59 protein-coding genes and 2 other annotated features (1 of these 61 running past the window's edge) are annotated in these 57,671 nt (G+C 34.4%); of the genes, 2 read left to right on the forward strand and 57 right to left on the reverse strand.

What is annotated here, in order from left to right:
- Window positions 1-313: 313 nt before the first annotated feature.
- Window positions 314-904 (reverse strand): peptidylprolyl isomerase, encoded by a 591-nt coding sequence (locus FD688_RS02825; protein WP_138741706.1) that lies wholly within the window; start codon window positions 902-904, stop codon window positions 314-316.
- A gap of 146 nt (window positions 905-1,050) precedes the next feature.
- Here FD688_RS02825 and FD688_RS02830 point away from each other — a divergent pair, with 146 nt between their 5' ends.
- A complete protein-coding gene (locus FD688_RS02830; protein WP_138741707.1) occupies window positions 1,051-1,689 on the forward strand; it encodes a VTT domain-containing protein in 639 nt (212 codons plus the stop codon).
- Window positions 1,690-1,719: 30 nt separating this feature from the next.
- On the opposite strand, the gene FD688_RS02835 is transcribed toward FD688_RS02830, so the two are convergent.
- The 19 genes from FD688_RS02835 to racE form a co-directional block, all read right to left on the reverse strand.
- Window positions 1,720-2,364 carry a TIGR01906 family membrane protein gene (locus tag FD688_RS02835; RefSeq protein WP_138741708.1) on the reverse strand — a complete coding sequence of 215 codons (645 nt, stop codon included), beginning with the start codon at window positions 2,362-2,364 and terminating at the stop codon, window positions 1,720-1,722.
- A complete protein-coding gene (locus FD688_RS02840; RefSeq protein WP_138741709.1) occupies window positions 2,348-3,127 on the reverse strand; it encodes a TIGR01457 family HAD-type hydrolase in 780 nt (259 codons plus the stop codon). The genes FD688_RS02835 and FD688_RS02840 overlap by 17 nt, the downstream gene beginning before the upstream one ends.
- A 12-nt stretch (window positions 3,128-3,139) precedes the next feature.
- Complete coding sequence (locus FD688_RS02845; RefSeq protein WP_190242888.1) at window positions 3,140-3,688, reverse strand: YutD family protein; 549 nt, start codon at window positions 3,686-3,688, stop codon at window positions 3,140-3,142.
- Between the two features lie 12 nt (window positions 3,689-3,700).
- Window positions 3,701-5,074, reverse strand: coding sequence for a bifunctional metallophosphatase/5'-nucleotidase (locus tag FD688_RS02850; RefSeq protein ID WP_138741711.1), 1,374 nt, complete (start codon window positions 5,072-5,074; stop codon window positions 3,701-3,703).
- A gap of 13 nt (window positions 5,075-5,087) precedes the next feature.
- On the reverse strand, window positions 5,088-5,696 hold the full coding sequence (locus FD688_RS02855) for a metallophosphoesterase family protein (RefSeq protein ID WP_138741712.1): 609 nt from the start codon (window positions 5,694-5,696) through the stop codon (window positions 5,088-5,090).
- A gap of 122 nt (window positions 5,697-5,818) precedes the next feature.
- Window positions 5,819-7,189, reverse strand: a complete 1,371-nt coding sequence (locus FD688_RS02860; RefSeq protein ID WP_138741713.1) for an amino acid permease — start codon at window positions 7,187-7,189, stop codon at window positions 5,819-5,821.
- 203 nt (window positions 7,190-7,392) lie between these two features.
- Window positions 7,393-8,583: an acetate/propionate family kinase gene (locus FD688_RS02865; RefSeq protein WP_138741714.1), complete on the reverse strand. Its 1,191-nt coding sequence runs from the start codon at window positions 8,581-8,583 to the stop codon at window positions 7,393-7,395.
- A gap of 10 nt (window positions 8,584-8,593) precedes the next feature.
- Entirely contained in the window at window positions 8,594-9,628 is a 1,035-nt protein-coding gene (locus FD688_RS02870) for a class I SAM-dependent methyltransferase (RefSeq protein WP_138741715.1), read from the reverse strand.
- 236 nt (window positions 9,629-9,864) lie between these two features.
- The gene (locus tag FD688_RS02875; RefSeq protein ID WP_138741716.1) at window positions 9,865-10,287 is read right to left on the reverse strand and encodes a competence type IV pilus minor pilin ComGF; all 423 of its coding nucleotides are present in this window, start codon (window positions 10,285-10,287) and stop codon (window positions 9,865-9,867) included.
- 137 nt (window positions 10,288-10,424) lie between these two features.
- The gene (locus FD688_RS02880; protein ID WP_138741717.1) at window positions 10,425-10,859 is read right to left on the reverse strand and encodes a prepilin-type N-terminal cleavage/methylation domain-containing protein; all 435 of its coding nucleotides are present in this window, start codon (window positions 10,857-10,859) and stop codon (window positions 10,425-10,427) included.
- The gene (gene comGC, locus FD688_RS02885) at window positions 10,846-11,151 is read right to left on the reverse strand and encodes a competence type IV pilus major pilin ComGC (protein WP_138741718.1); all 306 of its coding nucleotides are present in this window, start codon (window positions 11,149-11,151) and stop codon (window positions 10,846-10,848) included. The genes FD688_RS02880 and comGC overlap by 14 nt, the downstream gene beginning before the upstream one ends.
- A 3-nt stretch (window positions 11,152-11,154) precedes the next feature.
- Entirely contained in the window at window positions 11,155-12,126 is a 972-nt protein-coding gene (locus FD688_RS02890; RefSeq protein WP_138741719.1) for a type II secretion system F family protein, read from the reverse strand.
- Window positions 12,104-13,012: a competence type IV pilus ATPase ComGA gene (gene comGA, locus FD688_RS02895; protein WP_190242890.1), complete on the reverse strand. Its 909-nt coding sequence runs from the start codon at window positions 13,010-13,012 to the stop codon at window positions 12,104-12,106. The genes FD688_RS02890 and comGA overlap by 23 nt, the downstream gene beginning before the upstream one ends.
- A gap of 90 nt (window positions 13,013-13,102) precedes the next feature.
- Window positions 13,103-13,837: a YebC/PmpR family DNA-binding transcriptional regulator gene (locus FD688_RS02900; RefSeq protein ID WP_034532182.1), complete on the reverse strand. Its 735-nt coding sequence runs from the start codon at window positions 13,835-13,837 to the stop codon at window positions 13,103-13,105.
- A gap of 95 nt (window positions 13,838-13,932) precedes the next feature.
- On the reverse strand, window positions 13,933-14,934 hold the full coding sequence (gene ccpA, locus FD688_RS02905; RefSeq protein ID WP_138741721.1) for a catabolite control protein A: 1,002 nt from the start codon (window positions 14,932-14,934) through the stop codon (window positions 13,933-13,935).
- A 155-nt stretch (window positions 14,935-15,089) separates the two neighbouring features.
- Window positions 15,090-15,512, reverse strand: coding sequence for a YtxH domain-containing protein (locus FD688_RS02910; protein ID WP_138741722.1), 423 nt, complete (start codon window positions 15,510-15,512; stop codon window positions 15,090-15,092).
- Window positions 15,513-15,527: 15 nt separating this feature from the next.
- Entirely contained in the window at window positions 15,528-15,905 is a 378-nt protein-coding gene (locus FD688_RS02915) for a DUF948 domain-containing protein (protein WP_190242891.1), read from the reverse strand.
- A gap of 69 nt (window positions 15,906-15,974) precedes the next feature.
- On the reverse strand, window positions 15,975-16,565 hold the full coding sequence (locus FD688_RS02920; RefSeq protein WP_138741724.1) for an XTP/dITP diphosphatase: 591 nt from the start codon (window positions 16,563-16,565) through the stop codon (window positions 15,975-15,977).
- A gap of 2 nt (window positions 16,566-16,567) precedes the next feature.
- Window positions 16,568-17,383, reverse strand: coding sequence for a glutamate racemase (racE, locus tag FD688_RS02925; RefSeq protein ID WP_138741725.1), 816 nt, complete (start codon window positions 17,381-17,383; stop codon window positions 16,568-16,570).
- Window positions 17,384-17,547: 164 nt separating this feature from the next.
- Between racE and FD688_RS02930 the strand changes: the two genes are divergently transcribed.
- The gene (locus tag FD688_RS02930) at window positions 17,548-18,039 is read left to right on the forward strand and encodes a YslB family protein (protein WP_138741726.1); all 492 of its coding nucleotides are present in this window, start codon (window positions 17,548-17,550) and stop codon (window positions 18,037-18,039) included.
- Window positions 18,040-18,084: 45 nt separating this feature from the next.
- Here the strand turns inward: FD688_RS02930 and trxA are convergent, their stop codons facing one another.
- From trxA to FD688_RS03115, 37 genes are all read right to left on the reverse strand, one after another.
- Window positions 18,085-18,402: a thioredoxin gene (trxA, locus tag FD688_RS02935; protein WP_272946541.1), complete on the reverse strand. Its 318-nt coding sequence runs from the start codon at window positions 18,400-18,402 to the stop codon at window positions 18,085-18,087.
- An 84-nt stretch (window positions 18,403-18,486) separates the two neighbouring features.
- Complete coding sequence (locus tag FD688_RS02940) at window positions 18,487-20,844, reverse strand: endonuclease MutS2 (RefSeq protein WP_138741727.1); 2,358 nt, start codon at window positions 20,842-20,844, stop codon at window positions 18,487-18,489.
- A 13-nt stretch (window positions 20,845-20,857) separates the two neighbouring features.
- The gene (locus tag FD688_RS02945; protein WP_034534301.1) at window positions 20,858-21,343 is read right to left on the reverse strand and encodes a CvpA family protein; all 486 of its coding nucleotides are present in this window, start codon (window positions 21,341-21,343) and stop codon (window positions 20,858-20,860) included.
- Window positions 21,343-21,606 (reverse strand): cell division protein ZapA, encoded by a 264-nt coding sequence (gene zapA, locus FD688_RS02950; RefSeq protein ID WP_034532166.1) that lies wholly within the window; start codon window positions 21,604-21,606, stop codon window positions 21,343-21,345. Before zapA ends, FD688_RS02945 begins: the two co-directional genes overlap by 1 nt.
- Window positions 21,607-21,715: 109 nt before the next feature.
- Window positions 21,716-22,027: a DUF1292 domain-containing protein gene (locus FD688_RS02955; RefSeq protein WP_138726931.1), complete on the reverse strand. Its 312-nt coding sequence runs from the start codon at window positions 22,025-22,027 to the stop codon at window positions 21,716-21,718.
- A gap of 18 nt (window positions 22,028-22,045) precedes the next feature.
- Window positions 22,046-22,477 carry a Holliday junction resolvase RuvX gene (gene ruvX / locus FD688_RS02960; protein WP_034532162.1) on the reverse strand — a complete coding sequence of 144 codons (432 nt, stop codon included), beginning with the start codon at window positions 22,475-22,477 and terminating at the stop codon, window positions 22,046-22,048.
- A gap of 3 nt (window positions 22,478-22,480) precedes the next feature.
- A complete protein-coding gene (locus FD688_RS02965) occupies window positions 22,481-22,753 on the reverse strand; it encodes an IreB family regulatory phosphoprotein (protein WP_034532160.1) in 273 nt (90 codons plus the stop codon).
- Between the two features lie 79 nt (window positions 22,754-22,832).
- Window positions 22,833-25,475 carry an alanine--tRNA ligase gene (alaS, locus tag FD688_RS02970; protein ID WP_138741728.1) on the reverse strand — a complete coding sequence of 881 codons (2,643 nt, stop codon included), beginning with the start codon at window positions 25,473-25,475 and terminating at the stop codon, window positions 22,833-22,835.
- 265 nt (window positions 25,476-25,740) lie between these two features.
- On the reverse strand, window positions 25,741-27,102 hold the full coding sequence (locus tag FD688_RS02975; RefSeq protein WP_138741729.1) for a DEAD/DEAH box helicase: 1,362 nt from the start codon (window positions 27,100-27,102) through the stop codon (window positions 25,741-25,743).
- Between the two features lie 3 nt (window positions 27,103-27,105).
- Complete coding sequence (locus tag FD688_RS02980; protein WP_138741730.1) at window positions 27,106-28,074, reverse strand: DHH family phosphoesterase; 969 nt, start codon at window positions 28,072-28,074, stop codon at window positions 27,106-27,108.
- Window positions 28,075-28,210: 136 nt separating this feature from the next.
- A complete protein-coding gene (gene yajC, locus FD688_RS02985; RefSeq protein WP_080695532.1) occupies window positions 28,211-28,525 on the reverse strand; it encodes a preprotein translocase subunit YajC in 315 nt (104 codons plus the stop codon).
- Between the two features lie 67 nt (window positions 28,526-28,592).
- Window positions 28,593-29,603 (reverse strand): Holliday junction branch migration DNA helicase RuvB, encoded by a 1,011-nt coding sequence (ruvB, locus tag FD688_RS02990; protein ID WP_138741731.1) that lies wholly within the window; start codon window positions 29,601-29,603, stop codon window positions 28,593-28,595.
- Window positions 29,604-29,616: 13 nt separating this feature from the next.
- Window positions 29,617-30,234, reverse strand: a complete 618-nt coding sequence (gene ruvA / locus FD688_RS02995) for a Holliday junction branch migration protein RuvA (protein ID WP_138741732.1) — start codon at window positions 30,232-30,234, stop codon at window positions 29,617-29,619.
- A 13-nt stretch (window positions 30,235-30,247) separates the two neighbouring features.
- Window positions 30,248-32,188 carry a DNA mismatch repair endonuclease MutL gene (gene mutL / locus FD688_RS03000; RefSeq protein WP_138741733.1) on the reverse strand — a complete coding sequence of 647 codons (1,941 nt, stop codon included), beginning with the start codon at window positions 32,186-32,188 and terminating at the stop codon, window positions 30,248-30,250.
- 15 nt (window positions 32,189-32,203) lie between these two features.
- Window positions 32,204-34,825: a DNA mismatch repair protein MutS gene (gene mutS / locus FD688_RS03005; protein ID WP_138741734.1), complete on the reverse strand. Its 2,622-nt coding sequence runs from the start codon at window positions 34,823-34,825 to the stop codon at window positions 32,204-32,206.
- Between the two features lie 23 nt (window positions 34,826-34,848).
- On the reverse strand, window positions 34,849-35,649 hold the full coding sequence (locus FD688_RS03010; protein WP_138741735.1) for a TIGR00282 family metallophosphoesterase: 801 nt from the start codon (window positions 35,647-35,649) through the stop codon (window positions 34,849-34,851).
- Between the two features lie 79 nt (window positions 35,650-35,728).
- Window positions 35,729-37,294, reverse strand: coding sequence for a ribonuclease Y (gene rny, locus FD688_RS03015; protein WP_053796470.1), 1,566 nt, complete (start codon window positions 37,292-37,294; stop codon window positions 35,729-35,731).
- A 193-nt stretch (window positions 37,295-37,487) separates the two neighbouring features.
- Window positions 37,488-38,534, reverse strand: coding sequence for a recombinase RecA (gene recA, locus FD688_RS03020; protein WP_138741736.1), 1,047 nt, complete (start codon window positions 38,532-38,534; stop codon window positions 37,488-37,490).
- An 89-nt stretch (window positions 38,535-38,623) separates the two neighbouring features.
- Window positions 38,624-39,091: a CinA family protein gene (locus FD688_RS03025; protein ID WP_138741737.1), complete on the reverse strand. Its 468-nt coding sequence runs from the start codon at window positions 39,089-39,091 to the stop codon at window positions 38,624-38,626.
- Between the two features lie 45 nt (window positions 39,092-39,136).
- On the reverse strand, window positions 39,137-39,724 hold the full coding sequence (pgsA, locus tag FD688_RS03030; RefSeq protein WP_138741738.1) for a CDP-diacylglycerol--glycerol-3-phosphate 3-phosphatidyltransferase: 588 nt from the start codon (window positions 39,722-39,724) through the stop codon (window positions 39,137-39,139).
- A 47-nt stretch (window positions 39,725-39,771) separates the two neighbouring features.
- Complete coding sequence (locus tag FD688_RS03035) at window positions 39,772-40,620, reverse strand: helix-turn-helix domain-containing protein (RefSeq protein WP_138741739.1); 849 nt, start codon at window positions 40,618-40,620, stop codon at window positions 39,772-39,774.
- A gap of 78 nt (window positions 40,621-40,698) precedes the next feature.
- Window positions 40,699-41,955 (reverse strand): EF-P 5-aminopentanol modification-associated protein YfmH, encoded by a 1,257-nt coding sequence (yfmH, locus tag FD688_RS03040; RefSeq protein ID WP_190242892.1) that lies wholly within the window; start codon window positions 41,953-41,955, stop codon window positions 40,699-40,701.
- Complete coding sequence (yfmF, locus tag FD688_RS03045) at window positions 41,945-43,219, reverse strand: EF-P 5-aminopentanol modification-associated protein YfmF (RefSeq protein WP_138741741.1); 1,275 nt, start codon at window positions 43,217-43,219, stop codon at window positions 41,945-41,947. Before yfmF ends, yfmH begins: the two co-directional genes overlap by 11 nt.
- Before the next feature lie 20 nt (window positions 43,220-43,239).
- Window positions 43,240-44,103 (reverse strand): amino acid ABC transporter substrate-binding protein, encoded by an 864-nt coding sequence (locus FD688_RS03050; protein WP_138741742.1) that lies wholly within the window; start codon window positions 44,101-44,103, stop codon window positions 43,240-43,242.
- 3 nt (window positions 44,104-44,106) lie between these two features.
- Entirely contained in the window at window positions 44,107-44,745 is a 639-nt protein-coding gene (locus FD688_RS03055; protein WP_138741743.1) for an amino acid ABC transporter ATP-binding protein, read from the reverse strand.
- Window positions 44,746-44,756: 11 nt separating this feature from the next.
- Window positions 44,757-45,395, reverse strand: a complete 639-nt coding sequence (locus FD688_RS03060) for an amino acid ABC transporter permease (protein ID WP_138741744.1) — start codon at window positions 45,393-45,395, stop codon at window positions 44,757-44,759.
- Between the two features lie 45 nt (window positions 45,396-45,440).
- Window positions 45,441-45,665: a binding site (T-box leader), on the reverse strand.
- A gap of 46 nt (window positions 45,666-45,711) precedes the next feature.
- Window positions 45,712-46,515 carry a septum site-determining protein MinD gene (gene minD, locus FD688_RS03065; RefSeq protein ID WP_034534331.1) on the reverse strand — a complete coding sequence of 268 codons (804 nt, stop codon included), beginning with the start codon at window positions 46,513-46,515 and terminating at the stop codon, window positions 45,712-45,714.
- Window positions 46,515-47,186, reverse strand: coding sequence for a septum site-determining protein MinC (locus FD688_RS03070; protein WP_138741745.1), 672 nt, complete (start codon window positions 47,184-47,186; stop codon window positions 46,515-46,517). Before FD688_RS03070 ends, minD begins: the two co-directional genes overlap by 1 nt.
- A gap of 33 nt (window positions 47,187-47,219) precedes the next feature.
- A complete protein-coding gene (gene mreD, locus FD688_RS03075; protein ID WP_138741746.1) occupies window positions 47,220-47,738 on the reverse strand; it encodes a rod shape-determining protein MreD in 519 nt (172 codons plus the stop codon).
- An 11-nt stretch (window positions 47,739-47,749) separates the two neighbouring features.
- Entirely contained in the window at window positions 47,750-48,601 is an 852-nt protein-coding gene (gene mreC / locus FD688_RS03080; RefSeq protein WP_138741747.1) for a rod shape-determining protein MreC, read from the reverse strand.
- Window positions 48,602-48,658: 57 nt separating this feature from the next.
- Window positions 48,659-49,663: a rod shape-determining protein gene (locus tag FD688_RS03085; protein ID WP_034532118.1), complete on the reverse strand. Its 1,005-nt coding sequence runs from the start codon at window positions 49,661-49,663 to the stop codon at window positions 48,659-48,661.
- 166 nt (window positions 49,664-49,829) lie between these two features.
- Window positions 49,830-51,149 carry a bifunctional folylpolyglutamate synthase/dihydrofolate synthase gene (locus tag FD688_RS03090; RefSeq protein ID WP_225426091.1) on the reverse strand — a complete coding sequence of 440 codons (1,320 nt, stop codon included), beginning with the start codon at window positions 51,147-51,149 and terminating at the stop codon, window positions 49,830-49,832.
- A 51-nt stretch (window positions 51,150-51,200) separates the two neighbouring features.
- Complete coding sequence (locus FD688_RS03095) at window positions 51,201-53,861, reverse strand: valine--tRNA ligase (protein WP_138741749.1); 2,661 nt, start codon at window positions 53,859-53,861, stop codon at window positions 51,201-51,203.
- A 37-nt stretch (window positions 53,862-53,898) separates the two neighbouring features.
- Window positions 53,899-54,113: a binding site (T-box leader), on the reverse strand.
- A gap of 45 nt (window positions 54,114-54,158) precedes the next feature.
- On the reverse strand, window positions 54,159-54,656 hold the full coding sequence (locus FD688_RS03100; protein ID WP_138741750.1) for a peroxiredoxin: 498 nt from the start codon (window positions 54,654-54,656) through the stop codon (window positions 54,159-54,161).
- Window positions 54,657-54,769: 113 nt separating this feature from the next.
- Window positions 54,770-55,987 (reverse strand): tRNA uracil 4-sulfurtransferase ThiI, encoded by a 1,218-nt coding sequence (gene thiI / locus FD688_RS03105; protein ID WP_138741751.1) that lies wholly within the window; start codon window positions 55,985-55,987, stop codon window positions 54,770-54,772.
- A 15-nt stretch (window positions 55,988-56,002) separates the two neighbouring features.
- The gene (locus FD688_RS03110) at window positions 56,003-57,151 is read right to left on the reverse strand and encodes a cysteine desulfurase family protein (protein WP_138741752.1); all 1,149 of its coding nucleotides are present in this window, start codon (window positions 57,149-57,151) and stop codon (window positions 56,003-56,005) included.
- A 104-nt stretch (window positions 57,152-57,255) separates the two neighbouring features.
- Window positions 57,256-57,671: the end of a septation ring formation regulator EzrA gene (locus FD688_RS03115; RefSeq protein WP_138741753.1), read on the reverse strand. The gene runs 1,294 nt beyond the window's last position; 416 of the gene's 1,710 nt are visible here — the last part of the coding sequence; the start codon falls outside the window, past its right edge; the stop codon is at window positions 57,256-57,258.

Genomic DNA, 57,671 nt, shown 5'->3' on the forward strand with positions numbered 1-57,671 from the left:
TTTAATTCTTACAACCAAGTTGTAAGTTCCTTACACATCATCGATTATCAATCTTGTTCAGTTTTCAAAGATCTACCTTTTAACTTATTGTCTCAATTGACAACTCATTAATAATAGCAAATTATCAACATTGTGTCAATAACTTTTTTTATTTGCCAACGCTTGAAATCAATTGATTTAACGCGACTTAATTATATTATCAAAATGAATAATAACTGTCAACATCAATTTTTCCAAGATTATTGAGAAGATTAAGTAATCTCTCTCAACAGCAATATTTATACTACCAGGAAGTCTTTTTATGGTCAAGTATTTATTTGAAAATTTCTATTTTGTTTACTAAAACATCTTCAACCGGCTTGTCATTTGCATCTACCTTAGCATCTGCAATCTTATCGACTATATCCATACCATTAACTACTTGCCCAAATACAGTATGCCTAAAATCTAGCCAAGGTGTCCCACCATTCTTAACATAATAATCAATGATTTCTTCAGGAAATCCTGCTTCATTCATTTGATCCATTAGTGTTTCAGGAAGTGTCTTATTTTGCACAATAAAAAACTGACTACCATTGGTGTTTGGACCAGAATTAGCCATAGACACAGCTCCACGTACATTATATAAGTCTTTAGAGAATTCATCATCAAATGGACGATTCCAAATACTTTCACCACCTGCACCGGTTGCTGTTGGATCACCACCTTGAATCATAAAGTCTTTGATAACTCTATGAAATGTTGTTCCATCATAGTAACCAACTTCTGCTAATTTCATGAAATTTTCTACTGCTTGAGGTGCTTGTTTTTCAAACAAAGCTATTTGAATATCACCATAATTTGTCTTTAGAATAGCCATCGGCTTATACTTATCATCTATACTTAATTGTGGATATTGAGTCATTTTGTCCTCCATATATTTAATTGCTATATACATTATAGCTAACGAAGTAAAAATGATTAAGTGTTTTTGCTAAATTATTTAAAAAAACTTTAATGTTAATCATGTAAATTTGTTAAAATATAGTTAAACAACAAAAGGAGAGAGAAATGCAACTTTTAATAGATTTTATATTACACATTGATCAACACATCATTAACTTAGTTAATTATTTTGGTGATTGGACCTACCTATTATTATTTTTAGTAATATTTATTGAGACTGGAATTGTAATCATGCCGTTTCTACCTGGTGATTCATTACTATTTGCAGCGGCAGCTATCTCTGCCAACCCAAAATATCATCTAAGTATATTCATATTTATCATCTTATTCTTAATAGCTTCAATCGTAGGTGACTCATTGAACTTTTTCCTAGGAGAAAAAGTTGGTAATAAACTTACTAAACAAAAACACATCGGCAAGTTCATTAAACAAGAACAACTAGACAAAGCAAAAACTTTCTTTGATAAATACGGTATATTAGCTATATTTATTGCAAGGTTCATGCCAATCATTAGAACTTTCGCACCATTCATTGCAGCATCCAGTGGTTATAAATACAGCAAATTCGTTAAATATAACGTTGCCGCTTGTATCGTATGGGTACTACTATGCTGTGGTGGTGGATACTTCTTTGGAAACATCCCATTTGTACAAGAACACTTCTCAGTGGTTGTACTTGGTATCATTCTAGTAACTTGTATCCCTGCTTTAGTAGCATTATTCAAAAAAGAAAAGAAATCATAATAAAAAGGGCCTCTAATTTGGGTCCTTTTTTTATTGTTTTGATTTATTAATAAAGCGTAACAGCATTAAATAAAATACAGTCACAAATATAAATATAAAAGCAAATCCAATCATAAAGTACTGATCTGGGAACAATATAATGATTGGTTCTTTTTTTGCATTAAATATCCAGTCATTGTTTCTAAATAGGATTTTATGAAAATATATAAAAGCGTCGTTAAAATCAATAATTGCAAACACAAAAATAAATACGAAACATCCGTATATTTGCTTAAACGATGATTTGAAAATCCATAAAAGGTGAGTCTTCCTTAATTTAATCAATAATTTAATTAATAACGGTGTCATAACTACCATGAATACATTGTTTAATAGAATGAGTCTTTTAACATCCCCAAAATGAACCTTCACAACATTGTTAATTGGCAATGTTGTTTGCATATCTCTAATAAAAAATGACTGTAAATATCTAATAATCAATAGATAATTATCACTTATTTCTCCTAAACTCATTTTAATATCATGCTGTACGTTCAATATCTGGACAACTGATGTGTATATAAATGGCATGTTAATAAATAAAAATATCGAGCAAGTTACAAACCACAACATGATTACTAACGATAACGCTCGATACTTCATAAATTCAATATTCAAATTAAACTTCCCAGTCATCCAATGAATCAATTTGATGAGTTGGTGGAACTTCTTTTTGTGATACTTGCTCTTTTGTAGATAATCCAGTGTAAACTATTAGGGTATCCATGCCAAAGTTAATACCCGCCGAAATATCAGTCATATAATTATCTCCAACCATTACTACATCAGACTTACTCAAACCGATATTGTCTAATGCATTTTGCATAATGATTGATTCTGGTTTACCAATTAGAACTGGCTTTTGCTGGGTTGCATATTCAACCAGTTTTACTAGTGAACCTGCTCCTGGTTGCATCCCTTTTTCAGTAGGAATATTACTATCAGGATTAGTACCAATAAACTTAGCACCATCTCTTACTAATAGAACTGCCTTACTTAATTGGTTATATGTAACTGAACTATCTAAACCAACAATTACATACTTTGGATTGTTATCTGTAATCTCAAAACCATTATTTTGAAGAGCAGTTATTAATCCCCTTTCACCAACTACATAAGCTGTCTTGTCTAATTGGTTACTTTCAGCATCTTTTTTTACATAGTCAGCAGTAGCTAACCCTGCTGTGTAAACATTATCGATACCCACATGAATGTCGTGATTATCACTTAGATTTTTAACTACATCCTCAGGCATCTTAGTTGTGTTATTGGTTACAAAAAGAAAATCAATTCCATTTGATTGTAGCCTTTCGATAAATCTCTTGGCAGCTGGAATTCTCTTGCTTCCGGCATAAATTGTGCCATCAAGGTCAATAAAATAACCTTTATACTTTGTCATCAATACTCTCTCCTAGTCATTTCTCTGTTTGATTGTAAAATGTCTTTTTCCATGTCCTTTTGATTGAGTAACTGTCACATGTTCTCTTTTGTCAACACGTGGCTTTTCATTAGTTACCTTTTCCTTGATAAAAGCATGTCGATTGTTCTTATTTGAAGTTCGACGACCTTTTCTCTTATTAAAGGATCCATTTGGCTTAGTTTTCACTTCCAAGTTATGCAAAACAAAATAATCTGCGCCCATGTTGGCATATTCATATAAATAATCTTGAATTGCCATAAATTGGTTCTGTAGTGGTGTATTACTACCATCATCAGAAAATCCTTTTAGTCTCAATACACCATATCCGTAGTCACCAACAATAAAGCTGTATCTACTAAAGATGGGACTATAACTAGTAACGAAGTCATCAATATTAAAGCAATTGTTACGATTGCTAATGATTTCATATTTATGACCATTAATTAAAATAGTCTTTTCACTTTCAAGTTTTATGTTAGCTAGTGGTTTATAATTACTATTTTTTTCTTCGACTAGCTCTTCAATACTCTTACGATCCAAAATTATCCTCTCCTATTCTAGCGGATATTTTTTTGATAAGTATGATGCAAAAACTTCTCTTAGTGTTTGATCATACAAAATATTATTATTACCTTTAATTGCAACCGTTGGGAAGAAAGGAATGAAAATATAATGATCTAATAATGCAATTTCATAGTTTTGGTTAAAATTAATTAACTTACCATCAAAGTAAACATTATTTTGGTCATCAACTTCGATTCCATCATAATTTAATTGGCCAAAGTATTTGCCTCTAAAGCCCATTCCTTTTTGTTCATATGCAATTAGGAATTTCCAATTCTTTTGCATTTCCATCACCATACGCCATAAGTCACTACCTAATAGTGTTGTTTTAGTTACATGCATAGAATGTGGCAATATTTGATGTAATTGATTCTTATCTACAATCCCTTCAGGAAGAGGATGCAAAAATAGTCCATTATTAACAATTGCTGCTTTAGTATCTGCTTTGTCTTTCATTGCGGATAAAAATTCGCTAACCATTCTGGGCTTACCACGAAGACCATTATCCATTTTTTTATCCAACTTAGCAACTTTAGATTGAGATAAAATGTCTTGCCCACGTTTTTCCAAATCATCATGCCACTTACTATCTTGAGGTTCAACAGGCAAATCACTAGTTCTTACGACACTTGCTTCACTATTGATAACGCAATTATCTTCAACTTCTAATGTAATTTTCCCAACGTAGTAACCATATTTACCAGCAGCAGCCAATAATGAATTATTATCTTTTTCACCGTGCTCGAACAAATGGTGAGTATGACTTCCAATGATAACATCAAAACGGGGAAATTTTTTAGCAATTAATCTGTCTTGGGTAACTCCTAAATGAGACAACAATACTAATACTTCGTCATCCTTATCGTTGTTCAACAATTCCGGAATTTTTTCCTGATCATCTATTGGCGTCCATCCCTCCAGAGTATAGGTTGATTGATATGGTGCAGTTAAACCATAAATCTTAATATGATTACCAGCAGGGGTATTAATCATCTTGGTTTCATGAGCCCAATCTGGTCGCTTCTTAGTATCAGCATCAACAATATTGGCTAGCACTACATCAAAATTAGCATTATCATACAAATGGTTTAACTGGTCTTTACTATTGGTTAAACCTTCATTATTACCGATTGTCGCAGCATCGTAGCCAATTTCGTTTAATAGTTCAACATTCGCTTTACCGTTAGTAGCATCAGTTAATGGATCAGCTCTATCTAAAGCATCACCTAAATCAACAGTAATAACGAAGTAACCTTCTTTTTCCAACTTTTGTTTTTCAGTAATTAAATATCTTTTTATTCTTGGCCAATTTTCAAAGTGTGAATGTAAATCGTTAGTATGTAAAATAGCTATTTTTTCCAAACTTACTTCCTCCTTATCGTCTTTTGGCAAAATCAATTTTCTTTTGTTCCACCATAGTAAAAATATCCTGTTCGCTAAACGGAGCACCAAATGGTTTTTCATAACCTAAATAATCTTTCTCTGGACTATCTACCCCAACATTGATATTTTCCTTAATTGGCACTGAATAATGATGAATATGCCCATGAAGATCAATAATCGGTCCAACCTGACCCATCATTAATGGGTAGTGAGTCATATAATATTGAGCGTGATTCATCTTAATCAACGTTCCAACATCATGGAAAGAAAACTTTGGTTTTCCATTTAAATTATAGTTATTCTTCTCAATAAACTTGAACAAGGCTCTACTATCATGATTTCCTTTAATAAAAACAATATGTCCATTCAATTGTTTTAAAATATCATAAATTTTTTCATGTGCTTTTCTTTGAGGCTTTTCATGACAAACTGCGATATCTCCAAGGTGGTAAACTATATCACCATCAGAAATCTCTTTGTTCCAGTTTTTTACTATATCGTTATCCATTTCATCAACAAAGAAATATGGTCGTGGCGCGAAATTCTTATTTCCTATCATATGTTTATCAAGAAAATGCGTATCCGCTATAAAGTATTTCATTATTGCCACCTACTTCCTTACTAATAGAATAAACTATTATTGAGCAAATGAAAAATAAAAAAACAGCTTCAAGCAAACTATCCACTTAATTAAGTAACTAGTTGTTGAAACTGTTTTATTTTTTATACTAAATCTTTAATAACCTTAAAGATGTATAAGAATATAATCCATATAATTGATCCAATTAATGGAATCATAGTGTCTACTCTAAATAGCAATACAACTGCTACGAATAATAAGAATGCCAATACAAAGTAACTTGAAAGTGGGAATAAAGGCATCTTAAATGTTAGACTGCCTTCTTTCTTGTTCTTCTTAACAGTCTTTCTATATTTAATGTGTGCGATTACAATTAAACCCCAAATGAATAAGAAACAAGTGGTAGCTACACTTGAAATTAATTGGAAAACGCCGTTTGGCATAAATGCATTTAAGAATAATGAAATTGCAATAACAACGATTGAAAATACGATTCCTGACGCTGGCAAACCATTCTTAGTTAATGAACCAATCTTCTTACCGATTTTGTTGTTAGTACCATAACATAATGAGTAAGCCATTCTTCCTGTTGTAAAGATTGATGAATTACATGCAGATACAGCTGCGGTTAAAACAACAAAGTTAATAATTGATGCAGCCCCTGCAATTCCAATATTTTGAAAAACTTGTACGAATGGACTTGAATCGGCATTAATGTATTTCCATGGATAAATGCACATTAATGCTACCAATGAACCAATGTAAAAAATTAAAATTCTTGAAGGAACTTCGTTAATAGCCTTTGGAATAACTTTTTCAGGATTATGTGTTTCTGAAGCAGTCATACCAATCATTTCAATTCCAGCAAAACTAAAGATAACCATTTGAAAACTCATTAAGAAACCTGAAATACCATGTGCAAACATTCTGTGTCCAAATAGGTTACCTAGACTTGCATGACCAACAGGAGTTTTGTAATTTATAATTACCAAAACGATTCCTGTTGCGATTAAAGCTAAAATAGCAACAACCTTAATCAATGCAAACCAAAATTCAGTTTCACCGAAAGCTGATACATTTATTGTGTTCAATAGGAACAAAATAATAATAATAATTAAACCAGTTATCCATTGTGGCACACTCGGGAACCAATATTTTATGTACAAACTGGCAGCTGTAATTTCAGCCATGGCAATTGTTATCCAACAGGCCCAATATGTCCAACCGGCTACAAATCCCATTTTTTCGCCTAAGTACTTTTCAATAAATTCAATAAATGAATGGCAATCAACATTTGATAATAATAATTCACCAAGTGATCTCATGATAAAGAATCCGGCAATACCAGCAATTAGATAAGCTAAAATAATTGATGGACCAGCAAAATGAATAGATTCACCAGCTCCTAGGAACAAACCTGTTCCGATTGTTCCACCTAAAGCAATTAATTGAACATGACGATTTTTCAAACCTCTTGAAAGCTGTTGGCTTTCTTGTTTCGGTGATTCTTGCATTTCATCACCCTCCTCTTAATATTCTATGATATTAATTATACATATTTTATTCCAACTGCAATACGTCATAGCCTTTATACATTGGCACTTATTGACGTTTAATCCGCATTCTTTCAACGTTTATTCATGTTATTTATATTTAATTGAATTATTTTCATCAATCCATGAAAATAAAAAAGAGACCTTATCTGGCCTCTTTTTCACTATTTTTTAAGACGTTCGATATCTCTAACAATCATTAATTCTTCGTTTGTAGGAATTAATAGTGTCTTGATTTTCGCATCGTCAGCACTGATGTCTCTTTCAACCGCACGAATGTGGTTCTTTTCAGGATCGACCTTAACACCGAAGTAACTTAACTTATCAGCAACTTCTTGTCGGATACCAATATCATTTTCACCAACACCGGCTGTAAATACAATACCATCAACACCGTTCATTTCAGCAACATATTGTCCAACATATCTAACAATTCTGTTCATATACATGTTTCGAGCCAATTCAGCTTGGTGATTATTGTCCTTAACTGCTTCTAAATCTCTCATATCAGCAGAAACTTCAGATACACCAGCTAATCCTGACTTCTTGTTTAAGATGTTAATCATTTCGTTAATGTCTGAAATGCCTTCTTTTTGCATAATGTATGCAAGTAGTGAAGGATCAACATCACCAGATCTTGTTGCCATCATGATACCTGTTAATGGAGTGAAACCCATTGAAGTATCTAATGATTTACCATGATCTACGGCACAAATTGAGGCACCGGCACCTAAGTGCATGATAACTAGTTTTAAGTCTTCTAGCTTTTTGCCCATCATATCCGCAGCACGTCCTGATACATAACGATAACTAGTACCATGTGCACCATATTTTCTAGCTTTGTGATCACGGTAGTATTTGTATGGTAAAGCATACATGTAGTTTTCTTCTGGCATTGAAGTATGGAATGAAGTATCAAATACAGCAACACTAATTACATCTGGCAAAATTTTCTTGAATGCTTTGATTCCTAAAATATTTGCTGGTTCATGAAGTGGAGCTAATTCAGATAGTTTTTCTAACTTACTTAAAACATCATCATCAATAACTACAGAATCAGTAAAGTATTCTCCACCGGCAACGACACGGTGACCAACACCTGTAATTTCATTGTAGTCAGCAATAATATTTAAACTTAGTAGTTTGTCCAATACAAGTTTAATTGCTTCTTCGTGGTTTTGAATATCCATTGTCTTTTGGAATTTTTCGCCATCACCGTATTTAATTTCAACATCTGATTTAGTTAAACCAATTCTATCGATTGCCCCGCTTGAGATTAATTTTTCTGAAGGCATTTCGAATAACTTAAATTTTAATGTGGAACTTCCTGCGTTAATTGCAATTGACTTTCCCATAATAGTTCTCCTAACTTTTTTTAGATAATAAATCTTTTTCTTCCCACTCAACTAGTTCTGCAAGAAATTTTTGGAACGCAGAAACTTCGTTAAATGATGGGAACTCACCAATCATAATTTTTTCAACTTGGTGGGCATCTTCACCATGCTTTTGTAAAATCAAAATTGCTTTTTGAGCATTTGCATTATTAAAAATTTCTTTTGGTAGATTCAACAATGCTTGAAGATAGGCATTGTCTTGAATCCATTTTAATAATGATTTTGATTCTGGCGTGTTAAAGATATTACTTGGTACTAAGAAAACCCCATAACCACCTGGTTTGATATGGTTCATCCCTTGTTCAATTAACAAGTGGTGAGCATATGAATGACCATCTGTTGATCTTGTCTTATAGTTAGTGGTATTTTCATCAATTGGATAGTACCCAATTGGTAAATCGGAAATTACTAAATCTGCATCATCCACCAAAATGTTGGCAACTGAATCTTGATAAATAAGTTCAGTATTTTTATCGTTTCTTTGCATTTGTGTACTTATGCTTGAAACAGCTAACATGGAATCATCATTATCAATTCCGATAGCATGCAAATCAATATCCTTAACTGCATCCTTTAATTGATTCATAACCGTAGTTAATAGGTTACCCATTCCAACGGATAAATCCAGAATCTGTAGATGCTTGGCATTCTTAACTAATCTAATAACTAAATAACCCATGATTGAGGCTATTGTATCAGGTGTTATTTGGTGATTTGCTTGAATAGCATCCTCTTTGGTTGCTTTGATCATGCAAATTTGAATTGCCTTTCTTACAGTTTCTGCATCCATAGATTGATAATCTACGTCTCGGTATAATCCTTCTAACTTAGAAACTGTGTCACTATCTGGTATATCATCTTCAACATGAACTTGTCCGTCATTGATAAGATTATCGCCAGTCTCGATGAATGCATCAAGATATGATACGCCTAGCTTATCTTTCAAGATTTCAGCTGAAGAATTGAAAACTTTAAACAGAGTTTCTGTATCTTTCTCAGTCAGCACACTCAACTCCCTTAAAAGTATTATCACTTAATAACAACTTTCATATTACCAGATTTTCACAAGAAAATTCAAGATAAACCATTAATAACTTGTATATAAATTATCGTTGTTCATAGCTTTTTATCAATTTGTCTATCGTCTGCATTTCAGCATTATATTTTTCATATTTTATCAATAAGAAAATTGATAAAACTGATAGAACAACAATTGCAATCAATGTAGCCGATCCACATTTTTTAATCATAAGATATTGAACTCACATCCTCATAACTTTCATTGTTTGTAAATACCACATTCATTGCTAAATGATTCTTTATGTCTTTAAAACTAATACTTTTAACATCATCCAAAAGCGGATAAAAACCACCATTAATACCAGATAAGATTATCGTTTTTCCGTTTTTATACATTTGATATTCTTTATTAGACTTTTTACTTCCAATATATAACAATTCCCTACCCACAATTTTATACAAAAAATAATGTTTTTTTGGAGATTCTATATTATTTAAAAACATTTGAAAATCCACTGCATGTATATTTTTTCGATTATATGATTTTTTCAATGGATTAATCATTGTAATCGTAAAAGCAATTAATCCAAGTATCGTAATGGCAATAATTGTTTCAATAATCGTAAAAGCCTTTTCTCTTTTCATAATCTATTCTCTTTTTTATCAATGTTCTTCTAGCTTTATCGAGATTATTATACATATGTTGATTGGATTCACAGAAGAAAATCATCCCGACCGAAATTAAAGTCAACGACGCAATCGAATCAATCATAATAAACCCCTTATTCATAATATTTTTCATATATTTTATAAATACCTCCACCAAGTTGTACTTTTAAAAGGTAACGGGTATGCGTATTTTTAGAATACCACTCATATGTTTGTGGTGGAACATATCCATCATTATTAACGGTTATTAATAAATTATCCTGTGAATGCATACTATCAGGCATTCGTAGTTTGTTATGATGCCCCTTATTGGAAAAGATAATATCATGATCTTTCTCATATATATTTGTTTCCCAACCAGTATATGCACTATTCTCAATTGCTTGTTTCCAATACTCCCTAAAATTTACCCAAAACTCTTTCTCTAATTCTTGATCATTAATGTGAGTACCTTGATATAAAAATATACATAATGACATAAAAAAAGAGCTAATGATTAATACAATTAGCATTTCAATTGTAGTAAATCCATCTTTACTCTTTTTCAATTGCCTTATTATCAACAATTTGAATGCCTTCTTCTTGAGCTTGATCAGCTTGCTTTTGGGTTAAATAACCGTTTTTAACAAGTGCATCCATACTTACATCTGCTTTATTATCATCTGATGCAAATGAATCAATCTGACCTTGGACCAATGTTTGCATTGCATGTACATGTACTTCAGTTGCATGTTTTCTTTGCCCTGAAACATTTGGTACAACGATTAAAATTAGTAGTGAAATAATAAATAATACGATTGTCATTTCAATTAGTGTAAATCCCGCTTTTTTCTTGTTCATTTTTTAAATTCCTTTCAACGATGAATAAATTGGCATAAGAATAACTAAATATGCCAAAACAATACAAATACCAATAAATAAAAATAAAAGTGGTTGAATTAAATTAATTAGTTGATTTGAACGACGATTCATTTCATCAAACTTGATCAGTGAAAAAGCTTCTAATTTGATTAATATGTCAGACACTTTTGATCCATGATGAAAAAATCCATTAAATTCCGCTGGAATGAAGGAATACATTTTAGTTAGTTTCCCAATATCTTCTCCATGATCAGCTAAATATTGTGCTTTTTTTCCTAACTTATACATAACCGTGTTTGGTTTAAAGTCTTTTAATATTCTTAGTATATTCTTCAAATCAATTCCGTTTTGAATCAACATCTTTAATTCAAGTGACAATATATATCCCATATACGCTTTATATATTTTTCCAATAAATGGAATTCTCGATATAATGTCTCTTTTTCTTAGTAACGGTAATCGCTTATACATAACAAATACAATCAAGATTCCAAAAAATATGAAGAATAAAAATATATATAGCCATATTAAATCATAATGCTGCATAGAATTAATCGAACTTAATTGTGGTAACACAAAGGCATTGATTGCATAAACAATTCCAATCAAAATAATTACTAATACAATTGGATAAAACAGTAAATCTTTTATCTTTGATTTATTCTTTAATTTAACTTCAATAAATTGGCTTAACTCAACTAAACAAGATGAAAGATCACCATATTTTTCACTAATCATGATTTGATTATAAAAATCATTATGAATCAACCCTACAATACTGTCACTGAAACTATTACCTTCACCCAACTTATTAGCAATCTTTTTTACTGTTAATTGTCTACCACCTACTTCAGATAAAAACTGTAGCGATTCCTTAATCGTGAAGCCAGAACTAAACAAATCACTTAAATTTTTAAATAGATAATACTGTTTATCCAGTGATAGTTTTTCCATTACCAAATATCCTTTCTTTTAAAAATGCAAAATCATTTTTAATATTCATATTTGCTGAAATATCTCTTTTATTTTTTACAGACAATTTTTGGAAAACAACCGCATTTAAACAGTTAAATAAATCATTATAATCACAACCCAATTGACCCAGCCTATTAATAACTCCATCAATATCTCTAGCATGAATAGTAGTTAATACCAAGTGACCTGATAGTGCTGCTCGAATAGCTGATTTAGCAGTATTAGCATCCCTAATTTCACCAATAATAAAAATATCAGGTCGACTTCTTAGTCCAACCTTAATTAATTCGTCAAACCCCATATCTGCTGATTCATTGACCTGTAATTGGAGAAAATTAGTATTAATAATTTCCACAGGATCTTCAATACTCATAATCAACTTATTGGAACTCATTGAATTGGCTAAATGATAAATCGATGTTGTTTTTCCTGAACCAGTCTTACCTGCGAAAATAATCATCCCATTTTGTTTGGATAATTCTTTCAATCGATAAAATTGATTTTCATTATCATAATTAATATTCTTGTCATCTAATGAATAGATAATTCTAATTACCATGGATTCATGATTTTTATAATTACCAACTGAAGAAAAACGCAAGAAAAATTTCTTTTTATTATTGATAAACTCAAATGATCCAGTCTGTGGTCTTCTATGCTCACTGATTGACATTCCACCAATATATTTACAGTAATTGATTAATTTCTTTGCTTTTTCATAATTTATATAACCATAATTCTCAATACTTAGACCTGTATGTTCTCTAACAATATAATTTTCATTAATCGGCAGAAGATAGATATCTTTGATGTTTCCTTCGATTGCTTGATTAATTAGATCATCAAAATAATTTGAAATGCTCATAAAAAAACCTCCACTTTTTATATTCGAAAAAAGTAGAGGTTCCATTTATTTTTTATAAAAAAAAGATGCATAAATATGCATCTCCTTTAATTATTCAGCTGCTTCAGGTAATTCAGCTGCTTCGTAAACGTCTTGGACGTCATCGTTTTCATCAAGTTCATCAATTAGACCAGTGTATTGTGAAACTTTATCACTTGGCACAGCAGTCTTGTTTTGAGGGAACATTGTAACTTCAGCAGTATCTAAATCATATTTTTCTTGTAAAGCATCTCTAACAGCAGTTAGATCTGAAGGCGCAGTGAAAATTTCAAATTGGTCATCATCTGACTTCATGTCTTCTCCACCAGCATCTAAAACATCCATTAACATACTGTCTTCATCAACGTCTAATCCGTCACGTAGGATAACAATGTATCCCTTACGGTCAAACATATATGAAACAGAACCATTTGATCCTAGTGAACCACCATGGTGACTGAATGCTGAACGTACGGCAGCAGCAGTACGGTTCTTGTTATCAGTTAAGCAAGAAACCATGATTGCTGTACCAGCAGGTCCATATCCTTCGTAAGTAATTTCTTCGTAATTTGCTCCACCTTGACCAGAAGCCTTATCGATAGCACGTTGGATGTTATCCTTAGGCATGTTGGCAGCATGAGCTTTATCAATCACAAGACGTAATTGTGGGTTACCATCTGGTTCTGGACCACCAGCTTTAGCAGCTTGGTATAAATCACGAGACAATTTTTGGAAAATCTTACCACGTTTTTTATCTTGGGCACCTTTACGTCCTTGAATGTTATGCCATTTTGAATGTCCTGACATAATCACAGCACTCCTCTCGAATTCTATTGTTTCATTAGTTTACAAACATATCAATTATATCAATCAGTATATAATTAATCAAGTTACTATATCAGCTATTTAGTCGAGTCGCGTTCAACTATTTCATAGCCTAAAACCACATAGCGATTATCAATCTCTTCTTTATTCATGATCTTGGTCAATAATCTCATTGCTACCGCACCAATATCATATAAAGGTTGAGTGATAGAAGACAATTGTGGTCTCATCATCTTAGCTAATTTTGTATTATTACTTGTGAATAATTCAAAATCATGTGGCACTGAAACTCCCCTATCGGTCATTCCATTTAAAATTCCGGCAGCCAATTCATCATTAGTGGCTACTGCTGCCGTAATTTTATCATTTATGAGCTGTTCAGCCAAATCATAACCGTCTTCATATGTTCCCTTTGTTTCAAAAACCAACTTTTCATCAAAAATGATGCCGCTGTTTTGTAAGGCTGAAACATAACCTTTTAATCTGTATTCCTTATTAACATCTTGTTTCATTGAACCAGATGCAAAGGCGATTCTACGATTACCATTTTTTATCAAACGTTCTGTTTCATTCTTCACAGCATCTGCATAATCGATATTTACGCTGGGTACAGAATTATTAATATCAACTGATCCTGCTAGAACAATCGGGCAGTCAGAACGCTTAAAATCAGCTCTTAAGTCATCATTAATTTCGTTACCCATAAAAATAATTCCATCAACTTGTTTACTTAACAATGTATTTAGTACTGATGCTTCCTTATCAGGATTATCATCCGAATTGGCTAAGATAATATTGTACTTATACATAGTTGCAATATCATCAATTCCACGAGCTAGTGAAGAAAAGTATCCATCGGTTACATCGGGAATGATTACCCCAACCGTTGTTGTCTTCTTACTTGCTAGTCCCCTTGCCACAGCATTAGGGCGATAGTCCAAATCATCTATGACCTTCAACACTTTTTCTTTGGTTGCTTGTCGTACGTTACTGTTACCATTTAAAACTCTAGAAACAGTAGCCATGGAAACCCCAGATTCTCTAGCAACATCGTAAATAGTTACATTTTGCTTTTCCATTCTCTCAAACTCCTCTTTAAGTCCGCCTGGTTTGTTTTCATAGCGCTTTCAATATGTTTACAAATATATCAGATAAACGATGATTTAACAAGACTACCACCTCTTAAAAACGCAAAAGAGACCTAACCAAGTCAGGCCTCTTTTACAATTAAAAATTATTTACTTAAATTATCTTCTTTTTTTATAGCATCTGGATCAATAACGATATCTTGGCTATCATCATCGTTTTTTCTAACTTGATTTCTCAAGTTGTCAGCTGCTTTGTGGAATTGGGTACTACCTTCGTCGTAGTAGTATTGTGCTTTGTTAACTACGTTATCGTTAACCTTACCAGCAGCATCTTTAATCTTTGACTTAGCATCTGATGTCTTGTATTGTAGTTGCTCTTTTACGTCGTCAACAGAGTCTAAAGCGTAAAAAGCATAATCCAATGCTCGATCCTTTAAGTCGTTTGCAGTCTTTACAGTGCTGTTAACGAATTCCTTTGTCTTTTCATCATCCATCTTACGATATGCTAAATATGCAGCAGCTGCTGCACCGGTAGTTAATCCTAATAAAAATAGTCCTGTCTTTTTCATAAAAAACACTCCCTTTTATTTTTTAAACATTCTAAAGCCAGCACCTGCGGCTTTTTCCATAAATGATTTTTTGTTTCTGTTTTGGAACTTTTTGGTTAAGTTTTGAGTTGCGTTATTTAACTTGCTAACGCTTTGTCCAACATCTGCAGCAGCTTGATAAACTGGATCCAAGGTGTTGATTTTTTCATTAACATCCTTAACTAATGAATTTGAGCTAGCTAAAATATCTTCGGCTTGTTTTGATATTACATCAATATCTTGAGAAATAGAATTAATATTCTTATTTACCTCATCAACGGTCTTAGATAACTTGATTAGTAGAACCGCAGCGCAAATTGCAATAATGAAAAATGCAACTGCGGCAATCAAACCAGCTAATCCTCCAATTGTCATGCAACCCCTCCTCATACGTTTATATGATTATAATAGCATTTACTATTTAATCTTACAATTAGTTTAATCTTAAGCCCTCCACCATTCATCAAACTTACTATATAGTTGTTTAATTGCATTTCCACGATGGCTTATCTCATTTTTTTCATGATCAGACATTTCTGCCATGGTCTTCTTCTTACTTGGTACATAAAATAATGGGTCGTATCCAAAACCATTATCACCTCTTGGTGCTTTTAGAATGATTCCTTCTACGGTTCCATAAACAACGAATTTTTCACCATGTTGATTCAATAATACTAAGCAAGTCACAAATTTAGCGTCACGCTTGTCACTGTCACCTAATTTTGCCAATAATTTCTTATTATTAGCTATGTCATCATGATCTCCAGCATATCTTGCTGAATGAATTCCAGGTTCATTATTTAATGCAGGCACTTCCAAACCGGAATCATCAGCTAAAACGGCTAAATTAGTTCGCTCGAAAATGGCTTGTGCTTTAATGGTGGCGTTTTCTTCAAATGACTCACCATTTTCAATAATTTTACCTAATTCTGGAAAATCTGCAAGTGTTTTAAAGTCAATGTTTTTATCGGCAAACATTTCACGAAATTCTCGGGCTTTATTTTGGTTGTTAGTCGCAATTACAATTTTGTCCATAATCATAACTCCTCTAATTCTTTAATTGGTATGTGCTTAGCATGTGCTTCATAGTTGAGCCACTCGTTTGCAACTTGATTGAACTTATCAGCATCACCTGTAGTATAGAATGAATAAGTAGTATCTCTTTTTTCATTATTTTCAAGATGTTGTTGTTGTAAAACCGTCTTAATTTGTTTAACAGTTTCGTATCCAGGATCAATTAGTTGGACCGAATCACCCACTGATTTTTGAATCATCTCACGCATGATTGGGAAATGAGTACAGCCAAGAATCAAAGTATCGATATTACGAGAATTGATAGTTAATAAATCATCATTAACAATTTCTTGTTTTCCCATATCTTTATATTCCTGGTTTTCAACCATTGGAACAAATCTTGGGCATCCTTGGCTGAATACTTTGACATTATTATTAATCTTATTAATTTCTTTTTCGTAAGCACCACTCTTAACAGTTCCATTAGTGGCAATTAATCCAATACGGTTAATCTTTGTACTATTGACCGCAGCAATGCTTCCTGGTTTAACAACACCAATTACGGGAATAAGAAGGTGCTTCTTTAAATAATCTAATGCATACGACGTTGCTGTATTACATGCAATCACAAGCATTTTAATATCTTCTTTTTTAATTAAGAAGTTTGCTATTTGTAATGAATATTGTTGAATTTCTTCTTTAGTTTTTTCACCATATGGTAAACGGGCTTCATCGCCCAAATATGCAATATTTTCGCTTTGTAATTCTTTCATTGCCAGCTTTGCAACTGTTAAACCACCAACTCCAGAATCCATAAAGCCAATCGCTTTTTTGCTCAAAATAGTAACCCTCTTTTCAGTTCCATTATCTTTATATTACCATTTTTATCAATATCTGACATTTATTAAGGATTAACATTTTCTTTAATTTTACCTTTGATATATAAATTATGATAAATTTATAATATAATGTATTTGTATATAAGGAATTGAGGTTAACAAGTATGGATAACAATAATCTTTACAATAAAATAATTGATACTGATTCTACTCGTCCTCTCTGGGGCCAAGAATTATTAAGAGATGTATTATTAAACGATTTATTGGGAAATGATACCCATAGCATTATGTATTGGGCTGGTAAAAAGATTGCCAGAAAATTCCCATTAAAAGACGCTTTGGATACTGTCCTATTTTTCAAACAATCAGGTTTAGGTGACTTATCCGTTTCTTCTGAAAACAAGCATGAAATCAAATGGACATTGAGCGGAGATATCGTTGCTAAAAGAATCGAAGCCAATCCAGATGCCGACTTCATGTTCGAATCCGGTTTCTTAGCTCAAATTGCTCAACAACAATTCGGAGTAATTTCTGAAGCTGAAATGAATCCTAAAGAAGAAAAAAATGGAACCGTCCTTATTAGAGTACATATGGATCCAAAGCATCCAGCTCCAGTAATTGAGGATTCCGTTAAAGAATTTGATTTAAAACAATAATAAAAAGAACGCTTAGCATTAGCTAAACGTTCTTTTTTTATTGTTTTATAGGTATTGGTTTAAGATTTTAGCAAGTTGTTCTTTGCTGTGGTAACCCACGATGCTATCTACAACTTCGCCATCCTTCTTTACTAATAAAGTAGGAATACTCATAATACCAAATTTTTGTGGTGTTTCTGGGTTTTGGTCAACATCCATCTTATTAAATGTTACCTTGTCACCCATTTCTTCAGATAATTGGTCTACAACTGGTGATTGCATACGGCAGGGACCACACCAAGTTGCCCAAAAATCAGTTAAAGTAACACCTTCGGCAGTATCTTTTTCAAATGTCTTATCTGTTGTTTCTGAAACCATATTAATAGCCTCCTTATTTTTCTTACTGAAAGTAAGTTTAGACTGTTTAGTAATTAAATGCAAAGAATAAGTCTTATGCGATTTAATTTTCTATTTCAATTTTACCACTGTGGAACCGTCTCCTCCAGCATTTGCTGGTGAATAATTAAAGGAGTCAACTCGTCTATCGCTGGAAAGCATATCTGTGACACCTTGTCTAAGTGCTCCGGTCCCTTTTCCGTGAATAATTGTGACAGAAGGATACCCTGCAAGTACGGCAGAATCCAAGTATTGATCAACTTCATGCATTGCTTCTTCATATCGATGACCACGTAAATCCAGCTTAGCTGACACGCGTTTGGAAGCAGTTCTTTTAACCTTGGCATTAAATCTTTGTTCATCATTATCAACTTTGATTTTTTCAAGGTCACCTTCAGCAATTCTCATCTTAAGAATTCCTAATTGAACTTCCCATTCATTATCATCTAATTTCTTAACCAACACACCACGTTGTCCATATGACTTAACTATAACGTCGTCACCCTTATGAAAGTCGTGTTTAGCTTTCGCCTTCTTTAATACACGGTTATTAACCAGATTAACGTCATGACGTAGTGAGTTCAATTGACCTTGAGCATCAATTAATTCATTTTCCTTGATGGTAACTTGGCCCACTTTACGTTGCTTTTCATGAAGATCCTTGATAATGGCATCCGCTTTTTTCTTAGCAGCTTCAGCAATTTCATTTGCTTGTTGCTTAGCAGCAAGCACCAATCGATCCTTTTGGTTCTTATACTTAGCGTATTCTTCACTCAAGTCTTCATGTAACTTGGTAGCATCATCCAATTGAACCTTTAGTTCATCGGCTTCAACTCGAGCACGTTTAGTTTGTTCAGTTAATTCAACAATCATTGTGTTTAAATCTTGGCTGTCTTGGTCAACCAATGATCTAGCTTCTGTAATGATTGATTCATCCAAACCAAGTCTGGATGCAATGTTTAAACCATTACTTTGACCAGGAACCCCCATCATTAAATGATAAGTAGGTTTAAGGGTTTCACTATCGAATTCCATAGATGCGTTAATCGTTTGTGGACGGTTGTATGCATATACCTTCAATTCAGGATAGTGAGTTGTAGCAACAACATCACAATCTTTTTCGGCAATCTTGTCTAGAATGGCGATGGCTAAAGCAGAACCTTCCTTAGGATCAGTTCCAGCACCCAATTCATCAAGAATGACCAAACTCTTCTTGGTAATTCCATTTAGAATATCAACGATATTATCCATATGTGATGAGAATGTACTTAGGTTTTGTTCGATTGATTGTTCGTCACCAATATCAGCGAAGACATTGTCAAATACCGCAACAGATGAACCTTCGTTGGCTGTCACAAACAAACCAGATTGTGCCATCAATTGAAGTAATCCTAATGTCTTGATAGTGATGGTCTTACCACCGGTATTAGGACCGGTAATAATAATTGCCTTGTTATCTTTGCCAATGTATAAATCATTTGCAACAACCTTATTCATATCAATTAAAGGATGTCTAGCTTGCTTTAAGTTAACATGATTTTCGTTCGATACAACTGGTCTGGTTGCCTTTAAATCTCTCGCATATTTGGCCTTGGCATTAATCAAATCCAAGTGTCCTAATATCTTAGAGTTATTGATGATTTCAGTTTGATAAGGACGAATCAAATCAGATAATTCGATTAAGATACGTCTTTCTTCATGACGTTCTTCAATTTGTTTTTGACGAAGTTCTGTATTCAAACCAACAGTTGACGCTGGTTCAATGTACAATGTTTGGCCAGAAGAACTGCGATCATGCACAATTCCACCAAACTTATTTTTATTTTCAGCTTTAACTGGTAACACCATTCGATCTTCTCTAATTGTTACGATTGGTTCAGTTAAATCTTTACTGTGCTTTTGAGTGAATTGATTCATAATTGAACGCACTTCACCCTTAATAACATCCATTCGACGTCTGATTGCATTCAATTCCTTTGAGGCAGTATTTAATAATCTGCCATCGTCGTCAATTGAATCGGATAGTCGTTGTGAAATGTTTGGGACTGCCTGAATGTCATTGATTAGTTTATATAAACGATTCAATGATACTTCATCGTCTCTTAGGTTATTAAAAAATCTAACTAGATAGTTAGATGTCTTTAAAATCTTATTTATCTTTGATAATTCACTACCATTCAATGAGGCGTCGATTTTTAAACGCTTCATGTATGGAGTAACATCATCAAGCTTGGGAATAGAAATTTCTTTATCTAAACGTAAAATATGCGCCCCATCATCAGTTTCATCAAGCCACATATTAATAGTGTTAGGATTATCTACCGGTGATAGTGCAGCTAGCTCCTTTTTCCCGTTTCTCGTTGTTAAATATTGCTCAATTGAGCTTTTAACTTTTTCATATTCTAAAGTCGATAGAACTTTTTCATTCATTTATTTAATCACCTTATCTTAGCCATTTTTCATATAAATCGTGTGAAATAATTGGTGTTTTATGAACAATAAACTCAGCAACTGATGACTGATGATATTGTTTAGTTATTTGATTACTTGGTAGAACAGAAATCACGTTTAAAATAAATAGAATTGATACATAAGCGATAATCAATCCAATAACGGTTCCACCTAATGCATTAAGTTGATGAATTACTGGAATGTGTGTAATCTTATCTACGATTGAGATAATAATACGCACAAAAATTCCAGAAATTAAGAAAATAATGAAGAAGCTGATACTGTTACATAGGATTTGATCATTTATCAAACTACTGTTTGCAAAGATAGCTTGGCTCAAATCTCTAGCAAAGTATAGCGAAACAAATAAGCTAAACAAAAAACCAACAACACGTAATATTTCTTGCGCTAATCCACGGTGATACCCATCGTATGCTCCATAGATAAGCAGTAAAAAGATAATAATATTAAAAAGCATTAGTTCATGTTTCCTTCTTCTTCGTTATTTTCGGTTAATTCATTTAATTTTTCTTGTAACTTAATTTGTTCTGAAAATGCGTTAAAAGCCAATAAAATAGCTGCATCTTCGTCATTAATATCTGGTGACATTTCTTTTAATTGAACCAATTGACGATTCATTAATTCAGTCACTGTCTTCATGTGGTCTGCGGAACTCTTCCCTACAAATGTGTAATTCTTTTTTCCAATACTAGCTTTAAAGCGTTGATTCGTGTCGTTCATTTTCGATAAACCTCCATTAACTTCATCACTATTTTAGCATGAAAAGGCAGATTATAACCAGTAAAGAACACAAAAAAAGACGCCGTTACGGCATCTTTTTAGTTATTGTTTATTCTTCTTCATCGTCACCGTCATCGGTATCTAATAAAGTGTTTAGCACTGATTCAACCATTTCCCATTCTTCATCAGTTTCGATTAATTGTAAATCTCCACCTTGTGGGTCCATTGGATCATCGCCTTCTGGTAAGGCATATGCTTCAATGTTAACTTCTTCATCATCTGCTTTACCGGCTGGGTAAAGTAAGATGTATGATTTACCAAAATCATCAGATTCGAAAGTAAATAAAACGTCGTATAATTCTTCGTTTCCCTTTTCGTCAACTAATGAAATTTGTTGTTGTTCTTCTTCGTTGTTGTCCATTACTAAGCCCTCCTTTCTTTATCTTGTTAGTTTACCTTTACCATCCAAATAGGTTTGTAAAATCAATTCGGAGGCAATTTTATCGATAACTTTTTTACGTTTTTCTCTAGAAGTGTCCGCTTTTTCAATAAGCATTCTTTCGGCTTCAACAGTTGTTAATCGTTCGTCAACAAAGTCGACTGGCAAGTTAAACTTTTCTTTTAACATTTCACCATATCGTTTTGAAGCTTCAACCCTAGGTCCTGAGGTATTATTCATGTTCTTAGGTAACCCTAGAACAAACCCCGTAATTTCATATTTTTCGACTAATTCGGCTACCCGATCTAATCCAAATTGTTCTTCGTCTTCGTTAATTGGAATGATTTCAACACCTTGTGCTGTCCATCCCAACAAATCACTAACAGAAATCCCAACTGTCTTAGATCCGACATCCATCCCCATTAATCTCATATATTAGTTTTCCTCACGATCATTATTCTTGTCCAAGTAAAAACGAACCAACTCTTCAATAATCTCGTCTCTCTCGTATCGACGAATTAAATTACGAGCATCATTAAATCGAGGAATATATGCAGGATCTCCTGAAATTAAATATCCGACAATTTGGTTGTATGGATCGTATCCCTTTTCCTCCAATGCCTTGAACACGATTAAAAGCGTATCATGAACATTCTTTGGAGTATTATTGCTTAAGTCAAAATACATTGTCTTATCTGAAGCACTCATTTATAACACCTCTAAGTCTATGATGTAGGTTTATTATAATTCTACTTGAAACAAAATAAAACTTAAATATTAATTATTTTTAAAAGTTTTCTAACCATGACACTGCTGCTTCCATTGCCTTAGGTAATCCTTCAGGCTTTGAACCACCGGCTTGAGCCATATTTGGACGGCCACCACCGCCACCATTAATTTCTTTAGAAATTGACTTAATAATGTCTCCAGCCTTCATGCCATCTTTAACTTTTTCGTCACTAACAGCAACTATTAAGTTAGCTTTTTCTCCACTTTGAGTTCCAAGTACCAATACGTCTGATAGTTTTTTGTTTCTCCAAGTATCAGCAAGTTGTCTTAATTGATCCATTCCAGAAACATTTAATACACCAGTGATAATCTTGTTTCCATTAACATCTTTAACATCATCGAAAACTGAGTTAGCTTGTTGGCTAGCAATCTTTGATTCTAACTTGTCTTGTTTTTGTTGTAAGTCTTTAATTTGTTCTTGTAATTGAGCAACCTTGTTAGGAACTTCTTTAACTTGAATAGTCTTAACTTGATCAGCAACTTGCTTTAAAAGTGCTTCTTCGTTGTTTAGGTAATCAAAAGCAGCCTTTGAAGTTACGGCTTCAATTCTTCTAACACCAGCACCAACACCTGATTCTGAAATAATCTTGAATAGTCCAATTTGACTAGTGTTACTTACGTGATTACCACCACAGAATTCAACTGAGTAATCACCGGCACTAACAACTCTAACCTTATCACCGTATTTGCTGTCGAATAAGGCGATGGCACCCATCTTCTTACCAGTTTCTTGATCTGTTTCAATAGTAGTAACAGGTTCTGCCTTAAAGATTTCTTCGTTAACTAAGTCTTCAACCTTTTGTAGGTCTTCCTTAGTAACTGAACCGAAGTGAGTGAAGTCAAATCTCAAGTAGTTTGGTTCAACTAATGAACCGGCTTGTTGAGTATGGTCACCTAAAACATTTCTCAATGATTGGTCCAATAAGTGGGTTGCAGTATGGTTGTGTTCAACCAATGCATGGAACTTACGATCAACACTTAGTTTGTATTGGTGGTCTTTTGAAAGACTAGTAATTACTTCAACATTGTGTAAGTTTTGACCATTTGGTGCATGTTGGACGTCATTAACCTTTGCACATAGGTTACCATCTTCATCAACAATGGTACCTTGGTCAGCAACTTGACCACCCATTTCAGCGTAGAAAGGAGTCTTATCAAAGATAACTTCAGCTTCTCCAGCGCTTGCTCGGTCAACTAGTTTTTCATCAACAATAATATCAAGTAATTTGGCGTCTTCAACTTCTAGTTGTGAGTATCCAACGTATTCACTTGGTGTCTTAATGTCGATTAATAGATCACGTTGAACACCCATTGACTTGTCGTTTCCACGGGCATTTCTAGCACGTTCTTTTTGCTTTTGCATTTCTGCCTTAAAACCAGTTTCATCAACTGCGAATCCAGCATCTTCTAGGTATTCCTTAGTCATTTCTAATGGGAAACCGTAAGTATCGTATAGCTTAAATGCATCTTTTCCTTCAACAGTCTTTTGGTTAGTCTTCTTCAAGTTGTCCATCAATTCACCAAGAAGTTGTAAACCATCAGCTAGTGTTTCATTGAAACGTTTTTCTTCAGAATGAATAACCTTTTCTAGGTAATCCTTTTGTTCCAATACCTCTGGGTAGTATGACTTCATGATTTCACCAACAACTGGAACTAATTGGTATAAGAAGTCATCCTTGATGCCTAAACGGTGACCAGAAACAATGGCACGTCTAATTAGACGTCTGATAACGTATCCTCTACCTACATTTGATGGAAGAGCACCGTCACCGATAGCAAAAGTAATTGCACGAGCATGGTCGGCGATAATCTTAAAGTCAATATCGTCTTGCGCATTTTCACCATACTTCTTACCATCACTTAGTGATTGAGTCTTTTCAATGATTGGCATAAATAAATCGGTCTCAAAGTTAGTTGGTGCATCTTCAAAAATTGAAACAACACGTTCTAATCCCATTCCCGTATCAATGTTCTTTCTTGGAAGTGGTTCGTAAGTATCATCAGGTTTGTGGTTAAATTGTGAGAACACAATGTTCCAAACTTCAAGATATCTTTCGTTTTCCCCACCAGGGTAGTTTTCTGGATCATCTGGAGCTAAATTATCGTATTTTTCTCCACGGTCGTAGAAGATTTCAGTATCTGGACCTGAAGGACCTTGACCAATATCCCAGAAGTTATCATCCATGTCGATTAAGTGGTCAGCAGCAACACCTGCTTCTTGCCAGAATTTCTTAGCATCAGTATCTTCAGGATATACAGTCATGTATAGCTTTTCTTTGTCCCAACCAAACCATTCTGGTGAAGTTAGTAATTCAAAAGCCCATGTAATTGCTTCTTTCTTGAAGTAATCACCAACTGAGAAGTTACCTAACATTTCGAATAATGTGTGGTGACGAGCTGTCTTACCAACATTTTCGATATCGTTAGTTCTAATACTCTTTTGTGAACTAGTTAAACGGTGGTTCTTTGGAACAACACTACCGTCAAAGTATTTCTTCATTGTGGCAACACCAGAGTTAATCCATAGAAGTGATGGATCGTCCTTTGGTACTAATGAAGCACTTGGTTCAATTGTGTGACCACGTTGTTTGAAAAATTCCAAATACATAGCACGAATTTGACTACTATCTAATTTTTTCATAGAAATCCCCTCCAATAAGCACAAAAACACCGTTGCTAGTAAAGACGCTATATGCGCGGTACCACTTTACTTGCAACGATGTTTTTCGTATACCTCTTTAAGTCTCAATAACGCTGAGAAAGCGATTTAATTATTACTCGAGATAGCACTTGATAAACCCAATCATCTTTTTCACCGACCAAGATGTCTCTTAAAATGAAATTATACAAGCATGTTCTCTAATCTATATCTAAATTATATGGTTTATTAAAACCGGTGTCAAACGTTATCTATAACGTTGTGAACTGTTCTTCTTGGACTTTCTCTTACGACGTCCTTCTTCTCTTTGTTGGATACGACGATTCATTTCATCGTTTCGCTTAAGCTCTTGTTTAATCTTGTTCTTGTAACCAGGCTTAACGTTTCTCTTCTTCTTTTTAATCATACCAATCATGGTTGGTTCTAGCTTGTCATGACCACGACGGTGTGACTTTCTACGGTTACGATCGTAAGTGTCTTCAACACGGCCACCACGAATAACCTTCGGCTTAAATGAAATGCCCATCTTTTCTAATGCGTCAATTTCATCTTCCTCATCAGGAGAGTAAAGAGTAACCGCAGTTCCAGGCATGTTATTTCTACCAGTTCTTCCAACACGGTGAATGAAGTATTCCAAGTCTTCTGGAATATCATCGTTAATAACGTCAGAAACCCCTTCAATATCAATTCCACGAGCAGCTAAATCAGTAGCTACAACGTATTGGAATTCAAGATTTTGAATTTGTTTCATAGTTCTCTTACGTTCACGAGGTGTTAAATCACCAGAAACGATTCCGACCTTTAATCCTTGGTTACGTAAGAATTCGTAAATTTCTTCAACACGTTTTCTAGTGTTTGCAAAAATTAAGACGAGGTATGGTTCCCCCATGGTGATTAACTTGTAAATTAAGTCGTTCTTGTTCTGACCCTTAGTTGAAATTAACCAGTTATCAATTGTTGGACTAATAACGGTTCTGTTTGGAATATTTTCAACATATGGATTTTCAAGGTACTTCTTTAAAAATGGTTTCAATTTTTGTGGAATGGTTGCTGAGAACACCATCATTTGAACATCCTTACCAAAGCTTGCAGCGATGTTGTCGATGTCGTTTAAGAAACCAAGGTCTAAGGTCATATCAGCTTCGTCAATTACTAGTTGAGTAGCTGTATGAACTTGTAGATGTTGGCCTTTGATTAAATCAGAAATACGTCCTGGAGTTCCAATAACGATTTGTGGTTGTTCATTCTTTAGCTTTTCAATTTGTCTAACCTTATCAGTACCACCAACGTAGTTAGCGATATGAATGGTCTTGTCTGAATGCTTAGCTAGTTGCTTAGCATTATTGTAAATTTGGTAAGCTAATTCACGACTTGGAGTGGTAATAACAGCTTGGACTTCCAAGGTATCAACGTCTAATTTATCAAAAATTGGTAACAAGAACGCATGAGTCTTACCACTACCAGTGGCTGATTGACCAACAACGCTTCTACCCTTACGGATTTCAGGAATAATTTTTTCCTGAATAGCGGTTGGTTCTCTAAAGTTTAATTCATCTAAAGCATCCATGATGAATGGCTTTAAATTATATTGCTTAAATGTACTTGGCATTTATTATTCTCCTTTGTAACTAGCGACTAATTCGTCTAATTTACTAATTACCGACTTGATTTCGTCTTCGTCTCTAGCAGCGGCACCACTTGCCAAATCATGACCACCACCGCCAAATTCCTTGGCTAATTCATTAATAGCTGGTCCTTTGGATCTTAAGCTAATCTTGTATGTGCCATCTTCTTTTTGAATAAAGATAGCCCAAGCGGTTACTTGATTGATATTGCCAGGAAGTGGCACAACGGCTGAAGTTCTTTCATTGCCCAAATTGAATGGTTCCAAAACTTCATCGCTTAATACGATATAAGCGGCTCCGCTATCGGTAATACTTAGATTTTCATATACATATGCGGATAGTCTAGCCATTGGTAAGTCAATTGATGATTCAATTGTATTAACTTCACTAGTCGAGAAGTCTAACTTAGCCAATTCTGATGCCACCCTAAATGTGTTTGATGAAGTAGATGGATATTTGAAACGACCAGTGTCACCAACAATACCAGCGTATAATAAGCGACCAGCATTTGCGTTAATCTTTAACTTCTTTGAGGATTCAAACAAATCATAGATTAATTCAGATGTACTTGATGCTTCTGGTTCTACCCACATAATGTCTCCAAATTGGTCATCATTTGGATGGTGATCAATCTTAATCATCATCTTTCCTTGGGTATATCTATCATCATCAACCCGTGGTTGGTTAGCGGTATCAACAACAATAACCAATGCATTCTTGTATACATCGTCATCAATTTCGTCGGTTGTTCCTAACCAATCAAAACTTTGATATTGCTTTCCAACACAGTAAACCTTCTTACTTGGAAAAGATTCCTTGATGATGTTTGCTAATCCCATTTGAGAACCATATGCATCTGGATCTGGTCTTTGGTGTCTATGGATAATAATTGTATCAAAATCGCAAATGGCTTTGACAATCTTACTTTGCGTTGATAATTTGAAAAAATTAAACATTTTGCTCATAATCGCTCCTAATATCCTTCTATAAATTCATAATATAATTATATCATATGGTCATTTATGTTGTTTAGGCCTTAACAGACAAAAGAGACAACCTTCAGCACTGCTGAAAACTGTCTCTTTCAACTTATTATTTTTCTTCTTTAGCTTCTTTTGCAGAGTCATCTGACTTAGCGTCAGCAACACGATCAGTTACCTTTGCGATTGCGTTTAGGTCAAATACTAAGTAAATGCCGTCACAGTCTAAAGTAACAGTCTTTTCTTCTTCGTTGATATCGTCAACAATACCGTGTAAGCGACCGATAGTTGTTACGTGGTCACCCTTTTGAAGTTGTTTTAATGTTTCTGCGTGTTTTTGTTGTTGTTTCTTTTGTGGTCTAATAACCAAGAAATACATAATCGCAAATAATACGATTAAAATAATAAATCCACTGTAGTTACCCATTATAGTTCACCGTACCTCTCATAATTTAATATATATCTTATCAAAATTATCATTAATAGTCCAGTCCCTAATTATCACGATTAATCGGATAATTAAGGTGATGATAACCATTATCGGTTACCACTCTACCCCTGGCTGTTCTTTTAATATAACCAATTTGAAGAAGATATGGTTCGTACATTTCTTCAATTGTATTCACTTCTTCCCCAATATTAGCAGCAAGTGTTGATACACCGACTGGACCACCATTGTAAAACTCAATCATGGTCTTTAACAGCTTAATATCAGTTGCATCCAATCCTTCGTTATCAACACCCAACATCTTAAGTGAAGTATCAACGATATCGACATCAACGTTTCCATCGTTTGATACTTGAGCAAAGTCACGAACTCGTTTTAATAAACGGTTAGCAATTCTAGGTGTTCCTCTTGAACGTCTTGCAATTTCGTGTGCACCTTGATCATAAATCTTAGTATGGAAAATATCAGCTGAACGTAAAACGATATCTTGTAAATCTTCGGTATTGTAGTACTTCATGTGTTCAACGATTCCAAAACGATCTCTAAATGGTGCTGATAGCAATCCAGCTCTGGTAGTTGCACCAATCAAAGTAAATGGTGGCAATGGCAAATGGACAGGATGCGCTGTTGGGCCTTGACCTACAACGATGTCAACACTGAAGTCTTCCATTGCTGAATAAAGCATTTCTTCAACCGTCTTAGGAAGACGATGAATTTCATCAATAAATAAAATATCACCAGGTTGTAATTCATTTAGTAGTGCTGCTAAATCACCGGTCTTTTCAATTGCTGGACCACTGGTTGTTTTGATGTTTGCTTCCATTTCGTTTGCGATCACCATTGCTAAAGTGGTCTTACCTAATCCAGGAGGACCATATAATAGAACGTGGTCTAAAGTTTCTTCACGTTGCTTAGCAGCCTTGATGTACACTGACAACTCTTTCTTTAAGTCATCTTGACCAATGTACTCTGATAAATATTGTGGACGGAGTGATTTTTCAAATGTTTCTTCAATTCTACCTTCAATATCGCCTGAGATAATGCGGTTATCATCCATTTAATACTCCTCCTTAAAATTTAGTTACTGCACTTAAACCTTGTCTTAAATAATCTTCAGTTGACGTAACTTCAATATCTTCTAAGGCCTTTCTAGCCTTCTTAATATCACGTGCTGAGTAGCCCAATTCACTTAGTGCTTCCAGCGCATCTTCAAGTGCTTGATTATCAGACTTATCATCAGATGCCGGTTGACTTTCAGCAGTAAAGTCATCGAATAATGATGGTGCTATGTCATCTAACTTGCCTTTCAAATCAAGAATAATTTGCTTAGCTGTCTTTTGGCCTACACCTGGGAATTTAGTTAAGTAAGTAACGTTTTCAGTATTAATCGCATTTAACAATGATTGTGGATCATTTCCAGCAATAATCGCAAGCGCACTCTTAGGACCAATTCCTGAAACGTTTAGTAACTTCTCAAATATTGATTTTAATTCTCGACTTGAGAATCCGTAAAGTAATTGTGATGAATCAGTCACAGCTTGGTGAATGAAAATCTTCACTTGTTTTTTATTATCCACTTGATATACATACGGATTGGATGTATATACAAGGTATCCAACTCCATTTACATCAACTACGATGTATCCTGGTTGGACATCTTCGATAGTTCCTTTTAAATATTCAAACATAGTCTATCCTCGATTACATGAAATTGTCATTAGTATGTGGGTCTTGAATTCGTTTGAACATCTTTTCCATATCGGTATTAGAAAAAGATACCAAAACAGGTCTGCCATGAGGGCAGTTAAACGGATTGTTAACAGTCGCTAATTCATCAAGTAAATGAATGGCCTGTTTTCTATCCAAATGGTGGTTAGCCTTAATTGCTTGCTTACAGCTCATCATAATTGCTGTTTGCGCTCTAAAGGAAGCTACTGAGATATTCTTATGATTAATGACCCAATCAATCATTTCTCGAATTGTTTCTTCCTCATTACCTTCTTCAATCCAAGTTGGATGCTGCTTTACTATAAAGCTGTTATTACCAAATGGTTCAACATTTAAGCCAACTTCCTTTAGCATCCCCAATTTTTCCTGAATGATTAACGCGTCACGATTAGGATAATCTAAAACTAGTGGCACTAGTAAATTTTGTTGGTTGTTAGATACCTCTCCTATCTCGGTTCTCAATCGTTCATAGTTAATTCTTTCCTGGGCAGCATGTTGATCGACAATATACATACCATCATCTGATTCAGCGATTAAATAAGTTCCATGAAGCTGACCAATATACAATAAATTAGGAAAACGGGGTTGATCATCATTATTTGATACCTCATAATCACTAACTTCACTTTCCCCAAACGGAGTTACTGAGTGTTCATAGCGATGAGCAAAACTTTGTACATCTTTATCATTTAATTGTGCCTTATTACTGATGTAAATAGCATCAATATCAGAATTCTTAATGTTTTCCTTAGGTGTTGTTTCTTCCTCTTCTGCTTGAGGTTGTAAAACGGGCTCAACATAATCGTTAACTAAAGATTCACTCTTTGGTTTTTCCTTTGTCTTCGAATATTGGTTGATTTGCATTTGCAACTGTTCAGTAGTATATCTTGGCTGAACAGCGCGGTCCCTAGTCATTACTTCAGGAATTAGGTTTTCTTGATAAATCGTATCATAGATTGTTTTGGCAACCAAATTGCATAACTGCTCTTCCTTACTAATTCTAACTGTTTGCTTAGTTGGATGAACGTTTACATCAGTTAAAACCGGATCTAACTCGATGTTTAATACAGCAATTGGATAACGACCAACCATTAGCTTAGAACCATAACCATCGGTGATTGCTTTAAATAACGCATAGTTTTTAACGTATCGACCATTCAAAGTGATGGTGACGTAGTTTCTAGAAGCCCTTGTTAATTCAGGTAAACTTACGAAACCACTAATCTTAAAGTCATTATCAGCATTTTCAATCTTAATAATGCGTTTAAGATTCTTGGCACCATAAATGTCACCGATTACCTGTTGGAGTTGTCCTCTACCTGATGTTCTTAAGATTTCTCTTTGGTTATGAACCAACGAAAATGCGATATCAGGATGACCAATTGCTAAACGATCAACAATATCAGAAATCTTGGCTAGTTCGGTCTTGATAGTCTTCATATATTTTAATCTGGCCGGCGTATTGAAGAATAAGTCCTCGACACAGATACTTGTACCTCTTCTAGCTTCTGCTGGTTTAATTTCTTTAATTTCGCCACCCTTGATATGAATCTGAGTTCCTTCATCACCAGTCGATGTTTTTAAATGAACATCTGACACTGAAGCAATCGAAGGCAATGCTTCACCACGGAATCCTAAAGATTGCACTTTAAAGAGATCCCTTTGGTTATTAATCTTACTTGTTGCATGACGTTTAAAGGCGATTTCGACATCATCGTGATTAATCCCAATTCCATCATCGATAATTTCAACTTTCTTTAATCCTGCATCTTCAATATTGATATCAATTTGCGTACTTTGCGCATCAATTGAATTTTCAACTAATTCTTTTACAACCGAAGCAGGTCGTTCAACAACTTCACCGGCTGCAATTTGATCAGCAAGAATTGTTGATAACTCATGTATTTTATGCAAGATTAATCACCTCATTTATTTATCAATTTCGCGTTTCCATTTATATACTTCATTCATAATATCCATTGGTGTCTTAGACATCAAGTCTAAATCCTTAAGAGCTTTCAGAATCTTATCTTCGCCACTCTTACGTTTTTTCTTTTGGGGTTCTTTAACATCCCCAAACAATGATAGCTGTTGTTCTGGTTCATCATTCTCGTCTTCAACGACTGGACTTGATTTTTCTGCCATGACAACATTGTCAGTATTAGTCTTTTCATTGTTATTTTCCAAGTCACTTAAAATGACGTCTGCTCTAGATAATAATTCATTTGGTAAACCAGCTAATTTAGCAACGTGAATACCATATGACTTATCGGCAGCACCCTTCTTCACCTTGTGTAGAAAAACTAGTTCACCGTTTTTTTCAACCGCACCAACATGAACGTTTTGTAGTTCATCCAATGAATCGGCTAATTCAGTCAATTCATGGTAATGAGTAGAAAATAGTGTCTTAGCATGGATGTGGTTATGAACATATTCAATAATTGATTGAGCTAACGCCATTCCATCGTATGTGGCTGTCCCTCTACCGATTTCATCGAATAGAATCAAACTGTTATCGGTAGCATTTTGAATTGCTTCGTTTGATTCCTTCATTTCAACCATGAAGGTACTTTGACCAGAAATCAAATCATCGGCAGCACCAATTCTGGTAAAGATTTGGTCAAAAATCGGCATTTCGGCTGACTTAGCAGGAACGAAACAACCAATTTGAGCCATGATGACTGTTAAAGCCAATTGACGCATGTAAGTACTCTTACCAGACATATTAGGACCAGTTATTAATAAGACGTTAGTGCCTGGATCCATAATCACGTCGTTTGGAACGTATGATTGATGACCCATAACCTTTTCAACCACAGGATGTCTACCATCAACAATTTCTAGCTTATGTTCTTCATTTAATGTTGGACGAACCAATCTGTATTCATCTGAGATAGATGCAAAGCTTTGCATTACATCCAAACTAGATACCGCATTGGCTAGTTTTTGTAATCTTTGAATTGCACTCTTAACAACATCTCGGACTTCACTGAATAATTCATATTCAAGTGTCTTTGATTTTTCTTGTGCTTCAATGATTAACTTTTCTTTTTCCTTTAATTCAGGAGTAGAGAATCTTTCAGCATTGGTAAGAGTTTGCTTTCTTTCATATCTATCTTCTGGCAACTTGCTTAGGTTGGCCTTTGATACTTCGATGTAGTAACCAAAAACATGGTTGTAACCAATCTTTAGATTATTGATACCAGTAAGTTCACGTTCCTTACTTTCTAGTTCAGCAATCCATTGTTTGCCGTTGTTCATTGCATCCCTGTATTGATCCAACATTTGGTTATAGCCATCTTTAATAACTCCACCATCAGTAACAGAAATTGGTGGTTCTTCAGTAATTGATTTGTCAATCAATTCTGACACTTCATCGACTGGATCTAAATCGTTGTTAATTTCATCAAAAGATTTTGTATCCATTTCACCCAAAATATATTTAATCTTTGGGATTTGTTGAAGTGATGTCTTTAATTGAACTAAGTCACGTCCGTTAACTGAACCAAAAGAAACTTTTCCCGCAAGTCTTTCTAGATCGTAAACCTTCACCAACATGTCAGTGATTTCACTACGTTCGTAGTAATGATTCAATAAGTCATCGACTTGGTTTTGACGGTTTTCAATAGATGCTTTATTAATCAGTGGATGGTCAATCCATTCGCGTAATTTTCTACCACCCATCGCTGTTTTAGTTTCATCCAAAAGCCATAGTAAACTACCAGACTTCTTATTAGTTCTAAGATTCTTGGTTAATTCAAGGTTGTATTGTGAATTGTGGTCCATCTTCAAGAATTCAGCTGGCTTGTATGCAACTGCTGCCTTCATGTGAGAAAGACTACGTTTTTGAGTGTCCACAATGTAAGTAGTTAATCTATTTACGACCTTCTTTTCTAGGTCTTGTCTTAATCCTTCTGAAAGATATTGCATATCTTCTAATTCTTTAATGTCGTCTTGATATGATACCAAGATTCCAACCTTATTAATTAGCTTGATATCTTTCTCAGGGATTTCCCGATTAACGATTACTTCCTTAGTTTGTAAGGTCATTAATTCATTTAAAACACTGTTCATATTGCTTAAAACAGTGGTCTTTAATTCACCTGTAGATAGTTCAGCATATGCAAAACCATAACCATCATCTGAATATTCAATTGCTGTTAAGTAGTTATTATCCTTAGCATTTTCAGCGCCCATTGTAGTTCTAGTACCTGGAGTGACTAATTGAGTAACGGCTCTTTTGACCATTCCCTTTGCCAACTTAGGGTCCTCCATTTGTTCTACAATTGCGACTTTATAACCCTTATCAATTAATGTATCGATATACGATTCAACTGCCTTATGTGGTACCCCACACATTGGGATTGGGTTATCAGCATTCTTACTTCTAGAAGTTAATGTAAGTTCAAGAATTTGAGCACCTTTTACTGCATCTTCATTGAACATTTCATAAAAATCACCAAGACGATAAAAAACAAAAGCATCTGGGTATTGATCTTTTACTTGCTGATATTGTTCCATCATTGGTGTTTGTTTAGTTTTACTAGCCATTAAAACAATATCCTCCTTTGCTACTAACCTTTGTATGAATGATTTGGATCAATTAATATTTTTTCAATAGATTTAGCAGTACCATCATCTCTTAAATCAATAACACATCCGGAGACGATTCCGCGTCCTCTTTCTTCGACTTCAAATCGAGTGGGACGTTGTGTGATGAAACGATGAATGATGTTTTCATACTTCATTCCTAAAACACCATCAAAAGGTCCACACATTCCAACGTCAGAAATGAACGCTGTGCCATTTTTTAAAATTTGGTCATCATTTGTCTGTACATGTGTATGGGTTCCCACAATCGCAGAAATCTGACCATCTAGATACATTCCCATTGCTTTCTTTTCACTTGTTGTTTCAGCATGAAAATCAACAAAAATTGCATCTGATTCATTTTTAATTTTGCTAATAAGTTCGTCTATTTTTTGGAAGGGATCATCAATCGGATCAATAAAGATTCTTCCCTGTAAATTAACCACTGCCAATTTCTTATTGTTAACATTAATAATTGTATATCCACTACCCGGCACATCTTTACCAGGATAATTAAGAGGACGTACTAATTTTTTTGTATCATCAATAAAATCAAAGATTTCTTCGTTATTCCATGCATGGTTTCCCAATGTAATTACATCAGTCCCTGCATTCATAATTTGTTTATATACTTTTTTATTAATCCCACGACCAAATGATGTTGAGTTTTCTCCATTTACAATCGTCACCTGTGGCTTGTAGTCTCTTTTTAATAATGGTAGATACTTACTTACCATCTCTACCCCCAAGTTACCCACTACATCGCCTAAAAATAGTATTCTCATTTTCGTCCTCAATTCATTATTATATATATACTATTTTACATCGTTTTACATAAAATAAAAAAGGGCAAATGCCCTTTTTTTATTTTGCATATTCGATTGATCTTACTTCTCTAATAATTGTAACCTTGATATGTCCAGGATATTCCATATCCTCTTCAATCTTATTTTTAATATCTCTAGCTAAAACAACTGCTTGAGTATCAGAAACTTTTTCTGGTTTTACAATCACTCTAATTTCACGTCCGGCTTGAATTGCGTAGCTCTTATTTACTTCTTCAAAACTATCACTAATTGTTTCCAAACTTTCTAGACGATGAACAAAGCTTTCAAGAGATTTACTCTTTGCACCTGGTCTAGCAATCGCAATCTTGTTTGCGATATTAACTAATTCAGAAATGATGTACTTAGGTTCACTGTCCTCATTATCGGCTGCAATTGAGTCAATAACAACTGGACTTTCCTTAAACTTCTTGGCTAAATCGACACCAAGGTCAATATGAGAACCTTCTGTTTCATTATCTGCAGAGCGACCAATTTCGTGCAATAATCCCGCGCGTTTTGCTAATACGACGTCTTCACCTAATTCTGCGGCTAAGACACCTGACAACTTCGCAACTTCAATAGAATGGCTTAAAACATTACGACCATGGTAAATCTTAAATTTCAACTTACCAATCATCATAATCATTTCAGGACTCAATGAATGAATTCCTAAATCAAATACTGTTTCTTCACCAATTTCTTGAATCTTTTCATCAAGTTCTCGACGACTCTTATCTACCATTTCTTCGATTCTAGCTGGGTGAATACGACCATCCTTAATTAGGCTTTCAAGTGCCATCTTGGCAACTTCACGTCTAATAGGATCAAATCCACTTAGCACAACTGCTTCTGGCGTATCATCAATAACCAAATCAATCCCTGTTAGGGTTTCAAAAGTTCTAATGTTTCTACCTTCGCGCCCAATGATACGACCCTTCATATCATCGTTAGGCAGGTTAACAACTGAAACTGTGGTTTCAGATACGATATCAGCAGCGCTTTGTTGAATCGCTTCAATAACTAGATTCTTTGCATTCTCAGAAGATTCCTTACGAGCTAAGTTATAACTATCCTTAACCATCTTGGCACGTTCATCAGCTAATTCTTTCTTTGTTTCGTTAATAATTAGCTCTTGTGCTTCTTCTTGAGAAAGTGAAGAGATACGTTCTAATTCATCTTGACGTTGTTTAACTAGCATATCAGCTTGCTGTTGCTTTTGTTCAAGTTTCTTTTGGTTTGAATTAAGCTTTTCTTCACGCTTATTCAATGAATCTTCACGCTTATCAAAAGCATCATCTTTACGATCTAAAGAATCTTCACGTTGAATTAGACGATTTTCTTGTCGTTGAACTTCGATTCGTCTTTGCTTAATTTCCTTTTCGATGTTTGAACGATAATGGTTACTCTTTTCTCTTGCTTCAAGAATTGCTTCCTTAGCTGAGGTTTGAGCTTGTCGCTTAGCATCTTCCAAAATATCTTGTGCACTCATGTGGGCCTTTGTTAATTTCTTATCAACAATCTTCTTGTTAGAAAACATTCCCACAGAAATACCAACTACAAAAGCAGCGATGATTGCGAGGATTATAGGTAAAAAATAAGTCATAGGCTTATTGCACCTCCACATCATCTAATTTAATTAAGTTTTTGATAATTGCGCATTGAACAATTTATTAGTCATTTTGCGAACTAAATAAATAGTTCAATGTACATTACTATATTTTAAATTTTAGTTGTGAAAGTGTCAACACATGTTATTTTCTTTTGCAAAATAAAAAAGCCTTTCGGCTTCTTTATCATTATTCTTCACCGGTATCCAAACTTGTTTGTTCAGACTCGCCTGATTCAGAATCATCTTCACCCATGCCATATGCGGCACGAACTTTTTTGTTGATTTCTTCCATTTTGTCCGGATTATCTTGTAAGAATTGTTTTGCATTTTCACGACCTTGTCCAATTCTTTCTTCACCGTAAGAGTACCATGAACCAGACTTACCAATAATATCCTGTTCAACGGCCATATCAACTAATTCACCAGTTTGTGAAATACCTTGACCGTACATGATATCAACTTCAGCACGTTTAAATGGAGGAGCTACCTTATTTTTGGCAACTTTAATCTTAGTTCTGTTACCAATAATGTCAGTACCATCTTTAATTTGTTCAGCTCTTCTAATTTCTAGTCTGATAGTTGAATAGAACTTAAGAGCACGTCCACCAGGTGTAGTTTCTGGGTTTCCAAACATAACTCCAACTTTTTCTCTAATTTGGTTAATAAATAGAGCAATAGTCTTAGTCTTGTTAATTGATCCAGATAACTTACGTAGTGCTTGTGACATTAAACGAGCTTGCAAACCAACGTGAGCATCACCCATTTCACCTTCAATTTCAGCTCTAGGTACTAAAGCCGCAACTGAATCCACAACTACGATATCTATAGCACCACTAGATACAAGGGCATCACAGATTTGTAAACCTTGTTCACCAGTATCAGGTTGTGATAGAAGTAAATCATCAATGTTTACTCCTAGGTTGGTAGCATATACTGGATCTAAAGCATTTTCAGCATCGATGTATGCTGCTGTTCCGCCTTGCTTTTGTACTTCCGCAACAGCTTGTAGCGCAATGGTAGTTTTACCTGAACTTTCAGGTCCATAAATTTCAACAATTCTTCCTCGTGGGAATCCTCCAACACCTAATGCGTTATCAAGTGCTAAAGAACCTGTTGGTACAGTGGAAATTCTAGTATCTCCACGGTCTCCCATTCTCATGATTGAACCTTTACCGAATTCTTTTTCAATTCGTTTTAAGGCACCATCTAGAGCCGCTTTTCGTTCATCAGCCATTAATTTGACCTCCCTGTTATAACTATTCGATATTTATACTATACTAATCTATCACTAAAAAAGCAAGTAAAACAGAACAAAAGTTCGCATTATTTAGAATACTCATTTTCAATCATTTCTAATGCAGCTTGCACTGACTGTTCACGTACTTCTTGACGTGATCCACTAAAATGAAATTCTTTCGCAACTTGATTTCCCTTGAAATCTAATCCGATAAATACAGTTCCTGCAGGTTGCCCTTCCAAACTATCAGGACCAGCTACACCTGTAAAGGAAACGCCTACATCTACATTCATGATTTGCTTTGATTGTTTAGCCATCCAAATTGCTACTTGCTCTGAAACAACTCCATAATTATCAATGACATCCATTGGAATCGACAACAATTTAGCCTTTGATTCATTTGAATAAGTAACAAATCCACCAAAGAAGATAGAAGAAACACCGGGAACTCCACCAATAGTGGATTGAAACATTCCCGCAGTTAAGCTTTCTGCTCCGGTTATTGTAATTTTATCGTCAATTAGTTTGTTAACAATTGATGTATCAATTTGCATACATAATTCGACCTTCCTTATATATATACGATAATTAAAACTTTTTTACTTAAAAGAATCTGAAAAAATGAAGCGACTCTTCCAAAAGTATTCAACACCTGAGTAAACAGTGAAGAATAAGCAAATATAAAGTAATAATGTACCAAAACCAATAGTTGTAAATGGAATAAATAAGAAATCATTCAATAATAATAAAATGATGGCAATCATTTGACTGAATGTTTTAATCTTGCCAGGCCATGCAGCAGCAATTACTTGGCCATCATTTTCAACAACAATTAGTCTAAGCCCAGTAACGGCCAGTTCACGACATACAATTACAGCTGCTACCCATGCAGGTACAAATCCAAATGAAACGAGGATAATGAATGCTGACATAACAATCATTTTGTCAGCCAATGGATCAGCAAATTTACCGAAGTTCGTAACTAAATGTTGTCTTCTAGCAATTTGTCCATCTAAAAAGTCTGTAATACATGCAGCAGCAAAAACAATTGCTGCAACGATTCTGGTAACTTGGATACTTGTGCCTAACCAGATAACCGTTCCCATGTTAATAGAACATGAAAGCAAGATAATGAATAATGGAATCATTATTATTCTAATTAATGTAAGTTTGTTTGGTAAATTCATAGTTTCCTCCATAGAAATAAAAAAGGGCTTTAATAAAGCCCTCTTTTTTATTTACTAAATTCTAATGTAATTTGTGTAGTTAAAGGTGTGCTCTTATCGTATTTCAATTCAGTACCATTAACCAAGATTTTAGCACCTTGAGTATTACCTAATGAAATGTTAACACTCTTAGTGTCAGATGGAAGCTTAACATCCTTCTTATCACCACTGTTTTGTGAACCTTGGAATAGAGTCTTATTATCAGCCATGATTGATGACCATGCTCTACCAGTTGCCTTTAAAGTAACAGTGTTTTCCTTTTGACCAGTCACATTATACTTAGTAGCATTAACTTCCTTAATGGTAGTTTTTCCTTCAGTGGACTTCTTATCTTCTTTCTTCTTGTTATCAGCCTTGCTACTTGATGATTCTGAAGAACCAGTAACTGAAACAGAACTACTGCTAATACTTGTTTGCGAAGAACTATTAGTATGTACAACAACCGCCCAAACACCGCAAACAACTACTAAAATTGCAACTATAATTCCGATAGTTGGAATAGCCTTACGGAATGAGTCTTTTCTTTGTTCACGACTACGACTAGCTACACGGCTATTAACGTCATCCTTAGATACTTCATCAGCGTATTCTTCACTTTGAGTATCAGGAAGACTGTCGTCATGTTCATTCAATAATTCAATACCGTTAACGCCAACAGTGTCAGCGAACTGCTTAATAAACGCGCGAACATAAAAATCACCAGGAAGTTCAGCGAAGTTCCCTTGTTCAATTGCTTCGAGGTAATGTTTTTGGATTTTGGTAATCTTTTGAATATCGTCAATGGACATTCCCTTGGCGACACGTGCATCGTGTAGTGATTTACCAATTTCTACTTGTTTTCCATTGTTATTTTGCATAGGTATTACTCCACTTATTTATTATTTTACATCTACAGTATATCATAATTAGCTATATTATCTAGGCATCTAAACTAATTAATTTTTTGGAAAAATCTTATTTTTTACTATCATGTCAGGTTTCAAGAATAATTTTCCATAATGGATTAAATCATCTAATTCTAATTGTTTAATCATTTCAACTTCATCATAAATATTTTCAAAATCATGATCCTCGTCTGACATGTTATTTGCAATTGCTTCAATTGAATTCATCATTGAAACATGTTGACCGATTTCTTCTTTTTTAATTAATTCAAACTCATCTTCTTTACCTGAGATATAGTCGGTAAAGTTGACCAATACATCAGAAATCATATCAATGAATTTATTGATTTTTTCTGTTTCTCCCGCTAAAACCGCGAAATTAAACTGGTCTTCACAATCAAAATCAAAACCGAATGAATCATCGATAACTCCATCATTGTACATCTTTTCATAAATATCAGAACCTTCTGATAAAAGAAGCTGTAGTAATAATGAAATGGATAGTTCATATTTGATATCCCCATTATACGTAGAGTCACCCTTAATTCCTAAAGCAACTTTAGGACGATTTACATCCATATAATGAGTGGTTTCATTAATAATTTCAAATGACTGAATTGATGTTCTTTTAACATCTTTAACATTGTCAAAAGTTTTTTTATTTTGATTATCACTAACCCACTTAAAAATATCTTCAGGAATAACGTTACCAACAACTGTAAGTTGCATATTTTGTGGTTGATAAAAGTAATTATAAGAATCATACAAGTCTTGTTTAGTAATCTTATATATTGAATCTTCAGTCCCAGCAATATCAACATTTAATGATGTATCTGGGAACATATTTTGAACTGTCTTGAAGAACAAAACTGCACCGGGTTCATCATCATACATACTGATTTCTTGTCCAATGATTCCTTTTTCTTTTTCAACCTTTGCATCACTGAAATAAGGTTCTTGAACAAAGTCCAATAACTCATTTAAGTTTTCATGAACTTTATCAGTTGTAGAGAATAAGTAACTGGTTTTATTAAAACTAGTAAATGCATTAGACCCTGCTCCATATTTAGAGAAAACATCCATGGCATCATGATCCTCTTTATCGAACATCTTATGTTCTAGAAAATGAGCAATCCCTGCTGGATAAATTTTACCATCAATATTGGTATCAATAGATCCATATCGCACAGAAAATGTGGCATATGTTTTTTGGTAACCCTTTTTAGGAACAACTACTACTGACAATCCATTGTCCATCTTATCTATATATACTTTTTCGTTAAAATTTACGTACTCTTTAATTTGCATCATCAATCCTCCCATCCAAGAAGAAAATTGAATTTAATTTTACCTTTTTTGCAACATTAGCAATTTGATCAATTGTCACTTCATTAACACGTTGCTTCCACTCATCAAAAGACAATACACGATTCAATAATCCATTAACGAATTGTTGTTCCATATTCTGACGAGGACTATCTAAAATAGATTTTTTAGCATTAATCATTTCTGCTTTGATACTGTTTAAAACGTTAATATCAATATTTCCATTCGCAATATCATCAAGTTGTTCTTTAACAATAGATAAAACTTTGTCCTTATTACTGTAATTAATACCTGTACTTACCATCACAAAACCATTGATTGAGTTATATGAACTGCTTGCACTGTATGCTAAACTGTTCTTTTCCCTAACGTTTTTAAATAGCTTAGATTGTGGTGTCCCACCAAAGACAGCGTTGAACAATATCGCTGCCATTGATTCTTTATTATTGTAAAAAATGGGCAAACGGTATCCTAAATTCAAGCAACTTTGTGACGATTGAATTTTTTTATCAACCATTTCAATATCGGTATTCATACTAAATGAAGTTAATGGTTCCAATTCATATTCATTACTGCGGTCTGACAAGTTAAACTGATCAAATAGGTTATAAATCTTATCTTCATCAACATCACCGATAACAGAAATTTTTATATTATCGTTTTTTATGACAGATGAATAGTATTCATACTCATTTTGAACGTCAATTAAATCATAATCATTTGGTGTTCCAAATATAAAAGAACCACGGTTTAGGTAGTCCTTGTAAAATAATTTTTTCAATTGAATTGAAGCATAGTATTGCTTGTCATCTGCAACTGATTCAACATATTTTTTCATATTGTTTCTTTGTAAGGCAAATGTGTCCTTATCAAATTGACCATCAAAAACCAATGGCTTGAATACTACGCTATAAATAAAACTAACAGCCCGTTGTAATAAATCATCTTTTGCATCCACAAACTTTGGGTTTGGAATGCTCAAATTAATTCTTAGAACAGACAAATTACCATATCTCAAAACGTTGGTTCCAAAACTGGCTCCATACATTGATGATAAGTATCTTGCTAATTTGGATTGCGTTGGATAATCTTGATTACTAATTTCCATCAATTCTGCAAGTACTGCTCGTTTAGCAAAATTTTCAGGAATAGCATTGCTAACTAGATCAAAACTAAATGAAATTGTTTTGAATTTATCTTCTGGAATAACATTTAAGTCTACTCCATTAGCTAATTTCTTATGCAACAAAATCCCACCTCTAGTTCCTATTTCATATTATCTTTTAATTTCATTAATGGTGTGTTGTAGTTCTTACCAAACCACTTTTCACAAATCTTCTTTAGTTCACCATTCTTTGCCAACTTTTTAAATGCAGCATTAATCTTAGCTTGCATTGTCTTATCACCTTTTCGAATACCTACACCAAATTGCTCTTGCGGAAATTTACTTGTAATCACTTTGTATAAATTAGGATTAGGTTGGTGTGCAATGTAGTAGTTTGCATATGTGCTATCGATTAACAATCCACTAATTCTACCATGATTCAAGTCAATAAATGCATTAGTAAATGAATTATATAAAATTGGGGACTGATTTTTAATATATTGTTTTAATAATTTTGGTTGGTCATTAATGTCATTTAGACCAGATGAACCACTTTGAGCACCTAAATACTTGCCCTTCATATCACTAAATTTATTAATATGAGACGATTTCAAAGTAACTAATTCTTGATCATTTGACAAGTATGGATTACTAAAGTTAACAACAGCTTGACGTTCAGGGGTAACTGAGAAACCATTCCAAATTAAATCAATGGTGGTGTTTCTTAATTCAGTTACATTCATTGACCAATCAATTGGTTGAAATACTGGCTTAATACCGTATTGTTTAAACACAGCATTGGCTAAATCAACATCAAAACCCGTAATTTTGCCACTCTTGTTTTCAAACCCCATCGGAACGAAGGTTACATCCAGACCAATGGTAACTTGTTTGTTCTTCTTAATTCGACTCCATGTATCTTGATGATCTGCTTTTTGTGTAACGGATTCACAACCAGATAACATGATAACGGCAATCAAACAAGCACTGATGAGTCCAACCATTTTTAAAATTTTGGTCTTCATAAACTAACCCTCCTCTTTAAAAGGTTTAACTTCCTTTACTTTGTCAGCAACTTGGTTCGCAAATGCGATATCGTGAGTAACCACAAGCTGTGTAATATTTTGTTTCTTTAAATCTAAAATAATCTTTCCAACCTCTTCACTAAGCTTAGGATCTAAAGCAGATGTTGGTTCATCGTAGCAAATAATCTTGGGGTGCATCGCAAGAGTTCTAACAATTGCAACACGTTGTTTTTGTCCACCAGATAATTGGTATGGATAAAGTGATTCTTTACCTGTTAAATCTAGTTTATCGATTAGTTCTTGTGCTTCTTTTAATGCTTCTTCTTTTGACTTCTTTAAAACTAATTGTGGTGCCAAAATGATATTTTCAATTACCGTCAAGTTTGGAAATAAACCAAAGTCTTGGAATACTACACCGATAACTGATTTTGAATCATCAGTTGGATCAATTTCTTCACCATCCAAGAAAAACTTTCCTGAGTCAACTTTCTCCAAACCAGTTATACATCTTAGTAGTGTTGTCTTACCAGCACCTGAAGGACCAACAATACTTAAAATTTCGTTATCATCAACATCCAGATTCATGTCCTTAATGATGGTTTTACCTTGAAAACTTTTATTTAAATTTTTTACTTGAAACATGTTAATCCCCCCTATCTCCAGTAATCAAATCGTTGCTCGATTTTTCTTAATACAAGTGTTAATACTGCTGTTAGCACCAAGTAGAATACAGCAACTAAAATTAATGGAACTAATGTAACATCACGTGCTGTTGCGATATTTCCTGCTTGTAATAAGTCGCCAATACCAATAACGTAAACTAATGATGAATCCTTAACTAGGTTAATTACTTCATTTCCGATTGAAGGTAAAACAATTTTGAAAACTTGTGGTATAACGATTTTACGAAGAGTTTGCCAGCGAGTTAAACGTAGCATTTTAGCACTTTCAAATTGGTTCTTTGGGATGGATTGAAAACCACCTCTAAAGATTTCGGCGAAGTAAGCTGCATAGTTTAAAACAAATGCAATGACAGCTGCTTCGAATCTAGGGAACACAATTCCGATAATTGGTAAACCATAAAAGACAAAAATTAATTGTAATAATAACGGTGTTCCACGCATAATCCATACATAAAATTCAAAGATTACTTTGATAATATTTTTTCCGGTTAACGCTAATGAAACTAAGATTCCTAATGGGATTGATAAAACGATTGTTAATGCGAAAATCTCTAATGTGGTTACTACCCCAGAAAATAGTGAAGGCAATATTTGTAAAATATATTGCATTAATTATTCCTCCTTTGATAAAAAAACGTCCTCTTAGCAAAGTGCTAAAAGGACGTTGAAAACGTGGTGCCACCTAATTTCCTATTCTGCTCGCGCAAAATAGCTCAGTGAGTCAATTGACTCGCAGATAACGGCTGCACCGGTTTATTCCTAATTACGTTCAGAATAACAACTCACAGATGTGAACATCTGCTGTAATTACCTAGCTTTCACCGATTACTAGGATCTCTGTGAATTACATACAAATGTATTTCTGTTCAAAGTCTTTAATAATTAATAAAATAACTTAATTTCAATCTTAAGTCAATAACAAAGTTTAGTTACGTTTAAATAAATGCTTAAACTTATCCCATGCACTTTCTTTTTTAACATCAATCTTCATTAATGGAACTGTTTCACCTTCAAGTCTTCTGGCTACATTTCTGTAACCTTGAGCTGTTGGGTTATCAGGGTTCATAACAATTGATTCCCCATTATTTGAAGTACTAATAACCTTGTCATCATCTAAAATGATACCTAATAGATCAATGCCTAAATGGGTAGTGATTTCATCAACATCCATATAGTTATCATCTTGCATCAATGATTTTCTGATACGATTAATGATTAATTTTGGTGTTTCTTGAAGTGGATGCTGTTCTAATAAACCAATTACTCGGTCGGCATCACGTACGGCCGAAATTTCTGGAGTAGTAACAACAATTGCACCATCAGCACCAGAAACAGCGTTAATGAATCCTTGTTCGATTCCGGCCGGACAATCAATAAAGACATAGTCAAAATCTGGTTTTAATTCATCAACAATACTCTTTACTTGTTCTTCGTTTAGAGCGGTCTTATCAGTATTTTGGGCTGCAGGTAATAGATATAATAAGTCATCAAAACGCTTATCTTTCACCATTGCTTGAACTAGTTTTACTCTACCAGTTGCAACATCTACGATATCGTACATAACGCGATTATCTAGACCCATAACAACATCTAGGTTTCTTAGACCAATATCTAAATCAATCAAACAAACTCTTTTTCCCATCATTGCTAACGCAATTCCAATATTAGCACTTGAAGTTGTCTTTCCAACTCCACCTTTACCTGATGTAATTACAATGGCTTTTCCCATTATTCAATACCTCCAATTCGATTAAAGAACTTTGGATTAATCTCTTTTAGATTCTTTATTTTACCATAACTTAGCACGTGTAGGTCGTTCACATATACTACTGTTTTTTCAGAATCCTCTATTGGACGATCTGCTACAATATCGTATTGTTCTCCTACACGAACCTGTTGTGCTGTGCATAAATTACCGATAATTAACTTACTTTCATCATCGGGAAATCCTGCTTGAACAATTCCTTCGATAACTCCCATATTAAACACATTACCAGTGGAAATTAACTTTCCACCTTCATGAATTTTACCAAAGAATAAAACGTCACCATCAACGTTTACTTCTTGACCATTTCTAATCACTCTGCTCATCACTTCAACATTGTTTTGTGCCATGATTTTAGCAGATTCTTCCTTGGTAATAACATTGGATAAAAAGTTATCAATAACTAGATTTTCGTAGTCATTAACTAAATTAATGATATCATTTTTATCTTCTTCTGACATCAATCTGTTACCCATTTGAACGTTCAAATGTAATTGATCTTTGCCTTTTTCACTTTCTTTGCCAAGTCCTTCTAATAGTTGCTTCAAGTCAACTAGAATTTCTCTCACACTAGCAGATTCTTTTAGAATTAACTCATATCCGTCTTTAGTTCCTTTAAGTACTACAGATTGCATTTATAGATACTCCCTCTTATCTCTTTTATTACTCTACTCAATTCGATCAAATAATACCCCGATTGGCACGTACAAAATTAAGAATAACACTGAGTTAAATAATACAGTGGGAATCACTGCATGAATTAAAAAGTACCCAGCTGCCATGTTAGTAGCATTCATTAAACGATTTAATCCATAAGCCAAAACATTAATTAGTGCAATATTAAACGCAAATGAAAACAATCCTGTCAAAACGTTCATCGGTAAGAATCGATATAGCTTTCTTCCAATAATAATTGCGATTGGAAAGATAATTACGTATACACCTAATATCCCAGTGTAGAACAAATCAAACAACAATCCAGCAATGGCTGCCCATATTTCAATGTGTTCGTTCGTTCGATTAATGAAGTACATACCAAAAAATAGCCATGCAAATGTAATGCTTGGGACTAATATATATTTTCCATATAGAAGGTGACTAAAAATTAACGAAATTGATCCATCCAAGAACAAAGATATGAACAAGCCAATTATGAAAACATATCTAATTGGTTGACGTTCTCTCATCCTAATCACCCCTATGATGTTTTATCTACAACTGTAACAACTTCAAGATCATTCATGTTTGCTGGAGTTTGAATGTACAACTTAGTAGCAGTCCCATAATCATCAGTTGTTACCTTTGCAACTTTACCTACGTAAATGCCCTTTGGTGTAATCCCACCAAGACCATTTGTAGATACTTTATCATTTACCTTAATTTTAACTTTGGTATTTAAATGACCAACAATTAATTGACCTGTCTTTCTATCATAACCGTTGATAATTCCGTTAACCGTTTCACCTTTTGAATTAGTAGCTTCAACCGGAAACTTGTTGTCAGAATCAACAGTATTAGAAACTAATTCTACTTTACTATTACTGTTATTAACTTCAATAACACGGCCAATTAATCCTTTAGCACCAAGAACAGACATGTTCTTTTTAACCCCAGCAGATGAACCTTTGTTGATAACAAATTGGTCATTCCATGCTGATGGTGTTCTAACTAAAGCTTCAGCAACAATTGGATTATAATCAGCTAAACCACTTTTAATTTTAAGTTCACGTTTTAGTTGATCATTTTCATTTTGAATAGCTTGGTCTCTAACCTTAGTTGATGTAATTGTTTCTACTTGTGCTTTTAACTTTTGATTTTCTTTGTATGTGTTAATTAAATTATTTACAGTTTCACCGGCATGTCTAACTGAATTTGCTGGAACAGCAACAGTCCAACTAGCAATTCCAACCACATCATTTCCAAATCGTTGGATAAACGGTGGCATTGATTTGTTATTTCTGGTTGAAACAGAAACGGAAATAAAACCTAAACAAATAATAAAAATCAAAATGGCAGTTAACCACTTTCGATTGGAGAAAAACTTACGCATTTTTCAATCCTCCGAACTAGTAAATAAGCGGGAAGATAACCTCCCCGCTTATTTAATCTATTTTCTCTTCATAATATCAATGCTCTTTAATGATTCACCAGTTCCGATTGCAACACAATCTAGCGGGTTCTTAGCGATTGAAACTGGAACCTTAGTAGCTTCTGAAATAACTTGTGGTAAGTTCTTCAATAAAGCACCACCACCAGTTAAGACAATACCATGATCGATAACATCGGCAGAGATTTCTGGAGATGTTTCTTCAAGGGTTTCCTTAACAGTTCCAATGATTTCTTGAATTGGTTCTGAAATAGCGTTTGCTACATCTTCAGCAGTAATTTCCACACTCTTTGGTAAACCAGTTAGTAGGTATCTACCACGAATAGTAACGTTTTCGATATCTTTAGCACCTTCGATTGAAGCTGAACCGATATCCCATTTTAGCTTTTCAGCAGTTCTTTCACCGATTAATAAGTTGTACTTCTTTCTGATGTATGCGGCAATTGCGTCGTTTAAACGGTCACCAGCAACACGAAGTGATCTACTTGATACGATACCACCCAATGAGATAGTGGCAACATCTGTAGTACCACCACCAATATCAACAACCATGCTACCAGTTGGGTCCATAATAGGTAGACCAGCACCAATGGCAGCTGCAAAAGGTTCTTCAATTACGTAAGCATCCTTTGCACCAGCAACACGAGTTGCATCAATTACGGCTCTCTTTTCAACAGCAGTAATACCACTTGGTACACAGACCATAACGTAAGGCTTACCTGAAGCATGACCTACAGTCTTGTTAATGTAGTATTTTAGCATTGTAACAGTAGTTTCGTAGTCAGCAATTACCCCATCTTTCATAGGTCTAATTGCAGAAATACTAGCAGGAGTACGACCAATCATATCTCTTGCTTCTTGTCCAACTGCAACGATTTCTCCAGTTTTTGTATTCTTAGCAACAACTGAAGGTTCTCTTAACACAATTTCTTTACCATCAACGTAAACAATTGTGTTGGCAGTTCCTAAATCAATTCCAATATTTTTAGTTCCAAATCCAAACACAGTTTTTCATCCCTTCATAATTACATTTGGCTGGCTATTTTTAATTTCACCTTTTATTGCATACTTTCACAGTATACCATAGTTATTTTTTAATTTTTAATAACACTCTCTAGTGTATACGATTTTGCAACATTTATCATTAAAGAATTTAAAATTTAACAATTTTTTATTCTAATTTGAATAATTTACGCACATCTGAGATGAAATATAGTGATCCTGTGATTAAAATCATGTCGTCTTCAGACATTTCAGCTGCAGTTTGTGCAATTGCTTGTTTCCAATTATCAATAACAGACACTGGATTTTTAGACCGGATTTGACCATTTATCTCGTCTACATCCACACTTTGTCTAGAACCATAAGCTTCAAACTTAGTTAATACTAAGTGAGCATTCTTAATACTACCTAAAACATTTAACATATCCATGTAATTTTTATCGGCTAAAATTCCGATAATGATGTAAATTTCATTTGAAGCAAAGTCTTTAGTTAATAACTTTTTCATTTCGTTAACAGCATCAATATTGTGAGCACCGTCTAAGACAACAAGAGGTTGATCATTCACTCTTTCAAAACGACCTGGCCACGTTGTGTTAGCAATTCCCTTAATAATTGATGAATTATTAACAATTTCATTTTTTTCTCGTTGATGTAAAACATATGTTTTAATTGCACATGCTGCATTATGTGGTTGATAAAAGCCTAATAAACTGGTCTTAATGTTTCGAACCAGGTTATCATCATCTTCATAATCAAATGATTGTTGCCAATTATTATTCATAACTGGTTTAGAAGTATTGAATTGACTTTCATAAGCATATAATGGTGAGTCAATCTCAGAAGCCTTATCTTTGAATACTTTCATCGCATCACTATCGACCTTACCAATTACCACCGGACGCTTGGGTTTAATAATTCCTGCTTTTTGACTAGCAATCTTTGGAATCGTATCCCCTAATAACTTCATGTGATCCATCCCAATTGTTGTAATCACAGAGACTATTGGTTCAAACACATTTGTTGAATCCAAAATACCACCGATTCCAACTTCAACAATGACAATATCAACTGGATGATTAGCAAAATATAAAAACATCATAGCAGTGATAATTTCAAATTCCGTTGGGCCACCACCAGGTATCGTTTTATCCATTTCTTCAGCAATTGGTTTAATCTTTTCAACTAGTTCGACCAAATCATCGTCTGAAATGGGTTTGCCATCCACACTAATTCGTTCGTTAAACTTAATCAAAAATGGTGATGTGAATGTTCCAACAGTTTTATGGTCTTCCTGGAAAATATTCCTAAGGTAGGCAACAGTAGAACCCTTTCCATTTGTTCCAGCAATATGAATAGCATTAATAGTATTTTGTGGGTTGCCTAGACGTTTTAAAAGATCTTTAATGATATCTAAACTCGGATGCTTTTTAAACTTATACCTACCATGGATAAAGCTAAGTGCTGTTTGATAATCCATCTTTGTCATCCCTTCAAAAAAAGCCGGGCCAATATCGCCCGACTTTTTAATTAATCTAAACTACTTTTGACTCTTAATTTCTTCTAGTCGTTGCTTTGCAGCATCTAACTTAGATTGGTTATCAGCTTGCTTTTCCTTTTCAGCGTTAACAACTTGTTCTGGAGCGTTATCAACAAACTTCTTGTTAGCAAGTTTCTTTTCGGCACGTTGTACCTCAAATGTGTAATTTTCAATTTCCTTTTCGATTCTAGAAATTTCTTCATCTAAATCAACTAGTTCTGCTAAAGGAATGCTAATTTCAGCGTCAGTCATGATACCTGTCATAGCTAACTTAGGAGCTACAACATCTGAACCAATTGATAATTCCTTTGGATGACAGAAACGATCGATGTAATGCTTGTTTTCTTCGAAAATGTTCTTTAAGTCGTCATTGTCTGTTTTAACCAATAGGTCAATTGATGATGACATTGGAGCATTAGCTTGTGATCTGATATTTCTAACTACCTTAATCAATTCAATTAACGCTGCCATATCTTTTTCTGCCTTATCATCATCAAATTCATCATGGTTAACTGGGTATGGTGCAACTACAATTGATTCACCTTCATGAGGCATTGTTAACCAAATCTTTTCAGTAACAAATGGCATCATTGGGTGCATTAGTTTCAAAATCTTGTCTAATGTGTAAGCAAGGATATTTCTAGTGTTTTCCTTAGCCTTTGCATCGTCACCAGTTAGAGTTTCTTTACTCATTTCGATGTACCAGTCACAGAAGTCATTCCAAATAAAATCGTATAAAGCACGTCCAGCCTCACCGAAGTTGTACTTTTCAAATTGATCAGTAACTTGATTTACAACGCTGTTTAGCTTACTTAGAATCCATTTGTCAGCTAAGTTCCATTCTGAAGAACCAGGTAATTCTGGTTTTTCCATATCACCTAGGTTCATGATTACGTAACGACTAGCGTTCCATAACTTGTTAATGAAGTTCCAAGCAGCTTCAATCTTTTCATAACTGAAACGAACGTCTTGTCCAGCTGTATTACCAGTAGCTAGGAACCAACGCAATGCATCAACCCCGTACTTATCGATAACATCCATTGGATCAATACCATTACCAAGTGATTTACTCATCTTACGGCCTTGCGAATCACGCATTAAACCGTGAAGTAAAACATCCTTAAATGGACGACGGTTGGTAAATGTTAAACTTTGGAAAATCATTCTTGATACCCAGAAGAAGATGATATCGTAACCAGTAACTAAAGTATTAGTTGGGAAGTAACGTTTGAAATCTTCTGAGTTTTCATCAGGCCAACCTAGAGTAGAGAATGGCCATAATGCTGATGAGAACCAAGTATCTAGAACGTCTGGATCTTGTTCCCAGTTTTCAGCATCCTTAGGAGCTTCCATTCCAACGTACATTTCGCCTGTTTGCTTGTTGTACCATGCTGGAATTCTGTGACCCCACCATAGTTGTCTTGAAATAACCCAGTCATGAATGTTATCCATCCATTGAGTGAATGTGTTTTCAAAACGTTCTGGAACGAAGTTAACCTTATCATCAGTTGATTGATTCTTAACTGCGCGGTCAGCTAGTGGTTGCATCTTAACGAACCATTGAGTTGAAAGTCTTGATTCAACTTGAACACCGGTTCTTTCTGAGTGACCAACTGAGTGAACAATTGGGTCAATCTTTAGCATGTAACCTTGGTCTTCTAGGTCAGAAACCATTGCTTTTCTAGCATCAAAACGGTCCATACCGACATACTTGCCGGCATTTTCGTTCATAGTTGCGTCACCATTCATAGTGTTAATACGTTTTAAGTCATGTCTGTTACCAACCTTGAAGTCATTAGGGTCATGGGCTGGTGTAATCTTAACCATACCAGTACCGAATTCAGGGTCTACATATTGGTCAGCAATGATTGGAATTTCTCTTTGTACTAGAGGAACCATAATCTTCTTACCAACAATATCTTTGTATCTTTCATCACTTGGGTTAACAGCTACGGCAACATCCCCAAACATAGTTTCAGGACGTGTAGTGGCAATTTCAATGTAGTCTTTACCATCAAAAGTAGTGCCATCTACAAATGGGTACTTAACATGGTAGAAAGCACCTTTATCATCTTTATGAATAACTTCGATATCTGACAAAGCAGTTTGTGCTTGCGGATCCCAGTTAATAATGTATTCACCACGGTAAATTAAACCTTGGTTGTATAAATCAACGAAGACCTTACGAACAGCTTCTGATAAACCATCATCTAAAGTAAAACGTTCACGAGAATAATCAAGTGAAAGTCCCATCTTAGCCCATTGTTTCTTGATAGTTGCAGCGTATTCATCTTTCCATTCCCAAACTTTGTCGACAAATTTTTCACGACCTAAATCGTAACGAGAAACTCCTTGGTCTCTTAATTTTGCTTCAACCTTAGCCTGAGTAGCGATACCAGCATGATCCATACCAGGAACCCATAGTGTATCGTATCCTAGCATTCTTTTTTGTCTGATTAACATGTCTTGTAAGGTTGTATCCCATGCATGTCCTAGGTGAAGCTTACCAGTAACATTTGGTGGTGGTAAAACGATTGAGTAAGGTTTTGCCTTTTTGTCACCACTTGGTTTGAAAACGTCTTGTTCTAACCATTTTTCATAACGACCAGATTCAACGGCGTCATGATCATACTTAGTAGACATTTCAGTTTCTTTTGCCATAGTCCATCCCTCCAGTAAATAAAAAGAGCACTCCATCCAATAGGACGAAGTGCTCGCGGTACCACCTAATTTAAAGTATCAAAAAATACTTTCTCTTAATCCAATTAACGATGGCCCGTTCATATCTAAATTATCAATATCAATATGAATGCTCACAAGCTACCTTCATTTTAATAACGGAAAGATGTCTCACCTAATCATCTTTTCTCTGACACTCGTCATCAAAATTACTCTCTTGATCTCCGCATTTGTAATCTATATTGATTATATTAGACAATTTTTGGAAAATCGTCAACTCTATTTATTTAATTTTTCAACAACTGCGAGAGCTTCTTTAAAATCTGGTTGTGAACCAATTTCTTCAACCACTTGACGGTAAACAATTTGACCATTGGCATCAATTGCAAAAACCATACGTGCTAATGCGTCAATTTCTTTTACGTAAGTACCTGATTGGTTACCAAAATCTGTATCTGCATCTGATAACAAGTGCATACTTTCAACACCTTTAGCAGCACACCAGTTACTTTGTTCTTCTACTGAATTCTTTGAAATAGTGTAAAATTCAACATTTTCGTACTTATCAGCGTTTCTGTTAAACTTCTTAGCTTCTAGACTACATACTCTTGAATTAACGTCTGGGACAGTTAAAATCAATGCTGGCTTTCCGATGAAATCTTTGTTTGTAAATTCATTGCTATTAGCATCTAACACTTTAAAGTCCGGTAGTGATTGTCCTTTGTCCATTGGTTCTTTAATTGTTTCAACTGGTTTATCTAAAAATTTTAATTGCATGTTATAAATCTCCTTAATTTGGTAGTTGCTAGTTATTTAAAATACAGCTTACACGATTAATTTGCAAGCAAAAAGAAAAGAGACCACCAAAAATGATGATCTCTTTTTAGAGATTATAGTAATTCAGCGAAAACATCTTCTTGAGCATTCAAGAATTCTTCCCCCGGCTTAATGTCGATAATCTTAACTTTATCTAATGAGCGTTGCATTAATCCTTCAACATCAATTAGCTTTTCGCAAGCTCTAGTCTTTTCTAGATCAGGCTTAGTTTTTGGTGCTGGAGGAGTAAAGACTGTACAACAGTCCTCAAATGGCATAATTGATAGGTCGTAAGTATCAATTTTTTCAGCAATCTTAATGATTTCAGTTTTGTCCATTGAAAGCAATGGTTTCAATACCGGAACAGTGGTTACGTCATTGATTGCCATCATACTTTCAAGAGTTTGTGATGCTACTTGACCCAGTGATTCTCCGGTAAAGACACCCTTACAATGTCTGTCTAACGTCAACTTAGCGGCTAATCTTAGCATCATACGACGTTGAATAGTCATTAAATATCCTTCAGGAACCTTTTCCTTAATTTCTTCTTGAATTTCGGTAAATGGAACTTGAATGAATTGGATGTTACCACCAAAACGAGTCAACTTAGCTGCTAATTCTTTTGCCTTAGCTAATGCTTGTTCACTTGTATATGGAGGACTGTAGAAGTGAACCATATCTAACTTCACTCCACGTTTCATTCCCATGTATGCCGCAACTGGTGAATCAATTCCACCAGAAAGCATCATAGTAGCACGACCACCAGTACCAACAGGTAATCCACCTGCTCCATCAATGGTTTCACTTGATAAGAATATTCCGTTCATACGAACTTCAACTCTTAACTTAATGTCAGGGTTTTTCATTTGAACCTTGATGCCATCAACATTGCTCAAGATATATCCACCTAGTGCATCGTTAATATCGTGAGTATCCATTGGAAAATGCTTATCTTGTCGACGAGTATCAATCTTAAAGGTCATCCCGTCTTTGAATTGGGCTTTTACCATTTCAACGGCGGTTTCTTTAACCTTATCAATATCCTTTTCAACCTTAATTGAAGGAGAAAAGTTTTCAATTCCAAAAACATCCTTTAAACGTTCGATAACTTTATCTGAGTCATCACCATTTAAAGTAACGTGTAAACGATCTCGTTTAGCACTTACTTTTAAGTTTTCGAAATCATGCAACACTCTGTCAACGTTCTTGCCTAGTTGCTTAATAAAGTCCTTACGGTTTTTACCCTTTGTGGATAATTCACCGTATCTGACCATTATTTCAGTATATTGCATTCACGGATTTCCTTTCTATGAGTTAATCTTTTTAAATCTTTCGTAAAGTTCATCAAAGACTTCATTAAAACGATTTGCTTCTTCCATTGTGTTATGTTCATCTAATGAAATACGCACAGCACTAGTTGCTTCATCTTCATCAACCTTCATAGCAGATAAAGTACCTGAGGCAACGTGACGCTTAGAAGAACATGCACTTGTAGTTGAAATAAAGATTCCATGACTTTCAAAAGCATGGACGATAGTTTCACCACGAACACCTAAAATTGCAAAACACAAGATATGTGGAGCAAAGTGTTCATTATCCTTTGAGAATATCTTTACTTTATCAAATTTAGAAATATGTCCTAAAATATTTTGCTTGATTTTGCGTTGTTTTGCAACCTTTTTATCTTCATCATCTAATAATAGACGTAAAGCACGTGCCATTGCAGTAATAGCAGGCAAGTTTTCTGTACTACTCCTCAAGTTACGTTCTTGCCCGCCACCTGTAATTAATGGGGCAATCTTCTTACCGCTTCGCTTGTACATAAAGCCAACACCTCTTGGTGCATGGAACTTATGGCCTGAGAAAGTTGCAAAATCAACACGATCATTAAAAATCAAGTCTTGAATGCCCTTACCAATTCCTTGAACTGAATCAATATGGTAACTGATGTTAGGATAGTCCTTTAAAAGTTCCCCGACTTCTTTAATTGGTTGAACTGCGCCGATTTCATTATTCACTGCCATGATAGAAACCAAGATGGTGCTTGGTTTGATAGCCTTTTTTAAATCATCGACAGAGATACGTCCCTCATCATTTACTGGTAAGTAAGTAACTTCAAAACCCAATTGTGTTAATTGTTCAACAGAGTTCTTTACAGCAGGATGTTCAACAGAGCTTACGATTATATGATTTCCATATGCACGTTTTTCAAAAGCCGTTCCCTTGATTGCCCAGTTGTCACCTTCTGTTCCACCACTGGTAAATAATATTTCACTTGGCAAAACACCTAGTAGTTTAGCAATTTGTGCTCTAGATTGTTCCAACAAATTGAATGATTGTTCACCAAATTGATGTAAACTAGATGGGTTTCCCCAAAATTCTTTGCTTACTTTATCGTAAGTTGCAACAACAGAATCGTCTGGTTTTGTTGTCGCACTATTGTCAAAGTATATCATTATTACCCTTCTTCATTTTTGGATTTGTCCGACTCAACTATATTTGCCATTATAACAGAAAAAAAGAAGTAACGTTTGAATGACATCAAAGTTACTTCTTTAATTTATTTGGTTGGTTGTTTTTCATTATAATATTCAGTTTCCATTTGCTTGTAAGCACCTGGATTAACCTTTTCGATTGCAGCAGCCATGGTAGCTAAACTTTTTTCGTATTGATAACGATTATCGAAGTAGTCCTTAGCTTGCGCACAAGCGACGTTTAAATCTTCGTTATTATTTTTATAACGGTTAGCAAATTGCATCAAACGTTCCGATAACATTGCACTATCAATAATGTTTTCTGTATCAGATAACAAGTGATCCATTGTGTCTGAAATGTTTGCCAATTTTTGGTTAATCTCATCCATACTAATCTTCACTTGGTTGATTGATGATGATAAATTTGAAACTTCGTTGTATACGTAATCATAACGTTCTAGGAAGTCTTCAGTCAAACCAGGAAGGTTTAAGTTATCAATTC

This window comes from Apilactobacillus kunkeei, assembly GCF_005930975.1.
Taxonomy (GTDB): domain Bacteria; phylum Bacillota; class Bacilli; order Lactobacillales; family Lactobacillaceae; genus Apilactobacillus; species Apilactobacillus kunkeei_E.

Coding starts and splice junctions, on each gene's coding strand:
- FD688_RS02825 (WP_138741706.1), bottom strand. CDS start 904: ATGACTCAATATCCACAATTAAGTATAGATGATAAGTATAAGCCGATG.
- FD688_RS02930 (WP_138741726.1), top strand. CDS start 17,548: ATGGATAACAATAATCTTTACAATAAAATAATTGATACTGATTCTACT.
- pgsA (WP_138741738.1), bottom strand. CDS start 39,724: ATGAATTTACCAAACAAACTTACATTAATTAGAATAATAATGATTCCA.
- zapA (WP_034532166.1), bottom strand. CDS start 21,606: ATGAACGACACGAATCAACGCTTTAAAGCTAGTATTGGAAAAAAGAAT.
- FD688_RS02955 (WP_138726931.1), bottom strand. CDS start 22,027: ATGGACAACAACGAAGAAGAACAACAACAAATTTCATTAGTTGACGAA.
- FD688_RS02830 (WP_138741707.1), top strand. CDS start 1,051: ATGCAACTTTTAATAGATTTTATATTACACATTGATCAACACATCATT.
- FD688_RS02920 (WP_138741724.1), bottom strand. CDS start 16,565: ATGGACAAAATTGTAATTGCGACTAACAACCAAAATAAAGCCCGAGAA.
- FD688_RS03035 (WP_138741739.1), bottom strand. CDS start 40,620: ATGCAAAATAACAATGGAAAACAAGTAGAAATTGGTAAATCACTACAC.
- FD688_RS03055 (WP_138741743.1), bottom strand. CDS start 44,745: ATGTTTCAAGTAAAAAATTTAAATAAAAGTTTTCAAGGTAAAACCATC.
- FD688_RS02840 (WP_138741709.1), bottom strand. CDS start 3,127: ATGACAAAGTATAAAGGTTATTTTATTGACCTTGATGGCACAATTTAT.
- mreD (WP_138741746.1), bottom strand. CDS start 47,738: ATGAGAGAACGTCAACCAATTAGATATGTTTTCATAATTGGCTTGTTC.
- yajC (WP_080695532.1), bottom strand. CDS start 28,525: ATGGGTAACTACAGTGGATTTATTATTTTAATCGTATTATTTGCGATT.
- FD688_RS03100 (WP_138741750.1), bottom strand. CDS start 54,656: ATGCAATTAAAATTTTTAGATAAACCAGTTGAAACAATTAAAGAACCA.
- FD688_RS02860 (WP_138741713.1), bottom strand. CDS start 7,189: ATGCAAGAATCACCGAAACAAGAAAGCCAACAGCTTTCAAGAGGTTTG.
- ruvX (WP_034532162.1), bottom strand. CDS start 22,477: ATGAGATTAATGGGGATGGATGTCGGATCTAAGACAGTTGGGATTTCT.
- FD688_RS03095 (WP_138741749.1), bottom strand. CDS start 53,861: ATGGCAAAAGAAACTGAAATGTCTACTAAGTATGATCATGACGCCGTT.
- FD688_RS03090 (WP_225426091.1), bottom strand. CDS start 51,149: ATGACAAAGATGGATTATCAAACAGCACTTAGCTTTATCCATGGTAGG.
- FD688_RS02915 (WP_190242891.1), bottom strand. CDS start 15,905: ATGACAATTGGAGGATTAGCTGGTTTGATTGCCGCAGTTGCATTTTTC.
- FD688_RS03025 (WP_138741737.1), bottom strand. CDS start 39,091: ATGCAAATTGATACATCAATTGTTAACAAACTAATTGACGATAAAATT.
- FD688_RS02945 (WP_034534301.1), bottom strand. CDS start 21,343: ATGCTTTTTAATATTATTATCTTTTTACTGCTTATCTATGGAGCATAC.
- minD (WP_034534331.1), bottom strand. CDS start 46,515: ATGGGAAAAGCCATTGTAATTACATCAGGTAAAGGTGGAGTTGGAAAG.
- FD688_RS03060 (WP_138741744.1), bottom strand. CDS start 45,395: ATGCAATATATTTTACAAATATTGCCTTCACTATTTTCTGGGGTAGTA.
- comGC (WP_138741718.1), bottom strand. CDS start 11,151: ATGAACAAGAAAAAAGCGGGATTTACACTAATTGAAATGACAATCGTA.
- comGA (WP_190242890.1), bottom strand. CDS start 13,012: ATGAGCATTTCAAATTATTTTGATGATCTAATTAATCAAGCAATCGAA.
- FD688_RS02855 (WP_138741712.1), bottom strand. CDS start 5,696: ATGAAATACTTTATAGCGGATACGCATTTTCTTGATAAACATATGATA.
- FD688_RS03050 (WP_138741742.1), bottom strand. CDS start 44,103: ATGAAGACCAAAATTTTAAAAATGGTTGGACTCATCAGTGCTTGTTTG.
- ruvA (WP_138741732.1), bottom strand. CDS start 30,234: ATGTTTGAATATTTAAAAGGAACTATCGAAGATGTCCAACCAGGATAC.
- alaS (WP_138741728.1), bottom strand. CDS start 25,475: ATGAAAAAATTAGATAGTAGTCAAATTCGTGCTATGTATTTGGAATTT.
- FD688_RS02890 (WP_138741719.1), bottom strand. CDS start 12,126: ATGGAAAAACTATCACTGGATAAACAGTATTATCTATTTAAAAATTTA.
- mreC (WP_138741747.1), bottom strand. CDS start 48,601: ATGCGTAAGTTTTTCTCCAATCGAAAGTGGTTAACTGCCATTTTGATT.
- FD688_RS02975 (WP_138741729.1), bottom strand. CDS start 27,102: ATGCCAAGTACATTTAAGCAATATAATTTAAAGCCATTCATCATGGAT.
- rny (WP_053796470.1), bottom strand. CDS start 37,294: ATGACTTATTTTTTACCTATAATCCTCGCAATCATCGCTGCTTTTGTA.
- FD688_RS03070 (WP_138741745.1), bottom strand. CDS start 47,186: ATGCAATCTGTAGTACTTAAAGGAACTAAAGACGGATATGAGTTAATT.
- FD688_RS02900 (WP_034532182.1), bottom strand. CDS start 13,837: ATGTCAGGACATTCAAAATGGCATAACATTCAAGGACGTAAAGGTGCC.
- FD688_RS02965 (WP_034532160.1), bottom strand. CDS start 22,753: ATGAGTGCTTCAGATAAGACAATGTATTTTGACTTAAGCAATAATACT.
- ccpA (WP_138741721.1), bottom strand. CDS start 14,934: ATGGAAAAGCAAAATGTAACTATTTACGATGTTGCTAGAGAATCTGGG.
- FD688_RS02980 (WP_138741730.1), bottom strand. CDS start 28,074: ATGTTTAATTTTTTCAAATTATCAACGCAAAGTAAGATTGTCAAAGCC.
- mutS (WP_138741734.1), bottom strand. CDS start 34,825: ATGGCTAGTAAAACTAAACAAACACCAATGATGGAACAATATCAGCAA.
- recA (WP_138741736.1), bottom strand. CDS start 38,534: ATGGCTGATGAACGAAAAGCGGCTCTAGATGGTGCCTTAAAACGAATT.
- FD688_RS03010 (WP_138741735.1), bottom strand. CDS start 35,649: ATGAGAATACTATTTTTAGGCGATGTAGTGGGTAACTTGGGGGTAGAG.
- FD688_RS02875 (WP_138741716.1), bottom strand. CDS start 10,287: ATGAAAAGAGAAAAGGCTTTTACGATTATTGAAACAATTATTGCCATT.
- FD688_RS02865 (WP_138741714.1), bottom strand. CDS start 8,583: ATGGGAAAGTCAATTGCAATTAACGCAGGAAGTTCCACATTAAAATTT.
- FD688_RS02835 (WP_138741708.1), bottom strand. CDS start 2,364: ATGACTGGGAAGTTTAATTTGAATATTGAATTTATGAAGTATCGAGCG.
- FD688_RS02910 (WP_138741722.1), bottom strand. CDS start 15,512: ATGAAAAAGACAGGACTATTTTTATTAGGATTAACTACCGGTGCAGCA.
- FD688_RS02940 (WP_138741727.1), bottom strand. CDS start 20,844: ATGAATGAAAAAGTTCTATCGACTTTAGAATATGAAAAAGTTAAAAGC.
- FD688_RS03110 (WP_138741752.1), bottom strand. CDS start 57,151: ATGATATACTTTGACAATAGTGCGACAACAAAACCAGACGATTCTGTT.
- thiI (WP_138741751.1), bottom strand. CDS start 55,987: ATGCAATATACTGAAATAATGGTCAGATACGGTGAATTATCCACAAAG.
- yfmH (WP_190242892.1), bottom strand. CDS start 41,955: ATGCAAATTAAAGAGTACGTAAATTTTAACGAAAAAGTATATATAGAT.
- ruvB (WP_138741731.1), bottom strand. CDS start 29,603: ATGGATGATAACCGCATTATCTCAGGCGATATTGAAGGTAGAATTGAA.